General features: G+C 64.5%; 42 protein-coding genes (1 of these 42 running past the window's edge). 19 read left to right on the top strand and 23 right to left on the bottom strand.

Annotation, left to right across the window (positions count from 1 at the left end):
* Window positions 1–1,866 carry the 5' portion of a hypothetical protein gene (locus DBR47_RS07160; RefSeq protein WP_124448385.1) on the bottom strand. 249 nt of this gene lie to the left of the window's left edge, so 1,866 of the gene's 2,115 nt are visible here — the first part of the coding sequence; its start codon is at window positions 1,864–1,866; the stop codon falls past the left edge of the window.
* A 715-nt stretch (window positions 1,867–2,581) separates the two neighbouring features.
* On the opposite strand from DBR47_RS07160, the gene prs reads away from it, so the two are divergent.
* Genes prs through DBR47_RS07145 form a run of 3 tightly spaced genes read left to right on the top strand, consistent with a single transcriptional unit; the run spans window position 2,582 to window position 5,819 of the window.
* The gene (gene prs, locus DBR47_RS07155) at window positions 2,582–3,445 is read left to right on the top strand and encodes a ribose-phosphate diphosphokinase (RefSeq protein WP_124448383.1); all 864 of its coding nucleotides are present in this window, start codon (window positions 2,582–2,584) and stop codon (window positions 3,443–3,445) included.
* Window positions 3,446–3,484: 39 nt separating this feature from the next.
* Window positions 3,485–5,083: a nicotinate phosphoribosyltransferase gene (locus DBR47_RS07150; RefSeq protein ID WP_197046914.1), complete on the top strand. Its 1,599-nt coding sequence runs from the start codon at window positions 3,485–3,487 to the stop codon at window positions 5,081–5,083.
* A 49-nt stretch (window positions 5,084–5,132) separates the two neighbouring features.
* Window positions 5,133–5,819, top strand: coding sequence for an NUDIX hydrolase (locus DBR47_RS07145; RefSeq protein ID WP_124448381.1), 687 nt, complete (start codon window positions 5,133–5,135; stop codon window positions 5,817–5,819).
* A 13-nt stretch (window positions 5,820–5,832) separates the two neighbouring features.
* Here the strand turns inward: DBR47_RS07145 and DBR47_RS07140 are convergent, their stop codons facing one another.
* Together DBR47_RS07140 and DBR47_RS24545 are read right to left on the bottom strand one after the other, a co-directional pair.
* The gene (locus tag DBR47_RS07140; protein ID WP_124448379.1) at window positions 5,833–6,249 is read right to left on the bottom strand and encodes an MAPEG family protein; all 417 of its coding nucleotides are present in this window, start codon (window positions 6,247–6,249) and stop codon (window positions 5,833–5,835) included.
* 124 nt (window positions 6,250–6,373) lie between these two features.
* Window positions 6,374–6,517 (bottom strand): hypothetical protein, encoded by a 144-nt coding sequence (locus DBR47_RS24545; protein WP_156089037.1) that lies wholly within the window; start codon window positions 6,515–6,517, stop codon window positions 6,374–6,376.
* 170 nt (window positions 6,518–6,687) lie between these two features.
* Here DBR47_RS24545 and udk point away from each other — a divergent pair, with 170 nt between their 5' ends.
* Entirely contained in the window at window positions 6,688–7,329 is a 642-nt protein-coding gene (gene udk / locus DBR47_RS07135) for a uridine kinase (RefSeq protein WP_124448377.1), read from the top strand.
* 227 nt (window positions 7,330–7,556) lie between these two features.
* Window positions 7,557–8,072, top strand: coding sequence for a GNAT family N-acetyltransferase (locus DBR47_RS07130; protein ID WP_124448375.1), 516 nt, complete (start codon window positions 7,557–7,559; stop codon window positions 8,070–8,072).
* A gap of 42 nt (window positions 8,073–8,114) precedes the next feature.
* On the opposite strand, the gene DBR47_RS07125 is transcribed toward DBR47_RS07130, so the two are convergent.
* The 8 genes from DBR47_RS07125 to DBR47_RS07090 form a co-directional block, all read right to left on the bottom strand.
* Window positions 8,115–9,104, bottom strand: a complete 990-nt coding sequence (locus tag DBR47_RS07125; protein WP_231512171.1) for a serine hydrolase — start codon at window positions 9,102–9,104, stop codon at window positions 8,115–8,117.
* A 328-nt stretch (window positions 9,105–9,432) separates the two neighbouring features.
* Window positions 9,433–11,235: a uracil-xanthine permease family protein gene (locus DBR47_RS07120; RefSeq protein ID WP_124448371.1), complete on the bottom strand. Its 1,803-nt coding sequence runs from the start codon at window positions 11,233–11,235 to the stop codon at window positions 9,433–9,435.
* Window positions 11,232–11,585, bottom strand: coding sequence for an STAS domain-containing protein (locus tag DBR47_RS07115; protein WP_124448369.1), 354 nt, complete (start codon window positions 11,583–11,585; stop codon window positions 11,232–11,234). The genes DBR47_RS07120 and DBR47_RS07115 overlap by 4 nt, the downstream gene beginning before the upstream one ends.
* 11 nt (window positions 11,586–11,596) lie before the next feature.
* On the bottom strand, window positions 11,597–12,040 hold the full coding sequence (locus tag DBR47_RS07110) for an ATP-binding protein (protein WP_197046913.1): 444 nt from the start codon (window positions 12,038–12,040) through the stop codon (window positions 11,597–11,599).
* A complete protein-coding gene (locus DBR47_RS07105; RefSeq protein WP_124448367.1) occupies window positions 12,037–14,073 on the bottom strand; it encodes a PP2C family protein-serine/threonine phosphatase in 2,037 nt (678 codons plus the stop codon). Before DBR47_RS07105 ends, DBR47_RS07110 begins: the two co-directional genes overlap by 4 nt.
* A complete protein-coding gene (locus DBR47_RS07100; protein WP_124448365.1) occupies window positions 14,070–14,534 on the bottom strand; it encodes a hypothetical protein in 465 nt (154 codons plus the stop codon). Before DBR47_RS07100 ends, DBR47_RS07105 begins: the two co-directional genes overlap by 4 nt.
* Window positions 14,535–14,547: 13 nt before the next feature.
* Window positions 14,548–15,981, bottom strand: coding sequence for a hypothetical protein (locus DBR47_RS07095; RefSeq protein WP_124448363.1), 1,434 nt, complete (start codon window positions 15,979–15,981; stop codon window positions 14,548–14,550).
* A 1,141-nt stretch (window positions 15,982–17,122) separates the two neighbouring features.
* The gene (locus DBR47_RS07090; RefSeq protein WP_124448361.1) at window positions 17,123–20,848 is read right to left on the bottom strand and encodes an AAA family ATPase; all 3,726 of its coding nucleotides are present in this window, start codon (window positions 20,846–20,848) and stop codon (window positions 17,123–17,125) included.
* Window positions 20,849–20,961: 113 nt separating this feature from the next.
* Between DBR47_RS07090 and DBR47_RS07085 the strand changes: the two genes are divergently transcribed.
* Both DBR47_RS07085 and DBR47_RS07080 read left to right on the top strand, forming a co-directional pair.
* Window positions 20,962–21,633, top strand: coding sequence for an SDR family oxidoreductase (locus DBR47_RS07085; protein WP_124448358.1), 672 nt, complete (start codon window positions 20,962–20,964; stop codon window positions 21,631–21,633).
* Between the two features lie 56 nt (window positions 21,634–21,689).
* Window positions 21,690–22,820 (top strand): acyl-CoA dehydrogenase family protein, encoded by a 1,131-nt coding sequence (locus DBR47_RS07080; RefSeq protein WP_124448356.1) that lies wholly within the window; start codon window positions 21,690–21,692, stop codon window positions 22,818–22,820.
* Here DBR47_RS07080 and DBR47_RS07075 read toward each other — a convergent pair.
* The 5 genes from DBR47_RS07075 to glgC form a co-directional block, all read right to left on the bottom strand.
* Window positions 22,817–24,118 (bottom strand): response regulator, encoded by a 1,302-nt coding sequence (locus DBR47_RS07075; RefSeq protein ID WP_124448354.1) that lies wholly within the window; start codon window positions 24,116–24,118, stop codon window positions 22,817–22,819. The genes DBR47_RS07080 and DBR47_RS07075 overlap by 4 nt on opposite strands.
* A 41-nt stretch (window positions 24,119–24,159) precedes the next feature.
* Window positions 24,160–25,053 (bottom strand): protein-glutamate O-methyltransferase CheR, encoded by an 894-nt coding sequence (locus DBR47_RS07070; RefSeq protein ID WP_124448352.1) that lies wholly within the window; start codon window positions 25,051–25,053, stop codon window positions 24,160–24,162.
* Entirely contained in the window at window positions 25,046–28,216 is a 3,171-nt protein-coding gene (locus DBR47_RS07065; RefSeq protein WP_124448350.1) for a response regulator, read from the bottom strand. The genes DBR47_RS07070 and DBR47_RS07065 overlap by 8 nt, the downstream gene beginning before the upstream one ends.
* Window positions 28,217–28,379: 163 nt before the next feature.
* The gene (gene glgA, locus DBR47_RS07060; protein ID WP_124448348.1) at window positions 28,380–29,837 is read right to left on the bottom strand and encodes a glycogen synthase GlgA; all 1,458 of its coding nucleotides are present in this window, start codon (window positions 29,835–29,837) and stop codon (window positions 28,380–28,382) included.
* Window positions 29,838–29,872: 35 nt separating this feature from the next.
* Window positions 29,873–31,168, bottom strand: coding sequence for a glucose-1-phosphate adenylyltransferase (gene glgC, locus DBR47_RS07055; RefSeq protein WP_370454881.1), 1,296 nt, complete (start codon window positions 31,166–31,168; stop codon window positions 29,873–29,875).
* 282 nt (window positions 31,169–31,450) lie between these two features.
* Between glgC and DBR47_RS07050 the strand changes: the two genes are divergently transcribed.
* Together DBR47_RS07050 and DBR47_RS25345 are read left to right on the top strand one after the other, a co-directional pair.
* The gene (locus DBR47_RS07050; RefSeq protein WP_231512170.1) at window positions 31,451–32,107 is read left to right on the top strand and encodes a 2-hydroxychromene-2-carboxylate isomerase; all 657 of its coding nucleotides are present in this window, start codon (window positions 31,451–31,453) and stop codon (window positions 32,105–32,107) included.
* A gap of 222 nt (window positions 32,108–32,329) precedes the next feature.
* Window positions 32,330–33,862: a methyl-accepting chemotaxis protein gene (locus tag DBR47_RS25345; RefSeq protein ID WP_305037011.1), complete on the top strand. Its 1,533-nt coding sequence runs from the start codon at window positions 32,330–32,332 to the stop codon at window positions 33,860–33,862.
* Here DBR47_RS25345 and DBR47_RS07040 read toward each other — a convergent pair.
* Together DBR47_RS07040 and DBR47_RS07035 are read right to left on the bottom strand one after the other, a co-directional pair.
* The gene (locus DBR47_RS07040) at window positions 33,859–34,065 is read right to left on the bottom strand and encodes a cysteine-rich CWC family protein (protein WP_124448346.1); all 207 of its coding nucleotides are present in this window, start codon (window positions 34,063–34,065) and stop codon (window positions 33,859–33,861) included. The genes DBR47_RS25345 and DBR47_RS07040 overlap by 4 nt on opposite strands.
* Window positions 34,062–35,609, bottom strand: a complete 1,548-nt coding sequence (locus DBR47_RS07035; RefSeq protein WP_124448344.1) for a malonyl-CoA synthase — start codon at window positions 35,607–35,609, stop codon at window positions 34,062–34,064. The genes DBR47_RS07040 and DBR47_RS07035 overlap by 4 nt, the downstream gene beginning before the upstream one ends.
* A 152-nt stretch (window positions 35,610–35,761) precedes the next feature.
* On the opposite strand from DBR47_RS07035, the gene DBR47_RS07030 reads away from it, so the two are divergent.
* The 8 genes from DBR47_RS07030 (at window position 35,762) to DBR47_RS06995 (ending at window position 45,863) form a co-directional block, all read left to right on the top strand.
* Complete coding sequence (locus tag DBR47_RS07030; RefSeq protein ID WP_124448491.1) at window positions 35,762–37,231, top strand: sigma-54-dependent Fis family transcriptional regulator; 1,470 nt, start codon at window positions 35,762–35,764, stop codon at window positions 37,229–37,231.
* A gap of 236 nt (window positions 37,232–37,467) precedes the next feature.
* Complete coding sequence (locus DBR47_RS07025) at window positions 37,468–38,676, top strand: substrate-binding domain-containing protein (protein WP_124448342.1); 1,209 nt, start codon at window positions 37,468–37,470, stop codon at window positions 38,674–38,676.
* A gap of 413 nt (window positions 38,677–39,089) precedes the next feature.
* Window positions 39,090–39,857, top strand: a complete 768-nt coding sequence (locus tag DBR47_RS07020; protein ID WP_124448340.1) for an ABC transporter ATP-binding protein — start codon at window positions 39,090–39,092, stop codon at window positions 39,855–39,857.
* Window positions 39,851–40,591: an ABC transporter ATP-binding protein gene (locus tag DBR47_RS07015; protein ID WP_124448338.1), complete on the top strand. Its 741-nt coding sequence runs from the start codon at window positions 39,851–39,853 to the stop codon at window positions 40,589–40,591. Before DBR47_RS07020 ends, DBR47_RS07015 begins: the two co-directional genes overlap by 7 nt.
* Window positions 40,591–41,610: a branched-chain amino acid ABC transporter permease gene (locus tag DBR47_RS07010; protein ID WP_124448336.1), complete on the top strand. Its 1,020-nt coding sequence runs from the start codon at window positions 40,591–40,593 to the stop codon at window positions 41,608–41,610. Before DBR47_RS07015 ends, DBR47_RS07010 begins: the two co-directional genes overlap by 1 nt.
* 12 nt (window positions 41,611–41,622) lie before the next feature.
* Complete coding sequence (locus DBR47_RS07005; RefSeq protein ID WP_124448334.1) at window positions 41,623–42,708, top strand: branched-chain amino acid ABC transporter permease; 1,086 nt, start codon at window positions 41,623–41,625, stop codon at window positions 42,706–42,708.
* A 12-nt stretch (window positions 42,709–42,720) separates the two neighbouring features.
* Window positions 42,721–44,829 (top strand): D-(-)-3-hydroxybutyrate oligomer hydrolase, encoded by a 2,109-nt coding sequence (locus DBR47_RS07000; protein ID WP_124448332.1) that lies wholly within the window; start codon window positions 42,721–42,723, stop codon window positions 44,827–44,829.
* A gap of 194 nt (window positions 44,830–45,023) precedes the next feature.
* A complete protein-coding gene (locus DBR47_RS06995; protein WP_197046912.1) occupies window positions 45,024–45,863 on the top strand; it encodes an alpha/beta fold hydrolase in 840 nt (279 codons plus the stop codon).
* Window positions 45,864–45,869: 6 nt separating this feature from the next.
* Here the strand turns inward: DBR47_RS06995 and DBR47_RS24685 are convergent, their stop codons facing one another.
* Window positions 45,870–46,271, bottom strand: a complete 402-nt coding sequence (locus DBR47_RS24685; protein WP_197046911.1) for a response regulator — start codon at window positions 46,269–46,271, stop codon at window positions 45,870–45,872.
* A gap of 562 nt (window positions 46,272–46,833) precedes the next feature.
* Here DBR47_RS24685 and uvrA point away from each other — a divergent pair.
* On the top strand, window positions 46,834–52,494 hold the full coding sequence (gene uvrA / locus DBR47_RS06985) for an excinuclease ABC subunit UvrA (RefSeq protein WP_124448325.1): 5,661 nt from the start codon (window positions 46,834–46,836) through the stop codon (window positions 52,492–52,494).
* Between the two features lie 26 nt (window positions 52,495–52,520).
* Here the strand turns inward: uvrA and DBR47_RS06980 are convergent, their stop codons facing one another.
* A complete protein-coding gene (locus tag DBR47_RS06980) occupies window positions 52,521–53,009 on the bottom strand; it encodes a hypothetical protein (RefSeq protein ID WP_231512169.1) in 489 nt (162 codons plus the stop codon).
* 129 nt (window positions 53,010–53,138) lie between these two features.
* Entirely contained in the window at window positions 53,139–53,396 is a 258-nt protein-coding gene (locus DBR47_RS06975) for a hypothetical protein (RefSeq protein ID WP_124448323.1), read from the bottom strand.
* 406 nt (window positions 53,397–53,802) lie between these two features.
* Here DBR47_RS06975 and DBR47_RS06970 point away from each other — a divergent pair, with 406 nt between their 5' ends.
* On the top strand, window positions 53,803–56,544 hold the full coding sequence (locus tag DBR47_RS06970; protein ID WP_124448321.1) for a prolyl oligopeptidase family serine peptidase: 2,742 nt from the start codon (window positions 53,803–53,805) through the stop codon (window positions 56,542–56,544).
* Window positions 56,545–56,680: 136 nt separating this feature from the next.
* On the opposite strand, the gene DBR47_RS06965 is transcribed toward DBR47_RS06970, so the two are convergent.
* Window positions 56,681–57,178: a hypothetical protein gene (locus DBR47_RS06965; protein WP_124448319.1), complete on the bottom strand. Its 498-nt coding sequence runs from the start codon at window positions 57,176–57,178 to the stop codon at window positions 56,681–56,683.
* Window positions 57,179–57,261: 83 nt separating this feature from the next.
* Window positions 57,262–57,543: a hypothetical protein gene (locus DBR47_RS06960; RefSeq protein ID WP_124448317.1), complete on the bottom strand. Its 282-nt coding sequence runs from the start codon at window positions 57,541–57,543 to the stop codon at window positions 57,262–57,264.
* Window positions 57,544–57,671 lie beyond the last annotated feature (128 nt).

The raw sequence follows: 57,671 nt of genomic DNA, 5'->3' as shown, positions 1-57,671 counted from the left end.
GGACTTTGCCGCTAGCAGCCGCGCGTACTGAGCTAAGTCTGGGATATGTTCCTGAAGACCGACATCTGGTGCCTTGAACTCGATGATGATTGCGGAACCTTCCTTTGTGAAGAGCGCGATGTCAGGTCGCTTTGAGTCATGGTTTTTGTTGTTAGCTGCGAAAAGTTTCTCCAAGCTCTCATCAATATCTGGCTCGAACATACTCTCTGTGGCTGTCCATTTGATGGACTTCAGAGGTTTGTCCGACGCGATGTACTCAAAGTATTGGTACTCCTCGTTGAGCAGCCAGATGTCGTGTTCTGCCGTTTCTATGGAGTCCTTCCCCATGGGGAAGAAGATGTTGTGGATGATCCGCTCGTTCTCGTTCTTCTTCCCAGGTTCCGGTGCCTGACAGTTGAGCAGGCCGTCAACGGCCATGCCGAGCACCTCGATCATCGCGCTGCGACGGACCACGAGCTGGGACAGGTTCGTCATGTCCATCTTTTTGATAGAACTCGTGTACTTCCAGGCAAGTTCTGAGACCTTACCTCTGAAGTCAGCGGAGCGAGGGTCTAGCTTCAACAGCTCGTTCTTCATCGTGAAAAGGTTCGAGGTGTCGCCGACGATCTCTTCTTGAAGCTTCTTCAAAACGCGGCGCGCAATGTTCTCTTCGTTGTCGCCGTAGTGGATCTTGATATTCGTCCCCTCCATCATCTGCCGGGTGATGCCGAAGCGCTGCTCGGTGGAACGAACTAAGCCGTCCTTGTCGAAATCCGGCGGAGTGATGATCTGGAAAACGTAGTCTTCGAGCGAGCTGACCACGTCTTCCAGCGAAAATTCCTCTTTTAGGGTATCGCTCTCAGTGCAGGTCGCCGGGATGTTGAAGCCATCTCGCTGCTGGTTCACCTTCTCTTCGAAAAGATCACTTTCGACGAGTAGTAACTCAAAGCGTCCTGCTGTAGGACGTTTTCGATCAATCGAATTGCGAAGGTAGCGTTTGGTGATTTGCTGGACAACTGCTGAGTTGGCACAGAGGGCCACTTCATGCTGGAAGGTCGGGAAGATGGCCTGGGAGAACGAGTACCTTGTAATCAGCAGCGTGGGGCCAGTGCGCAACTCCTTGCTATGGGCGCAAACAAGTGGCAGGCGCGCGACCTCGCCAACGGGTTCCGGTAGCACTTTGTCGTCGATGAACTCCGTCTTGAAAACGTTGCCGTGGCGGGACTCCACTTCGATCTTGAAGTCACCGATGAGCTTCTTCAGGATGATGAAGCGCTGGAGAAAAGTGGTGTAAAGGTGATCGACAATCGCCTTCGCCGAGAAAATCTCAGGTACCGAAGCTTCGTCGGCTCTTTGTTCTGGAGTCAGAGCAACCTGTCGACGACCCTTCAAGGTGAACGTGGTCGTAATCTGGCTTCCATCGGCAGGCGTAGTGACGAATGACTGCTCGGAAACTAAGCGAGTGGAGTCGTCGACCTGGAGTTGCCTGCGTTTAATTTTTTCATCGCGCTCGAACACGCTGTCGATGAGCATCCGCTCAAAGTGGTGGAAAAATTGAATTCGCCCCGCCCCTTTGCACTTACCGATACCCGGAATCTGTAGAAGGTCTTTAAAGGTTGAATCCTTCGTCACGAAGGCCTTTACCTCGTCGTCGCCAAAGCCTGCACCGTTGTCGGTGCAGGAAATCTCGACACTGAACTTCGAATCGAACAAGTCGGCCTGCGAAATTTTGACAACTACGCTCATCCAGAAAGGAGGCGCTGTAGCCAAACGGCTCCTCCGAATTAGGTAGGAGTCGATTGCGTTTGAGAGCATTTCCTCAAAAACAACATAGTCGCTGTGGTTCACAGCCGTGTTTTTGCGGCCGCCTGGAACGTCGAGTGCCATAGATTTAGTCTGTTCTATTTAGTGCGGCCGCTGTCTTGGGCGTGGCCATCATCCCTTTTGGCAAAGCACCATCGCATGCCTTTGCTTGCGTATACCGCCTTTGTACCTTGCCACCTCAATCATCGCTGGTTTTCGGCCTTGCCAACGGGGGGGGTACGAGGTCGGGAGAAGGTATGAGCCGGCTTTGGGGTCAGGTCTCGAATCTAAAGGCAAGACCTGACCCTCTCCGCCCGCCAGTGGCTTTGGCTCGGCACTGGCCGCCGGCCCTCCGCTCAGCGGAGGCGCCCAAGGTGGCGCAAGGCCAGGCCCTAAATTTCAAGTCCTCAAACTTCTTGATCAACTGCTTGACTCGAAGGGTCGGAGCCAGGTTTCGAATCCAAAGGCAAGACCTGACCCTTTATCGCCGGCCCGAGATCTTGAGTTGCGTTGCGAGGCGATTGCAAGGGCAGCAATCGGTGGATGACTCTTGCTGGCAGCGGGAGGGCTACCGACGCTCTTGCCAGCGAGTGGCGGGCAAGCGCCATCGCTGTTGGCGCCACAGCAGCGGGCCATCAAAGCCGGGCAGAGCAAGGGCACTTCGACCAGCTGAGCGCCCCCTTGACTGCCCTGGCCTCTAGCGCTCGACTCGATTGGCCCTGGTGAAGATCTCACATCCGTTTACTGCTTGTTTTGTTTGTTTAATTTGATGTAGGATGCATCAAACGGAAAACAAGCCATGCAATCCACCCTGACGCTTCACTCCTCCCCCTTCCTTGGCGACCTCGAGACCGCCCGGGAACACTTGGGCATTCAGCGCCTTCAATTTCCCGGCGGCGAGCGCCATGTGCGTTTGCCCGAGAGCGTGCTTGGCTGTACAGATGGCTGCTGGACCATTACGGCCGGTCTCTATTCGGCCGATGGGGTGATGGATCTACTGCTTTTGACCGACGCGCTCAAGCGTGCGGTTCGGGCCGGGGCGCAGATTCATCTGCGGCTGCCCTACGTGCCTTACGCGCGCCAGGATCGCGTCGCCGTCGAAGGTGAGCCGCTGTCGGCCGCCGTTTTCTGCCAGCTGATCAATAGCGCGGAGTTCGCCTCCGTCACCGTCAGCGACCCCCACAGCGATGTCGTTCCTGCCTTGCTGAAGAACGTTCGCGTCGTCCCTGCGGCTCATTACGTCAAGCAGCTGCGCGAGGGGGCCTTGGCCCCTATCGAAAAGCTTGCCCTCGTCGCACCGGATGCCGGCGCGCGCAAGCGTGTGGAGATTGTGGCCAAGGCGATCGGGGCGCCCGTGGTTTATGCGAGCAAGCGCCGCAACCCCTTGACCGGCAAGCTCAGCGACGCGGCTGTTGAGTCCGAGCTTCCCGAGCTGCCGCTGCTGGTGGTGGACGACATCTGCGATGGTGGCGGCACTTTCATCGCTCTGGCGGCAGCGCTGCGCGAACGCAGCCAGCAGCCGCTGTTTCTTTACGTTACGCACGGGCTCTTCACCAAAGGGCTGGGCCCTTTGGAAGCGCACTTCGACGGCATTTTTACGCCCTTCTGCGCCGATCCCGCCCTGGCGGCACTGACCCAAATTCAACCCCCCACGCCTGCCTGAGCTCAGGCCATTCTTTCAAAGAACACTGAAGAGGACCCCATGAAAATGAATCCGCTGAACCTGATCGATTTTTACAAGTCGGGCCATGTCTTCCAGTACCCCGAGGGCACCCAGAAGGTGTACTCGAACTTCACGCCACGCTCGGATCGGCTGGCGCCGGTGCTGCGCCAAGGCCCTGGCGCCTTTGACGGGCGGGTGCTCTTCTTTGGGCTGCAGGGCTTTATCAAGGAGTTCTTGATCGAGCTGTTCGACCAGCAATTCTTTCAACTGCCCAAGGACAAGGCCGTGCGTCGCTACCAGCGCCGCATGGATAACGCCCTGGGCCCAGGTGCCGTGCCTGTGCATCACATCGAAGCGCTGCATGAGCTGGGCTATCTGCCGGTTCGCATCAAGGCGCTGCCCGAAGGTTCGCTGGTGAATATCAAGGTGCCGGTGTTCACCATCACCGAAACCGTCCCCGCCTTTTTCTGGCTGGTGAACTACCTGGAAACCATGCTGTCCAACGGTGTTTGGAAGCCGATGACGGTGGCCACCATCGCGCGCCAGTATCGCCGCCTGCTGGAGGATTTTTGCGAACAAACCGGCGGTGATGCCAGCTTCATCGACTGGCAGGCGCATGACTTCTCGGCCCGTGGCATGGCCAACCCGGAAGACGCCAGCCGTTGCGGTGCCGGCCATTTGGTCAGCTTCTGCGGCACGGACACCGTCTCGGCGATTGACTATGCGGAAGACTTCTACGGCGCCGACAGCGACAAGGAACTGCTGGGCGGCTCGGTGCCTGCCACCGAGCACAGCGTAATGAGCATGGGCGGTCAGCTGGATGAGGTCTCGACCTTCCGCCGCCTGATCACCGAGGTCTACCCCAGCGGCATCGTCAGCATCGTCTCTGACACCTGGGACTACTGGCAGGTCATCACCCACCACGCCGCCACGCTCAAGCAGGAGATCCTGGCCCGCCAGCCCAATGCCTTGGGTCAGGCCAAGGTGGTGTTCAGGCCCGACTCCGGCGACCCGGTGCTTATCCTCAGCGGCTATCTGGACACCGAATTGGCCGTCGATGGACAGGATCAGCTCCTGCGTGACGAGCAGGGCCGTTACACCGTGCTCCGCAACGGCCATCTGATTTCGGAAGCCGAGCGGCGCGGTTCGGTGCAATGCCTGTGGGACATCTTCGGCGGCAGCGAAACCGCCAAGGGCTACAAGGTGCTGCATGAACGCGTGGGCTTGATTTACGGCGACTCGATCACTCTGGAGCGGGCGCAGCAGATCTTGTCGCGCCTGCAGGCCAAGGGTTTCGCCTCGACCAATGTGGTGCTAGGCGTGGGAAGCTATAGCTATCAGTTCTTGACGCGCGACAGCTTCGGCATGGCCATGAAGGCCACGGCAGGCATCGTCGGCGGCGAGCTTCGCGAGCTGTCCAAGGACCCCAAGACCGACAGCGGCGTCAAGAAGTCAGCCGTTGGCCTGCTGCGTGTGGAAAAGATCGACGGGGACTATGTGCTCTTCGATCGCCAGACGCCCGAGCAAGAAGCGCAAGGCCTGCTGGAGCTGGTGTTTGAGAACGGCAAGCTGCTGCGCGAGCAAAGCTTTGCCGACATCCGCGCCAGGGCCAAGGCAGGCGCTGGAGCTGCAGCCTGAGCGCCGAAGAGCCCGAGCCTTGCTCCAAGCGCAAGAGAGTTTAAAGACCATGTTCAAGACCCCCGTCCTCACCGTCGATGCCGTCATCCTCACCCTGGTCGGTGAGAAGCTCATGGTCGCCTTGATGCAGCGCGAGGACGAACCCTGCGCTGGTCAACTGGCCCTGCCGGGCGGTTATGTTTATGCGGACCCCGAGGCCGGCAAGGTCGATGCCTCGACGGATGCGGCCATGCTGCGCATCCTGCGGAGCAAGCTGGGCTTCAAGCCCAGCCATCTGGAGCAGGTTTGCACCGCCTCTGGCCCCAAGCGCGACCCGCGTGGCTGGTCGGCCAGCGTGGTGCATCTGGCGTTGCATCACCAGGACGCGGTGCAGCCCCTGGTGGACGCCGGCAAGCTCACCTTGCACGAGGTGATCCCGAGCGTGAGCTTGAAGACCCGTGACCTGGCTTTTGACCACCTGCAGCTCATCGATACCGCGCTGGCGCGATTGAAGGCCAAGGCCAGCTACTCCACCATCGTCGCGCACCTGCTGCCCAAGGTGTTCCGCATGGCCGACCTGCAGGCCGTGTACGAGATCGTTACCGGCACCTCGACGAACAAAGACAACTTCCGGCGCAAGGTCCTGGACGAAGGCGTGCTGGTGGAGACCGAGTTGATCCGCCACTCCGGCGGGCGCCCAGCCCAGGGCTACAGCCTGCGGGAAGAACTGGCGATTCTTGGCCGCCAGATCAGCTGAGGCGGCCCCAGTCCTAGATCAGCCCCTTGCCGAGGTAAAGAATCATGGCCAGCAGGACCAGATTGCTGCTGGCAAAGACCGCGAAACGGTGGATGACGTGGTTGTAGCTGAAGTAGATGAGGCTGTGCGCCAGCCGCAATGCCACATAAACCCATGCCATGCCCAGCGTGCGGGCATCGACCTGGTTGCTTGCGAAGGCGATGAATGTCAGCGCGTAAAACAGCACCGGCACCTCGACCAGGTTCATAAAAATGCGGTTCGGCAAGGCCACATCCACGGGCACGTTCTCGGACTCACCATAACGAAAATCTTGCACGGCAACGCGCTTGCGAAAGAACGCTGCAAAGCGACGGATCGGCACCTGCACCAAAACGAGCAAAGTCCAAAGCATCAGCGCGAGTGCGGGCAGGAAGATGGTGGTGGATTTCATGGCGAGCCGGGCGAGTGTGAAGCCTGGCGAAATTCTAGGCATCGAGATCGGGTCGGGGTTTGTCTAGAGTCAAGCCCCGAACCCGAAGCGCGCCTCAGCTTCGCGCAAGCGATCCTCGCTTGAATTACAGCTTGGGCGTGACGACCTCAACATCCTGCTCGCGCTTCTGGTCCAGAGGCATACGGATCACAGCGGCTTCGGGGTCGGGTCTCGAATCTAAAGGCAAGACCTGACCCCTGCAGGCTTCGACTGCTCCGGTGAGTGTCATCCAATCGCTGCTATCCAAAACGGCTGAGAGGCCAAGAGCGCCGACCCGTGGGAAGTCAACCAAGCCTTCGGCCACGCCACTCATAAAATCCAGCATTCCCCGCCCCGCCTGTAGGTTTGTTTCTTTACTTACCAATTTGCAGGGCTCGTCCTCTCCCGCTGCAGCTTCCTATGCCCAAATCTACCCACAAACCTTTCGTCATCGGTGTCGCAGGCGGCAGCGGCAGCGGCAAATCGACGGTGACGCGCCAGGTGGTGGCCGCCATCGGGGCTGAGAACGTGGCGGTGGTGATGCAGGACGATTACTACCGCGACCAATCCCATATGCCGCCGGAGGACCGGCGCAAGCAGAACTACGACCATCCGGATGCTTTTGACTGGCCGCTGATGACCCAGCACCTGGCCGCGCTGCGCAAGGGCGAGGCGATCGCCATGCCGGTCTACGACTTCGCGGCCGACAACCGCTCCAGCGACACCATCACCGTGCAGCCCGCGCCGGTGATCGTGGTCGAGGGCCTGTTCGCCCTGTACGACAGCAAGCTGCGCAATATGATGTCGCTGAAGATTTACGTGGACACGGCCTCGGACGTGCGTTTCATCCGCCGCCTGCAGCGCGATATTTCAGAGCGAGGCCGCAGTACCGAGTCGGTGGTGAAGCAGTACCTGGACACCGTGCGCCCCATGCACAAGCAGTTCATCGAGCCGACCAAGCGCAACGCCGACGTCATCCTGCCCCACGGCGCCAACGGCCCGGCGGTGGACATCATCACCACCAAGGTGAGGAGCTTGTTGCAGGAGATGGGGCGGGGGTGAGCTGAGTTGAGCCCCCCAAGCCTGGGCGTCCAACATCAATGCCAAGCGCTTTGGACAGCCTCTGATGATCAAGTTGAACGCGGCGTTTCCCGTGACGGGGTCAGGCTGAATCCGGTCAGATTGAGGGCCTGAGGCTCGCGCCTGCTGGCCCTGTGCGCTTCGCCGACAATAAGCGGTTTTTGCGCTCGGCGACTCTGCTGCGCTGCGCTGTTTTCTGTTGTTGTGCCATGTTGTCCCCGACCTTCCTGATCCGCCCCATGCAGGCGGCTGACTTGCCTGAGGTGCTGCACATCCAGGCTGCATGCTTCACCGAACTGCAGCCCGAGTCTCGGGCCTCCTTGGCCGCCAAATTGCAGGCTGCTCCTGCGCATTGCTGGGTTGCCGCGCATCAGGGCTCCGGCGGACTGGCCGCCTACCTGTTTGCCCTGCCTTGGCGGGCCGAGGCGCCCCCCTTGCTGGACGCCGCCGATTGCGTGCTGCCCGCGCGGGCCGATTGCCTGTATCTGCATGATTTGTCGGTGCACCCCAAAGCCCGTGGCAGCGGCCTGGCCCAGGCGCTGGTACAGCGCTTTCTGCAAAGCCTGGAAGCCAGCGGCTTGGACCGCGCCTGCCTGATCGCGGTGCAAAACTCGGCCAGTTTTTGGGGCCGCTGGGGCTTTGCGCCCCGGCCGGTGTCTGCCCAACTGCGCCGCAAGCTGGCCAGCTACGGGCCGGACGCGCATTACCTGGAACGGCGCGGCTGACCGCCAGCCAGTGGCTTTCGCTTGGCACTGGCAGCCAACCGCCTACTTGGTCTCGGCGTTCAAGCCCGGCAGATAGAAAGCAGCGATCTTGTCGATGAAGCTCTGCGGTGTGGCGCCCAGCAGATTGCTCAGCACGATGACCGTGAGATCGTCCTTGGGGTAGATGAAGACGGCTGCGCGGGCGCCGCCGGTGAGCGCCAGCGCGGGATGCGCGGGGCGTTGAATGCTTGGAAAGCCCAGCCCGTAGCCATTGATGGTGGCGTTGAAGCCGCGTTGCGTGCCGTCCTTGAGCAGCTGCGGTTTCCAGAGTTGTTCCAGACTGCTCTTGCTCACCAGCTTTTGTTCTTGCAGAGCAATCGCCCATTCGGCCAAGTCGGTGGAGGTGCTGCGGACGCCGCCGATCGGCAGGAATATTTCTGGCAGCGGCTCATGGCGGACAAAAGGCGTCTTGCTGCGCTCCGCGCCGACGGTTTTCATGCCCTTGATCTGCAGCGTCAGATGGGTGTACAGCGTCGCCACGGGCGGCTTGATTGCGGTGGTATCGCTGAAGCCGCTCAACTTCATGCCTGCGGGTTTGAACTGCCGTTCGCGCACGAACTCAGCGAAGGACTGCCCGCTGAGCTTCTCAATTATTTTCCCGGCGACCACATAGTTGGTCTGTGAGTACTCAAACCGCGTGCCCGACGGGAAGTTCAGCGGCAGCTCTTGCACCTTGGCCCAGGCAAGCTCGGGTTCGGCGCCATCGAGCAGGCGGACGTTGTCGTCAATGATCTCTGGGAGCCCTGAGGTGTGGGTGAGCGCCTGCCGGACGCTGACGTCCTTCCATGCCTGCGGCAGCGTCTGGAGGTAGCTGACCAGCGGCGCATCGAGATCGAGCTTGCCCGCTTCGACCAATTGCATGATCGCCACGCCGGTCAAGGCCTTGCTGATCGAGTTGACGCCGAAGATGGTTTGCTTCGTCACCGGCGCCCCGGTCTCGAGATTGCTCTGGCCGTAGGCGCCGCTGAACACAATCTTCTTGCCCTGCACCACGGTGAGCTGGGCGCCAGGGATTCCGCGCGCGCTCATCTCGCTTTGAATCAGGCGCTCTATGGCGACGGCCTTGCTGCTGTCGGCCTCGCTGGCCGATGCGGTGTTGGCGTTTGCGCTCTGGCCCGCGCCGCCTAAGGCTGCGATCAGGCAGATGCTGGTGTAGATCCGATTCATGCTTGTCACTCCGTCCCTGGTTGAAGTGAGCGAGCTTGTATCAGACAAGGTGCGGTACTGCCTTACCTCCTGTCGCTTAGTCCTTGTTTTGGGCGCAGCTCGCCCAGCTCTTAAAAGGGGGCGCGTTCAGCAGGTCCAGGCGCAGCGCCATTCCTCAATGATCAAAATGCAGCTTCAGCATCGCCACATCGTCCCCGATGGCCGCGCTGCTGAGTTTGTCGGCCAGGTTGCGCATCAGTACGCCGGAGACGCGTTGCATGGCGGAGTCGAGTTGGCTGTCGTCCTCGGCATCGCCGTCTAGCAAGGCGTGGAGGTCCACGGTGCTGTATTGGGTGGCCCCAGGCCCGTCGCCCACGGGCAGGGGTTTGCCTTCGTGCAGCAACTCCAGGTCGAAGTTGAATTCGTCAAAGCTGCCGTTCAGGGCCAACACCCGGCCGCCGCCTGCGGCTTGGATCGCCTCGCTGGCTTCCAGCGCGGCCAGTGCGGCGCGGCGCACGATGTCCATGCGGGCGCCCCAGGCGCCGCCCTGGCGTTCGACGAAGGCGGTGATCTGGTGCGTCAGCGGGCCCAGGGCCGGGTCCAGCTCGCCGTGGGCTGTGCGCCGCGTGCCCAGGCGGAACAGCAGGTTCAGCAGAACAACGGTTAAGCCCGCCACCACAAAGCCGTCACCGGCCAGAAAGCGCAGGCTCTCCGGCAGGGTTTGCGAGAGCCCGGGCATCAGCATCGTGGCCAGGCCGGCGCACAGCGAGAGGCCCACCATGAAGATGCCGCGGCTGTCCAGGGCGCGGGTGGCGATCAGCTCGATGCCCGAGACGATCAGATAGGCCGCGGCATACAGCTCCACCGCGCCCAGCACGGCGTGCGGAATGAGCGTGAGCGCCATGGTCAGCTTGGGGCTGAGCGCGATCAGCAAGAGCAGGCCGGCCGCCACCAGGCCGATGACCCGCGAGCTGGAGCTGGTGGCATGCACCAGGGCGATATTGGCCGAGCTGGGTGCCGTGGGGAAGCTGCCGAACAGGCCGCTGAGCAAATCGCTAACCCCGTTGGCGCGTATGCCCCGGCCCACCATCTGCATATCGGCGCGGCGCCAGTCGGCGTTGTTCGTTTTGTCCATCACGATCAGGCAGCCGATATTGTCCAGCTGGTTCAGCGCCGCGATCAGCACGATGGCCATCAGGATCTCGGGCCCCAGGCTGAAGCTGGGGGCGATGGGTTGGGGCAGGGCCAGCAGGGGCGCGCTGGCCACCCATTCCATGCCGACCAGACGGCCGGTTAATGCCGCGATCAGCAGGCCCGCCAGAATGCCCATCATCAAGCCCAGCAGCTTGAAGCGCCGCCCGCCCCAGACCGATAGCGCCACGATGCTGGCCAGGGCCGTGCCCGAGATCAGCAGGCTGACGCCGTCCACCTGCATCTGCGCGTTCACGCCCAGGGAGTTGCGCACGGCCGGCTCCACCAAGGCCAGACCGCCCATGCAGATCACCGTGCCCACCACCGGCGGCGGAAACAGCGGGCGCAGAAAGCGCATCAAGGGCCCCAGGCCAATCGTGACCAGGGCCGTCACCACCGTCACCTGCACCAGGGCGCCCACGCCTTGCGAGGCAATCGCCGCGCCGGCCACGGTGATCATCATCGGGTCGGGTTGGAACACCAGCAAAGTGCCGCTGCCCCAGCGCCCGCCCCAGGCCTGCAAGGCCGTGCCCATGGCCATGCCCAAGAGGGTGACGGCTACGATGGAATGCGTTTGCGGCAGGCTCAGGCCCGCGATCTTGGCGGCCGCCAGCACATGGGTGATCAGGGCCAGCACCGTGGCCGCATGCTGCATCGAGAGCAGGCCCAAGGCCGCAGGCGGCGGGCATTCATCGGCCGCGTAGATCAGCTCAAAGGGCCGGCGGCCGGGTTTGGAGGGCGGCAGCCAGCGCTTCAGCCATTGCGCCAGGGGCAGCTGCAAATTCATAGCGGGCAGGCAGCCAAATTGCGCAGAGCGACGGCGCGATCGTCCACCGTGTCGATGATCTTCAGAAAGCCGCTGATCTCGAAGACCTCGCGCACATGTGGGGCCAGGCCGCAGAGCAGCAAGCGGCCCTGGCCCTGCTTGGCGCGCTTGGCCACCATCAGCACCACCCGCAGGCCGGCGCTGGAGATGTAGTCCACCCCGCCAAAGTCCAGCACGGCGCGGCGGCCGGGGGCGCTGAACAGGTCGAGCACGGCTTGCTCGAAGGCGCTAGCGCTGGCGCTGTCGATGCGGCCGCGCAGGTTCACCAGCTGGCTGCCTTGCTCTTCGCTGCGTTGATGTTCGAAACTCATGGTTTGGATCCTTATCGCTTGAGGGTTTTGAACAGAACGATCAGATTGCCGCTGCCGTCGTAGAAGGCGCGCACGTCGTCCATCATGTTTTTGACCAGATGCACGCCCAGGCCGCCCATGGGGCGCTCTTCCACCTCGGCGTCCAGGCTGGGTTCGGGGGCTTGCTCGAAGGGGTCGAAGGGCGGGGCGTCGTCCTTGAGCTTGATCTCCAGCCACTCGTCGGAGCGCGACATGCGGATGTGGATGAAGCGATCTGGCGCGCCCTGCAGGCCGTGCTGGATGATGTTGGTGATCAGCTCTTCCAGGCAGAGATTGACGGCGAAGGCCAGGTCGGGCCGCTGGGCCAGGGCGCGGCTCACGGCCTCGGCCAGCGGAGCGATTTCTTCTACCCGGCTGGCCAGGCGGTAGTCCAGCAAGCGGGTGGTGTGCTTGAGTTGCAGCGGTGCACGGCTCACGTTGAGCTCTCCTTGAGCATCGGTAGATTGGGCTGGTTTGCCTTGCGGCACAGCAGCAGGGCGGTGAGGTCGTCCGAGGCCTCGGCCTCGCCGACAAAGGCCGCCACATCGGCCACCAGGCTGTCCAGCTTCTCGGCCGCGGCTTCGCCCTGGCTGTCGGCCAGCCAGGCTTGCAGGCGGGCCTCGCCGTAGGCATGGCCTTGGCGGTTGAAGGCCTCGGTGATGCCGTCGGTGTAAAGCAGCAAGGTGTCGCCGGGCTGCAGCTGGGCCTGGCTGTCGCTATAGCTCATGCCGGGCAGAACGCCCAAGGCCATCTCGCAAGCGCAGGCCAGGGCCTGCAAATCACCGCGCCGATTGCGCAGCAGGGGCGCGGGGTGGCCGGCGCAGGCGTACACCAGCTCACCCGTGCGTGGCTCGTAGATGCCGTAGCAAGCCGTCACGAACAGCTCCATCGGGTTGCGACCACTGAGTACGTCGTTGGCGCGGGCCAGCACCTCGGCCGGGGCCAGGCCGGACTGCGCCAGGTCTTGCAAGACCGTGCGCGAGACGGCCATGAAAAACGCCGCGCCCACGCCCTTGCCCGCCACATCGGCGACGAGGAAACCCCAGCGCCCATCGGCCAGGGCAAAGCAGTCGTAAAAATCGCCGCCCAGCTCGCGCGCCGGGTGCATGCAGGCGCGCATGGAGAACTCCGCCGTGTCCGGGAAGTGCTGGGGCAGGATGGCTTGCTGCATGTCCCGCGCCGAGGCCAGTTCCTCCTGCACCCGCAGGGCGGCCAGATGCAGCTGATCGTTCTTGTCCGCCAGCTCCAGGGTGCGCACGTGCACCAGGCGCTCCAGCTCGCGCTGGCGCGATTCGTTTTGCTCGCGGATCACGTCCAGCAGCCGGCTCACCTCGGCCGCCACGCTGTTGAAGTTGCCCGCCACCAGCACCAACTCGTCCTGCGTGTCCACACGGATGCGGGTGTCCAGCCGGCCGGCGCAGAAGTCTTGCGTGCCTTTGGCGAGCTGGCGCAGCGAGCCCAGGGTCGACACATAAATGCCGGCAAACAGGTAGGCGATGGCCGCCATCGCCCCCACCAGCAGGGCGCCCACCTGCCACTGGCTGCGCTGCAAGGCCTCCAGCCGCGCCTCCAGGCGGGCGTCGGCCTGGGCGATGCTGGCGGCGCCCAGCGCGCGCACCAGGGTCAGATTGGTCTGGGCCAGGGGGCGCAGTTCGGCGATGGCGGCGGGCTGGTCCAGCACCTTGTCCACCGCATCTTGCTGCGCCTCGACACCGCTGAGCAAGGCATTCAGCTGGGCTTGCAGGCGCGCATCGCCTTCGCCCGCCAGCAGCTGGCTCATGCCCGCACGCAGCGGCGGCATGGCTTCGCTCAAGACCACCTGGGCAGCCACGGCATAACTGGCCATGTCATCGCTGGCCAGGTTGAGCGCGTCGCGTTGTTTGGCCAGGGTCTCTTGCAGGAGCGGCAGGCGGTGGGCCAGCATGTCGAAGGCGGCGTCCAGCGTCGGGTCCACATTCAGACGATGCACGCGGGCGCCCTCGCGCATCAGGGCCAGCAATGCATTGATGCTGCCGGTGTGGGCGGCAAAGCGGCGCTGGGCTTCATCCGCTGGGCTCAAGGCCAGTTGCTGCAGCCATTGCTGCTGCAGGCGAGCGGCCAGCTCGGGCAAGGCGCTGGGGCCTAGCTGGGCTTGATTCGCCCAGTGCTGCAGGCGCTGCATCTCGGTGGCCAGATGGTTGAGCTCGGCCGGGCCGGGCGCACTGGCGGCGGGCTGGCCGCGCAGATTGATCAAGCCGGCCAGCAGCTGGCCTTGGCTGGCGAGCGCGGCCAGGCCCCGGCGCTCCTGCTGGGTGTGTTGCGCCTCCAGATAACTCTTGCGCAGCAGCGGCCAGCTCAGCAGGGCCAGGGCGATCAGCATCACCGTGCCCACCAGCATGAATTTGCGCGAGAAGCTCAAGCGCCCCGATAGCCAGCTGGCCGGGGCCAAGAGCCGCGGCAGGGCCGCAGCGGGGTTCAAAGGCAAGCTCATTCCAGGCTGGCAGTGAGCAGGACTTTGACGTTAGCGCCGGCAGGTTTGCGGGTGACATAGCCGACGGCGCCCGGCGTGCTCTGCACCAGGCGGGCGACCTCTTCGTCGTTGTCAGCCTGGCGCGGCGGCAAGCCCATGCCGGTGAAGCTCTGGCGCGCCCAGTAGGCCCGCAGCTGGCCGGGGCTGCGGCCGGTGACCTGCTCGTAGAAAGCGCGGCGCAAGGCATTGCCCTCGCGCAGGTCGATGGGCTGGATCGCCTGGCCATCGGGCCAGTTTTGCTGCTGGCGCAGAAAGATCTGCGTGGCGCGCTCGGGGCTGAGCTTGTCCAGGGCAACGTCTTTGTGGGCGATCAGCAGCAGCGTGGGCTCGCCGGGCGCGGCCACGGCAGCGGGCGCCAGGGGCGCGGCGCTCAGGGCCAGGAGGAGGGAAGTCAGAGAGAGGAAGTGCACAGTAAGTTTCATGGCCGGCCCCTGCTCAGAACACCAGGTCCAGCGTGAGGCTGAACAGTTGCAGCTTGGGCACAAAGGGCAGGGCTGGTACGGCCAGCGCGCCCGGCGTGCGGGAATCGGGGGTTTGGACGGTGTCGAACTGGGCCTTTAGCGCCATGTTCTCGCGCCAGTCCCAGCGCAGCCCGAGGCTGAAAGAGCGGGTGGACAGGTCCGCAAACTGCTGGGCTTGCTCCAGGCCGGCCCGCAGCTGGCTCAGGCCGACGTCCAGCGCTGGGTCCAGGCCCAGGGGCGCGAGTGCGCTGGTGTCCAGCTTGGGCCCCAGGCGCTGCTGGCGCGCCACGCTGAGGTAAGGCGTGAAGTCGCCCCAGCTGCGTGCCAGCGTGAAGCTATAGCCGCGGTAACGGCCGACCAGATCGCTGCGCGAGTCCATATGGGTCAGCTCGGCCAAGACCCGCCACTGCTGCCAGTTCGCGTCCGCCCCCAGGCTGGTGTAGATGGGGCGGTTGTCAAAGGGGTTGCTCAAGGCCGGCAAGGCCTGCGCCTTGGCCGCCAGCGCGGCCGCGAAGGGCTGGGTCAGCTGCGGGTTGCTGGCCATTTGCTGCAGGGCGCCGCCCAGCTGGGCCAGGCCGGTGTTGAGCTGCGTGACCTGCTCGGAGCGCAAGGTGTAGCGATCGATCTCGGTGCGCGAGAAGCGCAGCATGGCCTGGGGCAGATGGGCGCTGAGGCTGAAGCCGCGCAGGCCGCGCAGGCTGGCATCGGCGCTCTGCACCGGGTTCAGGTTGTGGAAGCGGTGCTGGTAGTCGTAGCCGCCGGCATAGGCTTGCAGCAGCAGGCTGGCGTCGCCGATGTTGTGGCGGTATTGCAGATCGCCGCCGTCCAGGCTGGCCACGCTGTTCACCATGCCGTAGAGCGGCAAAGCCGGGCGCACGGCGAGGTTGGCGTAGCCGATCTCGGCAATGTCGGAGTCGAAGTAAAGCGGCGTGCGCAGCCGACCCAGGCGAGCGCTGAGGCCGGGGGCGAGCTGCTGGCGCAGGTAAGCGATGCGCAGCTGCGGCTGCATGTCCTCGCCCGCCCGTGCCACGCCCTGCAGCAGCAGCGAGGTCTGGGTCAGGAGCTGCCACTCCAGCTGCAAGCCCAGCACCGTGTCCAGATTGGCCGACCAGCCCTGACGCACCGGCCGGGTCTGCGAGAAGGAGCTGATGGCGCCGGCGGTGGCGTTGTCGTTATGCGTTAGGCCCAGGGTGGCGAAGCCGGAGAGGCGAAGGCCGTTGTTGCTGCTGCCGTTGTTGTTCGTATTGTTTTCCGCCCGTGCCGCCTCGCTGGCCGGCGATTCACCTTCCGCTGTTGCCTTTGCCAATCCTGCGGCGGCAGCGGGTCCCCCCGCCAGGCTTAGCCAAGCCAGGGCGAAGGCGGCGGCCAGCCTGTGCAGGCGGAGCCGTGGTGCTGCTTGTTTGTCCATGAAAGTCCTTGCTTGCCTTTGCAGCAATCCGGCCAGCCTGGTGGCGGGATCGGAGCTGTTGGAGTGAGCAGGACTTTGCAGAGCGAGCGTTGAATTTGCGTTGAAGAGTTCAACGCTGGTAGGAGAGCCGCCTGGAGCTGCGCCAGGAGGCTCGAACCGCTAACTCGAAAAGGGGGAGAAGCCGAATTTGGTGGGAATTCATGGACAGCTACGAACTGCCCCCCAAAAAAACAGCGGAACAACGTTTTTAGAATGGGTGTCCATGAGGCTGAACAAACATGAGGCCTACGGCGTTCGGGTCTTTGCACCGCGTAGCGGCTCCGTCCAACTTCTCATTCCGCCGAAAGGCCCTCGATAGCCGATTAATAAAGGCGTTAGGATTCGAATGGATAAACCATACTCCACAAGCCAAATCCACGGCTCACCGGTAGCCAGGAAGATCTCACTTGGTGCTTTGTTGTTTCATTTGGCAATTCATTCGGCCATGTGCTATGTGCTAGTCGTAGGTGCTTCAATTCTCCAGTGGCATCATGCTCAGGTACCGGGAAGGGTGAATGAGTTTGACGGTACTGTCGTGGCAATTGCCGGCTTGTTTTTTGCACCAGTCGCCTGCCTAGTTGGTCTTCCATTCCAAATAGTCGTTTTCTACAAAGCGGCAAGGCCAGCACGGCACCGTAGATCCTTCATCATTTCATTCACCTTGGCTTTTTTGTACTCTTTGTATTTATTCGCTACTTAGTTTGGCCGTGCCATCAAGTAGCAGAGAAATGGGCAAATGTCCTGGTTGTGCAATGTCTGGGCCTAACTGGTCTACAAGGACTCCTCACCGATTCAAGCTCCAAAGGCAAGACCTGACCCTTAGGGGTCTTTGCCTTTTCTTGACCAGTGTTCTGAACATCGGCAAGGCAACGAGGTGAGGCCGCGCAGCAGCCTTGCGGCGAATACCCCCCAACCAAGTCCTCTCGATGCCAACGGGCCAAGAACCAGCCGCCATTGGCTTCAAGGAACGGTATCAAGTAACTTTCAGCTCGGACTTCAACTTCAGTGGTACGGCCGGAGGGGGTAGGTCAATTTCTCCAGACCGAGCCCCAACCATTTGTTTGAGCCGACGCCGTTCAGCCCGACTCATTCAATCTTTAATTCACGTTGCCGCCTGAAAAGCCGCCCGCTGGCTCAAGCAGCGCTGCCTTAGCAACTCCGCCCCAAAAGCTTCGGCATGCGCCAGGGCCAGGTCCAGACTCGCACTCACCGCCGCATCCTCAGCCTGGTTCAGCTGCAGGCCCAAAGCCCGCATGCGCCATAGCTCTGGAAGCAGATAGAACTCCTGCCGTTCCTGCGCCATGGGCAGGGCGTGTGCGATGTTTTGCAGGGCGGGTTCGGCCAGGCCTAGCTGCAGCTGGGCTTCGATCAAGAAGGACATGAACGTCGCCTCGGTGCTGGGCATGGCAATGGCCGAGGCGGCGCAGGCCGCTTCGATAAGCCCCAGGCCTGCGGGCTCGCCGCGCTGGCATTGCGTCCAACCCAGCACCAGGTCGCCCACCACCCGCCACAGCGCCATGCCGTAGCGTTCGGCCAGCTCGATCAGCTCGAGGGCAAAGGTCTCGGCGGGGCCCAGCTCGCGCAGATGGCGCTGCAGCACGGCGACGATGGCCAGGCTGAAGCCCAGGGTCTGCACATGGCCCAGGGCGCGTGCCTGGGCCAGGCCTTCGCGGGCCTGGGCTTGGGCGGCCTCGGTTTGGCCTGCTAGGGCCAGCGGCCAGCTGAGCAGGGTGCGGGCGGTGATGCCGCCATGCTCGCCGTAGCGGCCGGTCAGCGAGGTGGGAGTGAGGCGCTGGCCGGCCTCTGCGGCATCGCGCAAGGCCTGGCAAGCGGCCTCTAGCTGGCCGGCGAAGAACAGGTTATTGCCCAGGGCGTATTGGGCTTGCACCGCGGCGGCGGCATCGTGATCTTGCGCGGCCACCTGGCCCAGTTCGGCCGCCAATTCAAGCGCTGGGGCTTCGCCCGGGCCGCTGCGGCTGCCCAGCCACAAACCCCACAGGGCCTGAAAGCGCAGGCCCCGGCTGCGCTCGGGCGCTTGCTGGCAAGCGTCCAGGGCTTGGGTGTAGCAGCTGCGGGCTGCCGCCGAGCCATAGCCTTGCAGGGCCAGCAGGCAGTGGCCCAGGCCCAGCAGCAGGGGCGGGCGCAGGCGATCGGCCAGCGTGGCATCGGCCGGATCGGCAGCCGCCGGCCATTGCAAGGCGTCCAGGCCTTGCTCGTACAGATGGCAGGCCTCGACCTGTGCCGATTGGGCGGCGGCGCGTTCGGCGGCTTGCAGCCAGTAATGGGCGGCGGCTGGGTCCTGGGCGGCGTGCAGATGGCGGGCCAGGGCCTCGGGGGCTTCGGCTGCACGCAGGGCAAAGTGGCCCATCAAGGCCTCGGCGGCGCGGCGGTGCAGGGCCCGGCGTTCGGCCGGGGCCAGGGTTTCCAGCGCCGCTTCGCGCAGCAGGGCGTGGCGGAATTGCCAGACGCCGCTCACACTCAACTGCAGCAGGCCTTCTTGCTGCAGCTGGCTCAGGCCCTGAGCCAGCTGGGCCGCGCTCAGGCCGAGCAGCGCCTGCAAGAGATCGGGCTCCCAGCCGGTGCCCAGCAGGGCCGCGCCCTGGGCCAGGCGCTTGGCCAGCGGGGGCAGGCGATCCAGGCGGGCGGCCAGCAGATCCCATAGGGTGGCGGGCACGCTGCCGTCGCGGGCGCTGCCTAGCGAGCGGGCCAGTTCTTCGGCGAACAGGGGCACGCCGTCGGCGCGCTGCATGATCTCGCGGCGCAGCTCGGGCTTGGTCGGCGCGTGGGCCAGCTGGGCGATCAGCTGCGCCATCTGCTCTGCGGGCAGGGGCTGCAGATGCAGGCGCAAACCCAGGTGCGTGTTCAGCGCATCGGGTGGGGCCTGGCGCGAACTCAGCATGAGCAAGCCCGGTGCGGCTTTGCTGGCCGCCGCCAGATGCAGGCTCAGCAGCTCCAGCGTGGAGGGGTCGGCCCAGTGCAGGTCTTCAATGATCAGCAGCTGGCGTTGGCCGCCGGCCATGCGTTCAAACAAGCGGCTCAGCAAGAGCAGCAGCTGGCGTTTGTGCAGGGGCTCGATCACCGGCGCTTGCGCCGCGCCTTGCAGCTGCAGCAGTTGCTGCAAGAGCGCACGGTGCGGCGCGCTATCCAGGCTTGCGTCTTGCAACAGGGCTTGCAGGCCGGCCTCGGCATCGCGGGCGCTGCCATCGGGCGGCAGGCTGCGGCGCAGCAGGGCGACGACGGGCTGCAAGGGGCTGTGCATGGTCTCGGGCCGGCACTGCAGTTGCAGCACGCGCGGCTGGGCTGGGCTGGCACTGAGCGCCTGGCGCAAGGCTTGCAGCAAACGGGTCTTGCCCAGACCGGGCTCGCCTTGCAACCAGACGGCGCGGGTCGAATGCTGGGCCTGCTCCCACTGCTGCAGCAGCTGGGCCAGCTCGGCCTCGCGGCCCACCATGGGCAGCAGTTGGCGTAGCAGCTCATTGCGGGCACCGGGGCCTTCGCCGGCCAAGTGGGCGCTGCCGTCGGGCAGGGCGGGCTCGAAGCGGTGATGGCGCTCGCTTTGTTGCTGCAACTCCGCGCTGATGCGGGCGCGGCCGGGCTCTGCCAGCAGGGCCAGCTTGCGAGCCTGGCGCGAGAGCGCGCCCACACCGTCTGGCGAGGCCTGTTCCGGCGCGGCATGCACCCAGCCCACATGCAGGCCCAGGCGCAGGTTCAGGCTTGGATCGCGGGGCTGGCGCAGCAAGGCCAAGGCGGCCGACAAGGCCAGGCGCGGCGCTTGCTCCAAGGCCTGCGGGTGGCCGAAGAAGGCCAGCAACTCGCCGCCCTCGGCTCTTTGCACATGGCCGCCCTGGGCCAGCAGGAGCTGGCGTGCCTGGTTCAGCTGCAGCTGCATCTGCTGAGCCAAATGCTCGGAGGCCTGGGATTCCTCGGCCTGGGCTTGCAAGGCCTCAATTAGGTCCCATTCGCAGGCCAAGGCGACGACGCGGCGGCGCTCGGGCCTGGCCGCCAAGGACGGCTCGGCCGGGCCGGCCTGGGCCTGGCGCAGCTCTTGGGCCAGGGCCAAGGTTTCTTCTTGGGGCTGGGCTTTCAGCTCCGCCTGCAGCTGTTTGCGGAATTGCTCGAACAAGGCCAGGGCCTCGCCCGTCTGGGTCGGCCCGGCCAGGCGCATGCAGCGGCGCAGCGCGGCCTCGCACCAGGGGTCCAGGGCCAGGTGTTGACGTGCGCTGGCCAGTGCGGCGGCGTGGTCGCCGTCTTCTTCCTGCAGCTGGGCCAGGGCCTCCAGGCAGCGCAAGGCCTGGCGATGCAAGGCCTCGCGGCGTGGTGCCAGCCATTGCTCAAAGCCCGGGGCCTCGCTCAGGTTCAGGCCGGCCAGCAAGGGGCCGCGGTAGAGGGCCAGGCATTGCTGCAAGGCCTGGCGGCGGGCCTCGCGCTGGGGGGTGGCGGCGTCCAACTGGGCTTGGGCGAAGTCTTGGCAGTCCAGCGTCAGGTCCAGCGTCTCACGCAGGTGCAACTGTTTTTTGTCGGCCGGCAGGGGCTCCAGCGCGGGGGGCTGCAGCCACAGGCCGTCCAGGCAGCGGCGCAGATCAAACAGGGCCCGGCGCAGATTGGCGCGGGCCTGGGGCAGGGGGGAGTCGGGCCAGAGGGTTTCGGCCAGGGCCTCGCGCTGCAGCGGGCCGGTTTGCAGGGCCAGCATGGCCAGCAGGGCACGGGCCTTGTCGTAAGGCAGGTTCTGCAGCTCGCCCTGCGCATTGCGCAGTTCGAAGCCGCCCAGCAGCAGCAGACTTGGCCTGGTGCTGGGATCAGCGGCTGCGGCGGGGCGCTTGGATGGCATGGAGGGTGAACGTTTGGACGGGAGGCAATCGAGGCGGGAGTATGCCTGCGCTGGGCGACTATGGGCCTGGGGCAGAATTGGCCCTGCAGCATGCGGCAGCAAAAGGACGGACGATGACTTGTGTTTTGGTGGTGGGCGCCTCGCGGGGCATCGGTTTGGAGTGGGTGCGCCAGGCCCGTGCGGCAGGGAGCCGGGTGGTCGCGACCGCCCGTGACGAAGCCGGCTTGCAGCGCCTGCGCGAGCTGGGCGCCGTGGCCCTGCAGCTGGATGTCAGCGATGCGGCCAGTGTGTCCGGCCTGGCCTGGCAGATTGATGGCTATCAATTCGACGAGGTGGCCGTGGTGGCCGGCGTTTTTGGCCCGCGCACAGCCAATATCCGCCAGCTGCCCACCGAGGCCGAGTTCAGCCAGGTGATGCAGACCAATGTCTTGGGTCCCATGCGGGTGCTGCCGCAGATCTTGGACGCCCTGGCGCCGCAGGCCAGGCTGGCCCTGCTTTCTTCGCGCATGGGTTCCATGGGCTTGCGCAGCAGCGCCGGCAGCAGCCTCTACCGCGCCTCCAAGGCCGCGCTGAATTCCTATCTGAAAGACCTGTCGCTGGAACTCGCCGGCCGCGCCCTCTGCGTCAGCCTGCACCCCGGTTGGGTGCAGACCGATATGGGCGGCGAGCAGGCCGATATCGATGTGCAGACCAGTGTGGCGGGCATGCGCGCCGCACTCAGCCGCTTGAGCGCGGCAGACAATGGCTCCTTCCTCAATTACGACGGGCAAGCCTTGGCCTGGTAAGGCCTGGGCTTGCTACTTCTCCACCCTTCTTCCATCTCCCAGCGAGTCACAACGCCATGATTCTTTCTGAAGACCACCGCGCCGTCCAAGACGCCGTGCGCGCCTATGTGCAAGACCAGATCGCGCCCAAGGCGGCCGAGTGGGACAAGAACCATCACTTCCCCGCCGCCGAGCTGAAGGGTTTGGCCGAGCTGGGCTGTTACGGTGTGGCCGTGCCCACCGAGTACGACGGCGCGGGCCTGGACTATCTGGCACTCAGCATCATCCTGGAAGAAATTGGCGCGGGCGATGGTGCCACCTCCACCGTGGTCAGCGTCAACAACTGCCCGGTCTGCTCCATCTTGATGGCTTTTGCCAACGAGGATCAAAAGCAGCGCTTTCTGAAGCCGCTGGCGCGCGGTGAGATGCTGGGCGCCTTCTGCCTGACCGAGCCGCATGTGGGCTCGGAAGCCGGTGGCCTGAAGACCACCGCCGTGCGTGATGGGGACGACTATGTGCTGAACGGCGTCAAGCAGTTCATCACCAGCGGCAAGAACGGCGATGTGGCCATCGTCATGGCGGTGACCGACAAGGCGGCCGGCAAGAAAGGCATCAGCGCCTTCGTCGTGCCCACCAACACGCCCGGCTACCAGGTCGCACGGGTGGAAGAAAAAATGGGCCAGCATGCCAGCGACACGGCGCAGATCGTGTTCGAGAACTGCCGTGTGCCGGCCGCCAACCGCCTGGGCGAAGAAGGCCAGGGCCTGAAGATCGCGCTCTCGGGCCTGGAAGGCGGCCGCATCGGCATCGCCTCGCAGGCGGTGGGCATGGCGCGCGCCGCCTTGGAGGCGGCCCTGAAGTACAGCAAGGATCGGGTCACCTTCGGCCAGCCCATCTTCAACCACCAGGCGGTGCAGTTCAAGCTGGCCGATATCGCCACGCAAATCGAAGCCGCCCGCCAGCTGATCTGGCATGCGGCCTCGCTGAAGGACGCCGGCCTGCCCTGCTTGAAGGAAGCGGCCATGGCCAAGCTCTTCGCCACCGAGATGGCCGAGCGCGTCTGCTCCGAGGCCATTCAGGTGCATGGCGGTTACGGCTATCTGAGCGACTTCCCGGTTGAGCGCATTTACCGCGATGTGCGGGTCTGCCAGATTTACGAGGGCACGTCCGAGGTGCAGAAGATCTTGATCGGCCGCGCCCTGGCCTAAGCCTCAAGGCTCAGATCGAGCGGCCAGCGGAAGTCCAGCCGCAGGCCGCCGCCAACGGGGGTGCAGGCGCGCACCTCGCCCTTCATCTGCTCCACCGCCAGCTTGCGCACGATGCTCAGGCCCAGGCCGGAGCCTCCCTGGCCCAGGCGGGTGGTGAAGAAGGGGTCAAACAGCCGGGGCAGATTGGCCGGGCTGACGCCGCAGCCGTTGTCGCTGTAGCTGAGCAGCAGCTGCTGGTCTCTGGCCTCGGCCTGCAAGCGTATGCAGGGCTGAGGCGGCTGTAGCTGGGCCTGGAAGGCGTGCACCAGGGAGTTGTTGACCAGCAGGGTGATGATGCGGTGCAAGGCCTCGGGGAAGCCCAGGCTGGTGATGTCCGCGTCGACCTCCAGCTCCAGCCTGACCCTGGCCGCGCGCAGCTGGGTGCTCATGGCCGTCAGGCTGGCTTCGATGGCGTTGGCGATCTTGAAGCGGGTCGGGGTCTCGTGCTCCGAGCGTGAGCCCAGCTCCTTGAAGTTGTTCACCAGGGCGGCGGCGCGGTGCGCATTGCTTTCAATCATCAGGGCCGCGCTATGGCCTTGTTCGCCCAGGGCCAGCAGGTCCTGGCGTGAGACCCGCTCGCCCTTGAGCAGCGAGGCCATGCGACCCAGCTCCGCGCTGAGGGTGGAGGAGGCCAGCAGAATATTGCCGATGGGCGTGTTCATCTCATGCGCAATGCCGGCCACCATACGGCCCAGGGCCGCATGCTGTTCGGCCTCGACCACCCGCAGCAAGGCCTGCTTGAGCTGCTGGCTGCGCTCTTCCACCCGGTGTTCAAGCTCGGCATTCAGGGCGCGCAGCTCGGCGCTGCGGCGCTTCACCTCGGCCTCCAGATGCTCTTCGTGGCGCTCCAGCTGGCGGCGCTGCTGGAATAGCTCGGTAAACACCCGGACCTTGCTGGTCAGCAGATGGCGGTCCAGGGGCTTGGGCAGATAGTCCACCGCCCCCGACTCATAACCCCGGATTACATGCGGGGTGTTGGTCAGGCCGGCGGTCACGAAAATAATCGGCAGGGTGCCGGTCTTGGGATGGCTGCGCAGCAACTCGGCCACCTCGTAGCCATTCATGCCGGGCATCTGCACATCGAGCAGGATCAGGGCGAAGGGCTGTTGCAGGCACAGACGCAGGGCTCGGTTGCCGTCCTCAGCCCTGACCACCTGCAGGGGTAGGCCCATGCTCTCGAGCAGGCCTTCCATCGTCAGCAGATTGCTGGCTTGGTCATCGACGACCAGGATGGGCACCAGTTCTTGGACTTGGGACATCGGCAATTGTGGGCAAGGACTGCGGGGATGCGGCGGCCAGTCTAACGTGCGGGCGTGGCCGTGATCTTGCGGTAAATGCGTGAGCCCGGGGCCAGTTCCTGGTAACGGCCGGCAATGCTTTGCAGCTCCAGCGTCTCCTGCGCGCCCAGCACCAGGAAGCCGCCGACCCGCAGGCTGCGGTCCAGCAGCGTGAAGCAATGCGCCTTGGCCTCGCGGTCGTAATAGATCAGCAGATTGCGGCAGAGGATCAGGTCCATCTCGCCAAAGTCCGCATCGCCGACGGCGTTGTGGTTGGCGAACACCATGCTTTGTTTGAGGCTGGGGTCCATCAAAGCCAGACCTTGATCGACGCGGTAATAGTCGCCAAACGAGGCCTGGCCACCGCTGGCCTGGTAGTTGCGGGTGGCCAGGCGCAGGCTCTCCAGCGTGTAGGCCCCCTGGCGGGCGCGCTCCAGCGCGGCCTCGTTGATGTCGGTGCCGTAGATGCGGCTGCGCGCCTCCAGGCCCGCCTCGCGCAAGAGGATGGCCATGGAGAACGCCTCCTCGCCGCTGGCGCAGCCGGCATGCCAGACCTTGATGGCCAGGGAGGTGGCCAGATGCGGCAGGACCTCGCTGCGCAGGCGCCCAAAGACCTCGGGGTCGCGGAACATCTCGGTCACGCCCACGGTGACTTGTTGCAGCAGGGTCTGGACCAGGGCGGCATCGCGCAGCAAGGGATGCAGCGCGGCGGAGAAGCTGGGCAGGCCTTGCAACACCAGCCAGCGCCGCAAACGCCTTTGCAAGGAGGCCGGCGCATAAGAGCGCAGATCCACCCGGTGCACCCGGTACAGGCCCTGGACCAGCAGATCCAGCTCGACCCGCTCCAGCTCGCTCAGGCCCGCGCTGCCCTCGGCGGTGGCGGCCGGGGCTGGCTGGAACTGGTTGAGCTCAGTCATCGCTCGCCCGCGCCGGGCTGCGGCCCAGCCAGACCTGCATCATGGACAGCAGCTGCTCGTTGTCCAGGGGCTTGGCGATGTAGTCGCTGGCGCCGGCGGCCAGGCAGGCTTCGCGGTCGCCGGGCATGGTCTTGGCCGTCATGGCGATGATGGGCAGGCGGGCTTGCTCGGGATGGGCGCTGTTGGGACCGAGGGCGCGGATGGCGCGCATGGTGGTGTAGCCATCCATCTCCGGCATCATGATGTCCATCAAGATCAGCTCGATCTGCGGGTTGGCACTCAAGAGGCTCAAGGCCTCGCGCCCGTTCTCGGCCTCGATCAGGCGCACGCCGTGGTAGCTCAGCAAGCTGCCGATGGCAAACACATTGCGCATATCGTCGTCCGCCAGCAGCACGGTTCGACCCTGCAAGGCGCCCAAGCCCGGTGCAGCCAAGGCGGGGCGGGCGCTGTTCTCGCTGAGGGGCTCGGCCGGCCCGGGGCGCTTGGCCAACAGGGCTTGCAAATCCTGCCGGACGCGGGCGGGGCTGTGGTCGCCCTTGACGATCAAGACCTGGGCCAGATGGCGCAGGCTGCGCTCCTGGCTGGGCGTGGGCTGGCGGCCGGTGTGCACCAGCACCGGCAGCGCTTCCTTGCTGTGCTGGCTGCGGATCTGCTGCAACAGCTCTTCGCCCGCCATATCGCCCAGGCCCAGGTCCAGCACCAGGGCGTCGAAGGGCGGGCGATCGCGCAAGTAGTCCAGGGCTTGCTGGCCCGAGCTGGCGATCTCGATCGCCATGCCCGGCCCACCCAGCAGCTCGCTCAAGGCAAAGGCCTCGGCTGCATGGTCTTCCACGATCAAGACCCGTGCGCTGCTGCGGCTCGGCACTGGCGGGCTCGGCGCCTGCGCGTCGGCCGAGGGCAGGGTGGGCGGCTTGCCGAGCACCTTGCCAAGTTCGAGCGCGGGAGCGGGCTCGGGATGCAGAGGCAGCAGCAGCGTGAAGGTGCTGCCCTGGCCGCTTTGACTGATGAGGTCCAGCCTGCCCTGCAGGCCCTGCGCCAGCTGGCGTGAGATGGACAGGCCCAGGCCCGTCCCGCCATAGCTGCGGCTGATGCCACCGTCGGCCTGTTTGAAGGCCTCGAAAACCAGGGCTTGCTTGTCGGCCGCGATGCCGATGCCGCTGTCGCTCACGGCCAGGGCCAGCGTGGCCTGCCCCAGGGGGCTGTCGGCGGCGGCCAGGGTGCTGAGCTTGAGTTCGACCTGGCCTTGCTGGGTGAACTTGATGGCGTTGGACAGCAAGTTCTTCAAGACCTGTTGGGTGCGGCGTAGATCAAGCTGAAGCGGCTCGGGCAGCTGGGACGAAACGCTGAAACTCAGGCGCAGGCCTTTTTGCTGGGCCAGGGGCAGGAACATCTGGCGCAGCGGCGCGATCAACTCTTCCACCGTGTGGGGCTCGAACAGATACTCGACCTGGCCGGCCTCGATCTTGGAGAGGTCGAGGATGTCGTTGATCAGGGCGAGCAAGTCCTGGCCGGCGGCATGGATGGCGCCGACAAACTTGCCCTGCTTCTCGCTCAAGCTTTGTTCGCGCTCGTCCTGCAGCAGGGCCGAGAGCATCAGCATGCTGTTCAGCGGCGTGCGCAACTCATGCGACATATTGGCCAGGAACTCCGATTTGTAGCGGCTGACCCGCTCCAGCTCCTGGGCCCGCCATTCCAGCTCGCGACCGCTGTCACGCAGCTCGGCATTGCGCAGATCAAGTTCGCGCCGCTGCGACTCCAGGGCCAGGGCATGGGCTTGCAGTTCCTGGTTGTTCTGCTCCAGCTCCTCTTGCTGGCATTGCAGCTCCTCGCTCTGCGCCTGGGTGGTGGCCAGCAGCTCGTGGGTGCGCTGGCGCGACAAGGCCGAGCCCAGGCCTATCCCCAGGCCTTCGCGGGCCAGCTCGCTGAACTCCAGCCCCATCTCGTCAAAGGGCTGGAAGGCGCCCAGCTCCAGCAGGCCGATCAGGCCACCGGCGTCGAATAGCGGCAACAGCAGCAGGGCTGCGGGTGCGGCCTCGCCGGTGCCCGAGCTGGCGCGCAGATAGCCGGCGGGCAGGGGGCTGATGTGTTGCAGCTCGGCATTCTTGGCGGCCATGCCGACCAGGCCCTGACCGAGTGCGAAGCGCTTGCTCTGGCCCGGCTCGTCCAGCAAGCCCTCGGCCGCCACCCGCCTCAAGTCCTGGCTGCCGACCTCGAAGAAATACAGGGCGCCGACCACGGCTTGCAGTCTTTGCATCACATAGCGCAGCACTTCGCGCCCCAGCTCCTGCGGCGGCAGTTCGCGCCGGGTGATCAGGTTCAGCTCGGCCAGGCCGGTCTTGATCCAGTCGCTGCGCTCCTTGCTCAGATGGCTTTGCGTCAGGGCCTTGGCCATCGCGTTCAGCGCGTGCATCAAGCTGTGGCTGTCAGCATTGGCGACGGGCACGGTCAGATGGCGTTCACCCTGGGCGATGCGGTTGGCAAAGGTCACGGCGGCCTGCGGTTCGCCACCCAGCTGGCCCAGCATGTTGCGCGACACCCGCCAGCCGATCAGGCCGGCGAACAAGACCGTCAACACGCCCAGGCCCAGGACCTGGCGGCGCACGCTTTCCATCTCGGCCGTCGAGGCCGCCGTGGCGGCTCTCAGCTGCGCGTGAGCCGGCTCAATGTATTTGTAGAGCTGCTCGATATAGGCCAGCTGGGCGGGCCGGGCGGCCTCCAGCAGCTGCTGCTTGGCCGCCTTGAACTGGCCGGTCTCGATCAAGCGGACGAAGTCCTGCTCCAGCGGCAGGTAAATCTCGCGCGCACTGGCGATGCGCTCGAACATGCGCCGCGAAGCCTCGTCGTGGCTGAGCTGCTTCAGCGCTGCCAGATGGTTTTTGCGCTCCTGGATTTCCCCACGCAAGCCGACCAGTTCCTTGCTGATCAGGGCGGGGTCGTCGAGGATCAAGGTGTTGCGGATGTGGCGGGCCGACTCCAACAAGCTGGTGATCCACTGCTGGGCCACGATGACGCGCTCGGCCACCACATCGGTGACGTAGTCGTTCTTGTCGTTCTGCACATCGAGGTAGCGCAGGGCCACGCCGACCGAGCTGGCCATCAAAAGCAGCAGCAGGGCCAAGAGGCCGAAGAGTTGCGTCTTGAACGAGAACTTCTCACTCGCCATACCGGGGACTCCATGCAATTCAGGGCCACCCTGCGCAGGCCGGCCGCGGACGGCGCGCCGCACCGTATTGGCTCCACTCTAACGCTTGGCGTCCTGGGCCCAGCGCTTGCGTTCTGCCAATTCAGCGGGGGGGCCTTTCGGGCCGCCAGCTTAGGCCGCGCGATCAGGCCATGGGCAGCAGCTCGCGGTACAGGCGCAGGTATTGCTGGGCCGCCTGCTCCCAGCCAAAGCGCTGGGCCATGGCCTGGCGCTGCAGCTGCCGCCACAAGCCCGGCTGGCGATAGGCCGAGAGGCAGCGCTGCAGGGCGAAGCTGAGGGCTGGTGGGCTGGCTTCTTCAAAGCGGAAGCCGGTGGCACGCTCTTGCTGGATGGCCAGGGCGCTCGCGTCCACCACCGTGTCGGCCAGGCCGCCGACGCGCCGCACCAGGGGCAGGGCGCCGTAGCGCATGGCATAGAGCTGGGTCAGGCCGCAGGGCTCGAAGCGTGAGGGCAGCAGCACCACATCGGCCCCAGCCATGACGCGGTGGGCCAGGGCCTCGTCGTAGACCGTGCGCACCGCCACCCGGCCGGGGTGGGCGGCGGCAGCGGCATGCAGGCCGGCTTCCAACTGGGCCTCGCCGCTGCCTTGCACAAAGAGCTGGCCGCCGCCGGCCAACAAGGCGGGCAGGGCGGCCAGCAAGAGGTCCACGCCTTTTTGCGCGCTGAGCCGGCTGACCATGCCAAACAGCGGGGCCTCGGCCTGCTCGGCCAAGCCCATCTCGCGCTGCAGGGCCAGCTTGCAGGCGGCCTTGCCGCTGGGCGCGCTGTCGCTGTCGTAGCGGCTGTGAATCAGGGTGTCGGTCTGGGGTGACCAGACCTGCTCGTCCACGCCATTGAGAATGCCTGTGACCTCGCTGCCGCGCTGGCGTATCACCCCGTCCAGGCCGCAGCCGAATTCCTGGGTGGCGATCTCGCGTGCATACGTGGGGCTGACGGCCGTGATGCGCTGGGCATAGACGAGGCCGGCTTTCAAAAAGGAGAGCTGGCCGTGGAACTCCATGCCGCGTGGTTGCATGAAGGCGCGCGGCAGGCCGAGCAGCTCAAAGTCGGCGGCCGGGCACAGGCCTTGGAATGCCAGGTTATGGATGGTGATGAGCGAGGCCGCGCGAGTGCCGGGGTGGGCGGCCATATAGGCGCCGGCCAGGCCGGCATGCCAGTCATGGCCATGGACCAGATCGGGCGTCCAGTCCTCGTCCAGCTCACCGGCCGCCAGGTGGGCGGCCATCCAGCCCAGGAGGGCGAAGCGCTGCAGATTGTCCGGCCAGGCGCGGCCTTGCTCGTCCTGATAGGGGCCGCCGCCGCGCCGGTAGAGGTAGGGCGCGTCGATCAAATAAGCGGGCACCGGATTGCCCGGCAGCCTGGCCTTGAGCAGGCGGATGCGGGCGGCGCCGAACAAGGGGCCGAAGCTGCACAGGGTTTGCGCTTGCTCGGCCACGGCCAGCACGGCGGGCAGGCCGGGCAGCAGCAGGCGCACATCGCAGCCGGCGGCCTGCAAGGCCTGGGGCAGGGCGCCCATCACATCGGCCAGACCGCCGGTCTTGACCAGGGGAAAGATCTCGGCGCCGAGCTGCAGGACTTTCATGGTCTGGCCTTTCTTGGCAAGGGCTTGTCTTGGGTTCATGGCGCTTGCAGGCGTGCCAGCATCTCGCGGGTGACCAGGGTGATGCCGCTATCGGTGCGGAAGAAACGGCGGGCGTCTTCCACCGGGTCCTCGCCGATGACCAGGCCGTCGGGGATGCGGCAGCCGCGGTCCACCACCACCCGGTTCAGGCGCACATGGCGGCCCACCTCCACATCGGGCAGCAGCACCGCCCATTCGACCCGGCTGTAGGAGTGCACCCGCACGCTGGAGAACAGCACCGAGCGCAAGACCTGGCCCGAGATGATGCTGCCGCCCGAGATCAGCGACTCCAGCGCCATGCCGCAGCGATCGGGCTGGTTGTGCACAAACTTGGCCGGGGCCAGCTGGGCCTGGTAGGTCCAGATCGGCCACTGGGTGTCGTAGAGATTGAGCAGGGGCTCGGTGGCGGTGAGGTCGATATTGGCGTCCCAGTAGGAATCGATGGTGCCCACATCGCGCCAGTAGGGCGCTTTGTCCGGCGCGCTGCCCACGCAGCTCATGCTGAAGGGGTGAGCCGCCGCCTGGCCCAGGCGCACGGCGCGCGGGATGATGTCTTTGCCGAAGTCGTGGCTGGAGCTGGGGTCGGCCATATCGCGGGCCAACTCATCGCGCAGGAATTGGGCGTTGAAGATGTAAATCCCCATGCTGGCCAGGCAGCGCTCGGGCTGGCCGGGCAGGGTGGGGGGATCGGCAGGCTTTTCGACGAAGTCGGTGATCTTCCATTCCTTGTCCACCGCCATCACGCCAAAGCCCTTGGCCTCCTCGCGCCCCACCTCGATGCAGGCCACCGTGCACTCGCGGCCTTTGGCCACATGGTCGGCCAGCATCAGGGCGTAGTTCATCTTGTAGATATGGTCGCCGCCCAGCACGACGACGTACTCGGCCTTGTAGCCGTCCAGGATGTCCTGGTTTTGCGAGACGGCGTCGGCCGTGCCGCGGTACCAGCTCTCTTCGTCCATGCGCTGCTGGGCCGGCAGCAGATCGACGAACTCATTCATCTCGCTTTTCAAAAAAGCCCAGCCGCGCTGCAGATGGCGCAAGAGGCTGTGGCTTTTGTATTGGGTGATGACGCCGACGCGGCGGATGCCGGAGTTCAGGCAATTGGACAGGGCGAAATCAACGATGCGGAATTTGCCACCAAAGTAGACGGCCGGCTTGGCGCGGCGGTCGGTCAGATGGTGCAGGCGGCTGCCACGGCCGCCGGCCAGGACCAGGGCGATGGCCCGCTTGGGCAGGTCGATGCGCTGGGCCACTTCCTGGGTCAGCATCTGGGCGAGTTCAGGGGTCAACATAGCGAGGCTCCGACTTCTTCTTGACGCTCCCTGCTGCGCGCTCTCGCCGCTTATGAAACCGGTGGCGGACGACGTTCTTCTTTTTTGCGCTACGCCATGATCATTCGACAAAAGCGGCGCGGCCATCCCCATCTTTTTTGATCCCGTGGCGCCAATGGAACGGGCGGGCCGCGTCTTGCTTGTGCGAGCCGCGCCCAGCCAGGCCAATTGGCCCCCGAAACACAGGGTGCCTGGGTGAAACCCTGGGGGTGGCGCGGCGCTGAATTGGACTAAGGTGGGCCCATGATCGAGTCCGCCTTTCCCGAACGTGCTGTGCAGGCCGTGCCGCGCAGCCCCGTGCAGTTTTACTTCGATTTCTCCTCGCCCTATTCCTATATCGCCTCGGAGTGGATCGCGGCCGTGGCCGCCCGCCATGGTCGGCCGGTGCAGTGGCATGCCATCTTGCTGGGCGTGACCTTTCAGGCCGCCGAGCTCAAGCCTCCGGTGGCCTATCCGCTCAAGCGCGACTATGTGCTGCGCGACTTTGCCCGCTCGGCCTATTTCGCCGGCCTGCCTTATAAGCAGCCCAGCGCCTTCCCCATCGCCACGCAGAACGCCGCGCGCGTGTTCTGGTGGCTGCATGCCCAGGACCCCGCCCGCGCCGTGGCTTGGGCCAAGGCCGGCTTGCGGGCCTACTTCACCCGCAATGTGGCTCTTAACGACGAAAATCAGCTGAAGGCCTTGGCGCAAGAGTGCGGCCTGGACCCCGAAGCGGCACAGGCCGCCTGGCAAGACCCGCAGTGGAAGGACAGGCTCAAGGCTGCCAACGAGGCCGCCATCGCCGCCGGCGTGTTTGGCGCGCCCTTCTTCATCATCGACGGCGAGTCCTTCTGGGGCAATGACCGCCAAGCGCAGATCGAACGCTGGCTTGGCAGCGGTCCCTTCAGGGACTTGGTCTGAGCCCTGGCCGCAACACCTTTGTGGGCCCCAGGCCCAACTGCTTTGATCTTGCGTTATGCCGGCTCCTGGCGGGCTTCAAAACATGGAGTAGAGGCGAAAAATTCCTGTTGCTTGCAGCCACGACGCTCTAGACAGGCGGGGTTATTTCGGTTCAAGTGAGGACTCTCCACAGCTGGCTCCTGGAGCAGGCTTGCGGACACCGTTGTAGCAGGGAGTCGCTCGATGAAATTGCGCACGCAGATCACCGCCTTGGGCCTGGCCGGCGTCTTGGGAGCTTTGCTGACCGGGGGCATTGGTTTGTTTTCCTCGGCCCGTTTGGGCTCGGCCGTGGACGACGCCATCTCGGCCGGCAGCGCCCTGCAGCTGAGCCAAGAAGCCGACATGATGCATGACGCCATCCGCGGCGATGCGCAGCTGGCCTTGCTGGGCGCGATGGAGAAGAACCCCGAGCATGTGGAAGAGGCCAGCAAGGACTTGGCCGAGCATGTGGCCGTGTTTGAAAAGGCGCTGGACAAGCTGGAGACGCTGCAGCTGTCCGAGCAAAGCCGGGCCGCGCTGAAGAATGTGCGCCCCACCATGAGCCGCTATGGCGCCGATGCCAAGCAGGTCATCAATGCCGCCAAGACGGATATTCAGCTGGCGCAGCAGTCTGCGCAGGGCTTGCAGCGCAGCTTCGGCGAGTTGGAGAAGCTGATGGCGGGGCTGAGCGAAGCCATCGAGAAGAACGGCGAGAAGCTCAACGAGGAAGCGCAGCAGGCGGTGCGCACAACCCAATGGGCCATGGGCCTGGCCATGCTGGCCGCTGCGGCACTGATGCTGGCCGCCTCGACCTGGTTGACCCGTGCCATCGCCGGGCCCATGGCCCATGCGGTGACCGTGGCTGAACGCATGGCCCAGGGCATTCTCAGCTCCGAAATTCGAACGCAGGGCAATGCCGAAACCCAGCAGCTGCTGGGCTCGATGGCGGCCATGCAAAGCCATATCGCCGACATCGTGCGCGAGGTCAAGTCCAATGCCGACGAGGTGGCCACGGCCAGTGTGCAAATCGCGCAAGGCAATCAAGATCTGTCCAACCGCACCGAGCAGCAGGCCAATGCTCTGCAGCAAACCGCTTCCACCATGGATGAGTTAGGCGTCAATGTGCGCAATAACGCCGACAACGCGCGGCAGGCCAATCAGCTGGCGGCCGGGGCATCCGGCGTGGCCCAGCAGGGTGGGCAGATGATGGAGCGGGTGATAGAAACCATGAGCGGCATCAATGCCAGTTCGCGCAAGATCTCCGACATCATCAGCGTCATCGACGGCATCGCCTTTCAAACCAATATCCTGGCCCTGAATGCGGCGGTGGAAGCTGCCCGCGCGGGTGAGCAGGGGCGCGGTTTTGCGGTGGTGGCGACCGAGGTGCGCAGCCTGGCCGGCCGCAGCGCGGCGGCTGCACGCGAGATCAAGACCCTGATCAGCACCAGCGTCGAGCAGGTGGAGCAGGGTACGGGCCTGGTGAACCAGGCGGGTCAGACCATGGGCGAGATCGTCAGTGCGATCAAGAACGTCAGCGATATCGTGGCCGAGATCAGCGTGGCCAGCGCCGAGCAAAGCAGCGGCGTCAGCAATGTGGAGTCGGCCGTCTCGCAGATGGACCAGGCCACGCAGCAGAACGCCGCCCTGGTGGAGCAAAGCGCCGCCGCCGCCGAGGGCCTGAATCAGCAAGCCCAGCGCCTGGTGCAGGCGGTGGGGGCCTTCAAGTTGTCGAACTAGGCTTTAGATTCCTCGGCCTGCAGCTGACGCAGGCAGGCCAAGCACAAGCAGCTGCTGTACTGCTGGCTCAGGCGCTGGCGCAGGGCCTGGCTGAGCTGCAAATCAAAGCAGTCGCAGCGCGCGTCCTGGGCGCCGCAATGAAAGCCGCCGCCGCAGCGCGGGCAGCGATCATCGGGGAGTGCCTTGGCCGGTGCCGTGCTCATGCAAACAAGCCCTGGTGCTGCTGGCGCAGCAAGTTTTTCTGCACCTTGCCCATGGTGTTGCGAGGCAATTCCGCCAACACAAAGACCTGCTTGGGCACCTTGAAGTTGGCGATCTGGCGCTTCAGGGTGGCGATCATGGCCTCGCCGTCCAGGGTCTCGCCGGGCCGTGGCACGACGGCGGCGATCACCGCCTCGCCAAAATCGGGATGCGGCACGCCCACCACGGCCGATTCCAGCACGCCTTCCATTTCGTTGAGGTAACTTTCAATCTCGGCGGGGTAGACGTTGTAGCCACCGCTGATGATCAAGTCCTTGGCGCGACCCACAATCGTGAAATAGCCGTTGGCATCGACCCGGCCCACATCGCCGGTCTTGAACCAGCCGTCGGCGCTGAATTCCTCGGCTGTTTTCTCCGGCATGCGCCAGTAGCCGCTGAAGACATTGGGGCCGCGCACCTCGATGGCGCCGATCTCGTCCACCGCGCAGGGCTGGCCATCTTCACGGCTGACGCGCACGCCCACGCCGGGCAGGGCTGGGCCGACGGTGCCAGCGATGCGTTCGCCGTCCAGGCCGCGGCAGGGGTTGGAGCTCAGCATCAAGGTCTCGCTCATGCCGTAGCGCTCCAGGATGCGATGGCCGCTGCGGGCCTGCCATTCCTCAAAAGTGGCTATCAGCAAGGGCGCCGAGCCGCTGATGAAGAGCCGCATATGCTCGCAGGCCTTGGGCGTTAGCGCGCCTTCGGCCAGCATGCGCACATAAAGCGTTGGCACGCCCATCAAGACCGTGGCTTCGGCGAATTTTTCGATGACGGCGCGGGGCTCGAAGCGGGCGAACCAGATCATCTTGCTGCCGTTCAGCAGCGCGCCATGCGAGGCGATGAAGAGGCCGTGCACATGGAAGATGGGCAGGGCGTGGATCAGCACATCGCCGGGCTTCCAGTCCCACAAGTCTTTCAGCGTCAGGGCATTGCTGAGCAGATTGCCGTGGCTGAGCATGGCGCCCTTGCTACGCCCTGTCGTGCCGCTGGTGTAGAGGATGGCGGCCAGCTCGTTCGCCTCTTTGGGCGCGATCTCGTGCTGATCGCTTTGCGAGGCGGCGCGGTCCAGCAAGGTGCCGGTCCGGTCTTCGTTGAGGCTGAACACATATTGGGTGCCGGCCATAAAAGCCAGCTTGGAAGCCCAGCCAAAATTCTTGCCCGCGCAGACCAGCACGGCGGGCTCGGCGTTCTTGATGAAGTAGTCCAGCTCGGCCGCCTGGTAGGCGTTGTTGAGCGGCAGGTAAACGAATCCCGCGCGCAGCACCGCCAGGTAAAGCATCAGGGCTTCCACACTCTTCTCGGTGTGGGCGGCGATACGGCTGCCGGCGGGCAGGTCGAGAGACAGCAGCAGATTGGCCAGCATGGCCGTGCCGCGCTCCAGATCGCGCCAGCTGTAGCGCAGGGCATGGCCGTCGGAGCCCAGCTGATCGGCGCATTCAATCGCCACGGCGTCCAGGTCGGCAGGGAAAGCGGCGCGCAGGGCGCTGAAGAGGTTGGCATTGCTCATGCCCGCATTGTCGCCAATGCGCGGGCTCCTTCGTCCTGCCGTTTGTGCCCCCTGTTCAGGCGGCCGCTGACTGCTACATTGCTGCTTCAATTCCCAGGAGCCGCCCCGTGCCCACCCACCAGTTGCCGCTAGGACTTGATGCCGCTTTGAGCATGGCCGCCCAGTCTTTGTTCCAGGTCCTGGAGACCTCGGTGCAGGGCATGATGGTGCTGGACCGCGAGCACCGCATTGTCTGGATCAGCGAGGGCTATAAGCGCTTCTTGCCGGCCCTGGGTTTTGGCGATGAGCGCGAGTTCGTCGGCCGCCGGGTTGAGGAGGTAGTGCCCAATACCTTGATGGCCCAGGTGATTGAGACCGGCCAGCCGATTTTGGTCGACCTGCTCACGAATAAAGCCGGCAGTTTTCTGGTCAGCCGCCTGCCGCTGCGCAACGAAGCGGGGGAGGTGATTGGCGCTTTGGGCATGGTCTTGCTCGATCACCCCGAAACGACGCTGCGGCCCTTGATGCAAAAGTTTGCCGAGCTGCAGCAGGAGCTGATCGAAACCCGTCGCCAGCTCGCAGCCGAGCAGGTCAAAAGCCGCCGGCCCAAGCACACGATTGCCAGCTTCATCGGCTCCAGCCCTGCGGCCCTGGAACTTAAGCGCCAGGCGCGCCGCGCGGCCCTGACCGATTCCACCGTGCTGCTGCTGGGCGAAACCGGCACCGGCAAGGAGTTGCTGGCGCACGCCATCCACGCGGCCTCGGCCCGCGCGGCCAAGCCCCTGGTCAGCATCAATATCGCCGCCGTGCCCGACACCTTGCTGGAGGCCGAATTCTTTGGCGTGGCGCCCGGCGCTTACACCGGCGCGGAGCGCAAGGGCCGCGAGGGCAAGTTCAAGGTGGCGGACGGCGGCACCTTGTTTCTGGACGAGATCGGCGATATGCCCTTGGCCCTGCAGTCCAAGCTCTTGCGCGTTTTACAAGAGCAGGAGTTTGAGCCCCTGGGCAGCAATCAGGTCACGGCCGTCGATGTGCGGGTGGTGGCGGCCACGAGCCGTGATCTGGCGGCCATGGTGGCAAGTGGCGAGTTCCGTGCCGATCTTTACTACCGCCTCAATGTCCTGCCCCTGCGTGTGCCGCCCTTGCGTGAGCGCATGGCGGATCTGGAGGCCCTGGTGGAGACCTTGCTGGAGGACATCGCTCGCCGCTCCTCCATGCCGCACAAGCCGCTGAGCACCGACGCACTGGAATGGCTGGCGGCGCAGAGCTGGCCCGGCAATATCCGCGAGCTGCGCAATGTGCTGGAGCAGGCCAGCTTGATGAGCGAAGAGGCGGTGCTGACGGCAAGCAGCTTTGGCAGCCGCTGCGCGGCGGCGGGCGAGCTGGCCCGTCCTGCGCTCAAGACCCTGATGCCGCCGCCCACGCCGGCCCATGCCGAGGCGATGTTGCTGCGCCCCTTGCCCGAGGCGATTGAAGCGCTGGAGCGCGAGGCGATTGCCCGGGCCCTGCGCCAGACGGCAGGCAATCGGCTGGCCGCGGCCCGCCTGTTGCAGATTTCCCGCGCCTCTTTGTACGAGCGCCTAGCGCGCTGGCCCGAGCTGGGGGTGGCCGAAGGGCTTGTCCGAAATTTAGACACTGTCTGAAAGTCAGGCAAAAGTGCCGCCCAGGCTGTCTGAAGCCTGGACGGCGCGCGAGCTGAGGCCTGGCGCTGGGCGCTCTTTGGGTGCTGAGTAGGCGCTGTTGCTGGCCTGGCTTCGGGGTCTTCCCTGAGTGAGGGGATTTGGGCACGGCAGTTGCGTAGCTCCAGGCACAAGATCGATGGGTCGGTGAGTGCAAGCGGCTCGACCGACTCTCACAAGACACGCTCAGGAGACAAGACATGCCTTTCCCTTTGACCACGACTCGTCGCGGCTTTGCCATCGTTGCGGCTACGCTCTTGCCGCTGGCCTCGACCCTAACGGCGCAAGCCGCCGGGCCCGAGATCCGCATCGCGCATGTGTACTCCAAGACCGGCCCGCTGGAGGCTTACGGCAAGCAGACGCAAACCGGCTTCATGATGGGCCTGGACTACGCCACCGGCGGAACCTTCACCGTGGCGGGCAAGAAGATCGTGGTGATCGAGAAAGACGACCAAGGCAAGCCCGATGTGGGCAAGAGCTTGCTGGCCACGGCCTATGGCGATGACAAGGCCGATCTGGCCGTGGGGCCGTCTTCATCTGGCGTTGCCCTGGCCTTGTTGCCGGTGGCCGAGGAGTACAAAAAGATTCTGTTGGTGGAGCCGGCCGTGGCGGACTCCATCACCGGCGATAAGTGGAACAAATACATCTTCCGCACCGGCCGCAACTCCAGCCAGGACGCGATTGCCAATGCCGTGGCCCTGGACAAGGCCGGTGTGAGCATTGCCACCTTGGCCCAAGACTATGCCTTCGGCCGCGACGGGGTGAAGGCGTTCAAGGACGCGATCAAAAAGGCCAAGATCGTGCACGAGGAGTATTTGCCGACGACGACCACCGACTTCACGGCCGGTGCGCAGCGCCTGATCGACAAACTCAAGGATCAGCCCGGCCGCAAGATTATTTTTGTGATCTGGGCCGGTGCCGGCAACCCCTTCAAGATTGCGGACCTGGACCTCAAACGCTATGGCATCGAGATCGCCACCGGCGGCAATATCTTGCCCGCCATGACGGCGTACAAGCAGTTCCCTGGCATGGAAGGTGCCAGTTACTACTATTTCGGCATGCCCAAGAACCCGGTCAACGAGTGGCTGGTGGCCAATCACTACAAACAGTTCAAGGCGCCGCCTGACTTCTTTACCGCCGGTGGCATGAGTGCGGCGATTGCGGTGGTCGAAGCTTTGAAGAAGACCGCTGGGGACACGACGACGAACAAGCTGATCAAGGCGATGGAGGGGATGAGCTTTGAGACGCCGAAGGGGAAGATGACGTTCCGACCCGAAGACCACCAAGCGATGCAGTCGATGTATCACTTCAAGATTAAGGTGGATCCCGCGTTTGCGTGGGGGGTGCCGGAGTTGGTGCGTGAGATTATGCCGGAAGAGATGGTCGTGCCGATTCGGAATAAGCGCTGATTTGTTTGCGTTGCGTTGGTTAGCTAGAGCGCCGAATCCTCGGCTACTGCGCGGCCCTTGGCCGTCGTTGCGGGTCCTCCCCCAGATCCTCACGTAGCGCTGCTACGTTCCGGTCTGCGGGTCCTCCCGCGCCTAGCCCAAGAACCGCTCGCTACGCCTCGGGCGCTAGCCATGGGCTGTCCACCCAAGGCACAGGCTGAGAAGCATGCCGACATCACCCTTTGCCACAAGGCCGCATCGTCAGCGCCCGAGGCGTAGCGAGCGGCTTCAGGACTAGGCGCGGGAGGACCCGGGAACCGGAGCGTAGCAGCGCTACGTGAGGATTCACGGGGGGACCCGCAACGACGGCCTGGAGTCGCGCAGTAGCCGAGCATCCGGCGCTCACTTCTAAAGAAATACTTGCCAACACGCTCATGCTGGAAACCAAAGATCTAACGATTAAATTCGGCGGCCACACAGCGGTCGACAACGTCTCGTGTCGGTTCGAACCCGGCACCCTCACCGCCATCGTCGGCCCCAACGGCGCAGGCAAGACCACCTACTTCAATCTCATCTCCGGCCAACTCCGCGCCACCGCCGGCCAAGTTTTGCTGAATGGTCAAGACCTGACCCCTCTGCCAGCTCCTCTGCGCACCCGCGCCGGCCTCGGCCGCGCCTTCCAGCTGACGCAGCTCTTCCCCAATCTGTCCGTGCTCGAGAACATCCGCCTTGCCGTCCAAGCCCGCGCCGGCAAAGGCCTGCGCCTGCTGTCGGTCTGGTTGCAGCACCGCGAGTTAACGGACGAAGCCATGCACATCGTCGAGCGCGTCCACCTGCAAGCCCGTGCCCACCACCCCGCCGCTAGCCTGCCGCACGGCGATCAGCGCAAGTTAGAGGTGGCCATGCTGATGGCGCTGCAACCCCTGGTCTATATGTTTGACGAACCCACGGCCGGTATGAGCGTGGACGAGGTGCCGGTGATTCTCGACCTGATCCGTGAACTCAAAGCCAGCCGCCAACACCTGATCTTGCTGGTCGAACACAAGATGGACATCGTGCGCGAACTGGCCGACCGCATCATCGTGCTGCACATGGGCCAGCTGGTGGCCGACGGCGAACCCGCCGCCGTGATCGCCTCGCCTGTGGTGCAGCAAGCCTATCTGGGCCTGGATGTCCAAGCGACGGAGCCGCAGCCATGCTGAGCTTGCGCGGCGTTCATACCCATATCGGGGCGTATCACATCCTGCATGGCGTGGATCTGGAGGTGCCGGCCGGCCAACTGACCATGCTCTTGGGCCGCAACGGTGCGGGCAAGACGACCACCTTGCGGACCATCATGGGGCTTTGGAAAGCCAGCCAGGGTCAGGTCTTGCTAAGCAATCAGCAGATCGCCGGGCCGGGCTGCACCGCTCTGGGCACGCCGGAAATCGCCCAGCAAGATGTGGCCTATGTGCCTGAGAGCATGGGCATCTTCAGCGACCTCAGCGTGGCCGAGAACCTCTTGCTGGCCGCTCGCCGCGCGCGTTCGCTCAAGGACCTGGATACGCAACGCCTGGAGTGGCTATTCGGCCTGTTCCCGGCCTTGAAGAAATTCTGGCTCTACCCGGCCGGCAAGCTCAGCGGCGGGCAAAAACAGATGCTAGCCATCGCCCGCGCCATGATCGAGCCGCGCCGCCTGCTGCTGATCGATGAGCCCAGCAAGGGCCTGGCCCCCGCCATGGTGCGCAATATGGTGGAAGCCTTGAAAGAGCTGAAGTCCACCCAGACCACCATCCTGCTGGTGGAGCAGAACTTTGTGGTGGCCAAGGCCTTGGGCGACCGGGCGGCGGTGATGGATGACGGCCGCGTCGTCCACGCCGGGGCCATGGCCGACTTGGCGGCGGATGAAGGCTTGCAGCAGCGCTTGCTGGGTTTGAGCTTGGGAGCGCATCAGTGATGACCAAAAATTCAGTAACTTCCAAAGTCGATGCCATCCCCAAGGCCCGCTTCGACTTTGTTCCCCTGCTCTTGATCGCTGCTCTGGCCTTGCTGGCCTTGCCTCTGATAGGCAGCCCCAGCACCTGGGCCACGCTGACCGTGGCAGGCCTGGCCATGGGGCTGATCATCTTCATCATCGCCTCCGGCCTGACCCTGGTCTTCGGCCTGATGGATGTCTTGAACTTCGGCCACGGCGTTTTCATCGCCCTGGGCGCCTTCATGGCCACCACGGTCTTGGGCGCGATGAGCGGCTTCACCGCCAGCCCCAGCTTGATCAGCAATTTGATCGCCGTGGCCCTGGCCTGCGTCGTCGGCATGGCTGTGGCGGCGGCCGTGGGCTTGGTGTTTGAGCGCGTGCTCGTGCGGCCGGTCTACGGCATGCATTTGAAGCAGATCCTCATCACCATGGGCGGCATGATCATCGGCGAGGAGTTGATCAAGCTGATCTGGGGCGCGCAGATGATCCCGCTGCCTCTGCCCGAGGCTTTGCGCGGCTCGCTGCTGTTCGGGGACGTGGCGGTGGAGAAGTTCCGCATCCTGGCCTGCCTGGCCGGACTGCTGGTCTTCATTCTGCTGCTCTGGCTTTTGAATCGCACCAAGCTGGGCCTGCTGATCCGCGCCGGGGTGCAAGACCGCGAGATGGTGGAAAGCCTGGGCTACCGCATACGCCGGCTCTTCATCGGCGTCTTCGTCGGCGGCTCGGCCCTGGCCGGGCTGGGCGGGGTGATGTGGGGCATGTATCAGCAAAGCGTCACGCCGCAGATAGGCGCCCAGGTCAACACCTTGATCTTCATCGTCATCATCATCGGCGGCCTGGGTTCGACCTTGGGTTGCTTTGTCGGCGCCCTGGCCGTGGGCCTGCTGGCGAACTACTGCGGCTTTCTGGCGCCTAAGCTGGCGCTGTTCAGCAATATCGCCCTGATGGTGGCCATCTTGTTGTGGCGGCCGCAAGGCCTGTATCCCGTGACCAATCGCTGAAGCCCGCCCATCATGCTCAAGTCACTGCTTTCTCATGATCTGCCGCGCAGTCGCTGGCTGGCGGGCCTGCTCATCCTCATCGTCCTGGGCCTGGCGCTCACGCCCTTCATCTTCCCCAGCACCCGGGCGCTGAATGTGGCCGCCAAGATCCTGATCTTCATCGTGCTGGTGGCCAGCTACGACCTGCTCCTGGGCTATACCGGCATCGTCAGCTTTGCCCACACCATGTTTTTTGGCATCGGGGCCTATGGCATCGCGATTGCCAGCTCGCGCATGGAGCCGGGCTGGGCGGCGGTGGGCGTCGGCCTGGGGGCGGCGCTGCTTGTCTCGCTGCTCTTGTCCCTGGCCATTGGCCTCTTCAGCCTGCGGGTCAAGGCCATCTTCTACGCCATGATCACCTTGGCCGTGGCCTCGGCCTTTCTGACCCTGGCTTCGCAGCTCTCCGAGTTCACCGGCGGTGAGGACGGCCTGAGCTTCAAAGTGCCCGTGGCCTTGCAGCCCAGCACCGAGTATCTGGAAGAGCCTTTTCTGGGTGCCATGATTGATGGCCGATTCCTCAGCTACTACCTGCTGTTCGCCGCTACCGTGGCCCTGGTCTTGCTGATGCTGCGCATCGTCAACTCGCCCTTTGGCCGCGTGCTGCAAGCCATACGAGAGAACGACTTCCGCGCCGAGGCGATTGGCTATCGCTGTGTGGTTTATCGCAGCCTCTCCAATGTGCTGGCCGCCCTGTTCGCCACCTTGGCGGGCGCCATGCTGGCGCTTTGGCTGCGCTACAACGGGCCGGACACGTCCCTGTCCTTCGAGATCATGCTGGACCTGCTGCTCATCCTGGTCATCGGCGGCATGGGCACGATTTATGGCGCCGTGGTCGGCAGCGTGCTTTTTGTCTTGGCGCAAAGCTATCTGCAAGACCTGATGAAAGTGGGCGCGGCCGCGCTGGAAGGCGTGCCTGTGCTGTCCCAACTGATTGCCCCGGAGCGCTGGCTGCTATGGCTGGGCGTGCTCTTTGTCTTGGCCGTCTATCACTTCCCCAGTGGCATTGTCGGGCGCTTGCGCGCGGGCTTGACCACATCTCCCTCAAAGCATCACGACTAGGAGTTCTGAAGCATGAAGACCCTGAGTTTGAAACTGAGTTTGCTGGCGACCGCAATGGGCTTGAGCGCCTGCGGTGGCGAGGACGTCAAAGAGCCCTGGGTGATCAACACCAAGCCCGATTTCGTCGTCGGGCTCAAGAGCACAAGTTACGACGGCGTCAGCGACGATTTGCTGAGCGCCGGCCTGGGCAAGACAGGCTTGGCCAGCGCCAGCTTCCCGGCCTACGCCGACCCGCTCAAGCCCACGGCCGCCGAGCTGCGCCGCGCCGCCATCTACAACAACTACCGCGCCATCGTCGATGTGGCGGCCAACGGCGGCTACGGCACGCTTTACGGCCCCAATGTGGCGGCCGACGGCACGGTGGGCACGGGCGAGGGCAAGATCGCCGGCACCGAATACCTGGCCTTCAGCGACGACGGCACGGGCACGCGCAATGTCACGCTGATGGTGCAGGTGCCCAGCAACTTCAACCCGTCCGAGCCCTGCATCATCACCGCCACCTCCTCGGGTTCGCGCAGCATCTACGGCGCCATCTCCACCGGCGAGTGGGGTTTGAAGAAAGGCTGCGCCGTGGCCTATACCGACAAGGGCACGCATGCCGCCGGCCACGACCTGGCCAGCGATACCGTGCCATTGCTGGACGGCACGCGCAGCAGCGCGGCTGCAGCGGGCACGGGCGCGGCCTTCAAGGCCAATTTGACCGCCGCCGAGCTGTCCAGCTTCAATGCCACTACCCCCAATCGCCTGGCCTTCAAGCATGCGCACTCGCAGCGCAACCCCGAGAAGGACTGGGGCCTCTACACCTTGCAGGCAGTGCAATTGGCCTTTTATGTGCTGAACGAGCGCTTTGGCCAGGATGTGGGCGATGGCCGCAAATGGATCAGCATCAAGCCCGAGAACACCTTGGTGATCGCCTCCAGCCTGTCCAACGGCGGTGGTGCTGCGGTGGCGGCGGTGGAGCAAGACAGCAAGGGTTTGATTGATGGGCTGGCGGTGTCCGAGCCTGCTGTGGAGCTACCGGCCAATTTGAGCGTGTCGCTGCAGCGCGGCAGCAGCGCACCCAAGTCCTTCGGCAAGCCGCTGTACGACTACATCACCCAGGCCAATCTGCTGCAGAACTGCGCTTCGCTGGCGACCAACGCGGCGGGCTCCCCAGGCGCGGTGGCCTTCTATGCCAGCTTCAACGCCAAGCGCTGCCAAAGCTTGGTTGCCAAGGGGATCATCAGCGGCGCCAGCACCCTGGACCAAGCCAACGACGCCTTGCAGAAACTGCATGACAGCGGCTGGGAGGCCGAGTCCGATTTGCTGCATGCCTCGCATGGCGACTACGAGGTGCCCGCCGCCGTGGCCGTCACCTACGCCAATGCCTATGCGCGCGCCAGCGTGAAGGACAAGCTTTGCGGTTACGGGTTCGCGGCCACGACTGCCGCAGGCCTACCCACCGTTGTCGCGCCCGCAGCCCTGGCCGATATGTTTGCCAAGGGCAATGGTGTGCCGCCCTCGGCAGGGGTCAATTTGATCAATGAGCTGAGCGTGGGCACGCCGGTGCGCAATGTGTTCTCGGTCTCGCCCAGCAGCGGAGCTACGGACATCAATGCGGACGGTGCCGACTGCCTGCGCAAGCTGCTGACCGGCACCGACACCACGGCCAAGGCCCTGCAGGCCGGCATCGACGAGACCCGCCGCAACGGCAATCTGCGCGGCCGCCCCGCCCTCATCGTGCATGGCCGCAACGACGCCTTGCTGCCGGTCAACCATACCTCGCGGCCCTATACCGCGCTCAACAAGCAGGTGGAGGGTGCGGCCAGCAATCTGAGCTATATCGAGGTCACCAATGCCCAGCATTTCGATACCTTCATCGACAACCCTTTTCTGCCGGGCTATGACTCGCGCTTCATCCCCCTGCATGTCTACCTGAACCGGGCCCTGGACGCTGTTTACGACAAGCTGCGCAGCGGCAAGGCCTTGCCACCCAGCCAGGTGGTGCGCACGGTGCCGCGCGGTGGTGTGGCCGGTGCGGCGCCCGCCATCACGGCCGCCAATGTGCCAGCGATTGCCGCCAACCCCGCCAGCGGCGACCTCATCACCATGAGCGGATCGACGCTGCGCATCCCTGATTGAAATGACAGCCCCTCGCCCAGTCTCGCCCCGCTGAACGCTCGCGAGCCTGGTCGGTCCCCCGAGGGGACGTGGCCACGCGTGGCATTGAGCCACACGCGGCCGCAGTCGGGCCGGCTTGGGGCGGCCCGGCGCTCGGCCCGGAATCCCTTGAATTCGTACGCTGTAGATGCAGCGAACTCGGAATGGAAACTGATATGACCCCCAGCTCCCACTACATCCACTGTCTGGGCCGCGAGCTGCACTACACCGAGTGGGGCTGCGCCCACGCGGAGGTGGTGATCGCCTGGCATGGCCTGGCCCGCACCGGGCGCGATATGGACGAGCTGGCACAGCATCTGTCCGGCCGCTACCGGGTGATCTGCCCAGACAATCTCGGCCGCGGGCTCTCGCAATGGAGCCCCGCGCCGGCCAGCGAGTACTGCCTGGACTTTTATGTCCGCCAGGCCGAGGCCCTGGTTGACCAGCTGGGCCTGACCCAGTTCCATTGGGTGGGCACGTCCATGGGCGGAGCCATAGGCACGCTGGCGGCGGCGGGGCCGCTGCGCGGGCGCATCCGGCGCCTGGTCTTGAACGACAACGGCCCGCAGCTGGCCCAGGCCGCGATCGAGCGCATACGCAGCTATGCGGGCAGCCCGGCGGCTTTTGCCACCGTCAGCGAGTTGGAGCAGTACTTCCGCAGCGTCTACAAGCCCTATGGCTGGCTTTCAGACGCGCAGTGGCGGCGCCTGACCGAAAGCTCGGTGCGCCGCCTGCCCGATGGCCGGGTGACGCCGCATTACGACCCGGCCATGGTGCAGCAGTTTGTGAACTATCCGCTGGACTACGATTTATGGGCGGCCTGGGACAGCCTGAGCCTGCCCGTGCTGTGCCTGCGTGGCGAGTCCTCGGATCTGCTCTTGCCCGAAACCGCCGAGGCCATGCGGGTTCGCGGGCCTTGCGCGGCGGTGGTCAATATCGCGGGCTGTGGTCACGCGCCGGCCCTCAATGTGCCGGAGCAGCTGGGCTTAGTGGAGCGGTTTTTGAATGGTGCCTGAAAGCACTTACTCAGGCAGCTTGACCCAACGCCCCAAATGATTGCGCAGCGACTTGAAGTCCAGCGGCTTGGTCAGATGCTCGTCCATGCCGGCTTCCATGCTGGCCTGCACATCGCTGTCCAGGGCATGGGCGGTCAGGGCCAGGATGGGGAAGGGCGCCAGGGTGCCGGCCGCTTGCAGCTCGCGCAGGCGGCGGGTGCATTCCAGGCCGTCCATGCCGGGCATCTGAATATCCATCAAGACCAGGTCGGGGGCGGCCAGACCGCAGGCGCTCAAAGCTTCCAGGCCGTTATTGGCCAGACGTGTCTGAACGCCCATCAAGGCCAGAAACTCCAGCGCCACCACCTGGTTGATGGGGTTGTCTTCCACCAGCAGCACCTCGGGGGTGGTCGCCTTAGTGGGCAGCATAGTCATACATCCTTTGGCCTCCAGCCCTGAGGCGCTAGCGCTCGACGGATGATGGCCCGGCGGGCTGTAGGCCAGCGAGTTGGGCGTCGCCTGCCTTTGCATTGCGGCCATGGCCCCGGCCTGCGCGGCTGCGATGGCCGCGCTATTGAAAACTATTTGAGTCATCTGGACTGCTCCACCCACTGAAACTCGACGTACCTTTGTTATTGGGCCGTCGGGTCGCATCGTGCAGCGCAAACCATAGCCCTCCCGGTCACGATCAGTCTATCTTGCCCTTGAATTCCGCCCCCGGGTAAAAAAACCGTGGGCGCTCATGCGTTTGGCTGATACGAAAAATCTGTCGGACCCAGCCATTGTTGCTGTGCGCCCGGGGATTCGCAATGCGCACAATTCAGCAAGAGGTAACAAAAAGATATTCGTCGCCACTTGACAGGGTTTGGCGTATTGGGCGGAGTGTTGTGGCTTGCCGTCCAAGCAGGCCTCACCCCTGACGCGCTACTGACATCTTTGGGCCTGCACTCTCTCTAGAATGCCTGCTCCCAGCGTCAGCAGGTAGCACTCCATGTCCGAAGGTCTGATCCGCATCCGCGGTGCTCGTCAACACAATCTCAAGAATATTGATCTGGACCTGCGCACAGGGGAGTTGACCGTCGTCACCGGCCCCAGCGGCTCGGGCAAATCCAGCCTGGTCTTTGACACCTTGTATGCCGAAGGTCAGCGTCGCTATGTGGAGACCTTCTCCGCCTATGCCCGCCAGTTTCTGGACCGAATGGACCGGCCGGCCGTGGACAAGGTGGACGGCGTGCCGCCCGCCATCGCCATCGACCAGACCAATCCGGTGCGCACCTCCCGCTCCACCGTGGGCACGATGACGGAGCTGAACGACCACCTCAAGCTGCTCTACGCCCGCGCCGCCCAGCTCTTCGACAAAAAGACCGCCGGCGCCGTGCGCCACGACACGGCGCAAAGCATTTACGCCGAGCTCCTGGAACGCACGGCCGAGGCCAACCCCCGCCTGGCTCTGACCTTCCCGGTCGAGCTGCCCGGCAACACCTCGGCCGAGCAGGTCGAGCAATGGCTGTCGGTCTCCGGCTTCACCCGGGTGCAGGCCCAGCGCGAGGTGGCCACGCCGACCGGCCCGCATAAATTGCTGGACGTGGTGGCCGACCGCCTGCGTCTGCAGGGCGCCGACAAGCAGCGGGTGATGGAGGCCATCGAGCTCTGCCTCAAGCGCGGTGGCGGGCGTTTCAATGTTTATGTCTTGGACCATGAAGAAGGCGCCGAGCCACCCATGTGGCGTTACTCCACGGGCCTGCATTGCCCGGAAAGCGATCTGCGCTACCAAGACCCGCAGCCGCCGCTGTTTTCCTTCAACTCCAGCCTGGGCGCTTGCGAAACCTGCCGGGGCTTTGGGCGCGTCATCGGGGTGGACTTAGGGCTGGTAATCCCGGACGGGCGCAAGACCCTGCGAAATGGTGCGGTCAAGACCCTCTCCACCCCGGCTTGGAAGGACAGCTTTGAGGACCTGCTGCGTTATGCCGGTGATGCCGGCATCCCGCGCGACACGGCCTGGAACCAGCTCTCCGAGGCCCAGCGTGACTGGGTCATCAACGGCTCGCCCAACTGGACCGGCAACTGGAACAAGCAGTGGTACGGCATCAAGCGCTTCTTTGAATACCTGGAGAGCAAGGCCTACAAGATGCACATCCGCGTGCTCTTGTCCAAATACCGCAGCTACACCCCCTGTACCGCCTGTGGCGGCGCGCGGCTGAAGACTGAGGCCTTGCTGTGGCGCGTGGGCTCCAAGGCCCTGGCCGATGCCGTGCTGCCGCCCGCGCAGCGCTATCTGCCCGTGGGTGTGGACTGGACGCGTGCCCAGCTGGAGGCCTTGCCCGGCCTGGCCTTGCATGATTTGATGCAATTGCCTCTGCACCGCCTGCGCCGCTTTGTCGATGAGCTGCAATTGCCCAGTGGCCTGTTGGACGACGCGCTCAAGCTGCTGCTGGACGAGATTCGCAATCGCCTCAAATACCTTTGCGATGTGGGTATTGGCTATCTGACCCTGGACCGCCAAAGCCGCACGCTCAGCGGCGGTGAGGTGCAGCGCATCAACCTGACCACGGCCCTGGGCACCTCCCTGGTCAACACCCTCTTTGTGCTGGACGAACCCAGCATAGGCCTGCACCCGCGCGATATGAATCGCATCGTGCAAGCCATGCATCGCTTGCGCGACGCGGGCAACACCCTGGTGGTGGTGGAGCATGACCCGGCCGTGATGCTGGCGGCCGACCGCCTGATCGATATGGGCCCCGGCCCCGGCGAGCGCGGCGGCCAGATCGTGTTTGACGGCACGCCCGAAGCTATCCGTTCTGCCGACACCTTGACCGGCGCTTACCTGGGCGCACGCAAGCATGTGGGCATGGGCCTGAAGCGGCCGGTGGATGGCAGCACACCCAAGCTGATTCTGGAAGGCGTGCGCGAACACAATCTGCGCAATGTCACGGTGGAGTTCCCGCTGCAGCGCATGGTGGTGGTGACGGGCGTCTCAGGCTCGGGCAAGAGCACGCTGATGCAGGACGTTTTGTACCCGGCCCTGGCCCGCCACTTTGGCGAGGCCAGCGAAACGCCGGGCCAGCATGATCGCCTGTTGGGCGCCGACTGGCTCTCGGACGCGGTGTTTGTCGATCAATCGCCCATCGGCAAAACGGCCCGCTCCAACCCGGCCAGCTATGTGGGCGCGTTTGACGAGATCCGCAAGCTCTTGGCCGCCGCGCCCATGTCGGCCGAGCGCAGCTACACCGCTGGGCATTTCTCCTTCAATGCCGGTGACGGCCGCTGCCCCACCTGTGGCGGCTCGGGTTTTGAGCATGTGGAGATGCAATTCCTCTCCGACGTCTACCTGCGCTGCCCGGACTGCGATGGCCGGCGCTTTCGCGCCGAGATGCTGGACGTCAAGCTGAACCTGGGCGGCCGCGAACTCAATGTCGCCGACATCCTCGAATTAACCGTGAGCGAGGCCGTGGCCTTGTTCAAGGACCAGCGCGAGGTGCTGGCCAAGCTGCAGCCCATCGTCGATGTGGGCCTGGAGTATGTGAAGCTGGGCCAGCCGGTGCCCACGCTCTCCGGCGGCGAGGCGCAGCGCCTCAAGCTCGCAGGATTTTTGGCCGAGGCTGCAGCCAAGCCGCGCCAGGCCCTGGCCAAAAAAGGCACGCTCTTCCTGTTCGACGAGCCCACCACCGGCCTGCATTTCGACGATATTGCCAAGCTGATGCGCGCGCTGCGCAAGCTCTTGGGCGCCGGGCATTCGCTGATCGTCATCGAGCACAACCTCGATGTGATTCGCGCGGCCGACTGGTTGATCGACCTGGGCCCCGAGGGCGGCGAGCAGGGCGGCGAGATCGTCTGCCAGGGCACGCCCGAGCAGGTGAAGGAACACGCCACCTCGCACACAGCCCTGGCCTTGCGCGAGTATTCCGAGCATATGGACCGCCCGGCGCTCAAGGTGGAGGAGGGCCGACCCTTGCAAGCCGTGCTGCGGGCGCGCCGTGCCATCGATGAGAACATCCGCATCGTCAACGCGCGTGAGCACAATTTGAAGGCGGTGGATGTCAGCATCCCACGCGGCAAGTTCAATGTGATCACCGGCGTCTCGGGTTCGGGCAAGTCCACTCTGGCCTTTGACATTCTGTTCAACGAAGGCCAGCGCCGTTATCTGGAGTCGCTGAATGCTTATGCCCGCTCCATCGTGCAGCCGGCGGGACGGCCCGAGGTGGATGCGGTCTGGGGCATACCGCCAACCGTGGCGATTGAACAGCGCCTCAGCCGCGGTGGCCGCAAGAGCACGGTGGCCACCACCACGGAGGTATGGCACTTTCTGCGCCTGCTGTATGTGAAGTTAGGCGTGCAGCACTGCATGCATGACGGCACACCGGTGCGGCCGCAAAGCGTGGAGTCCATCGCCGCCCAGCTGATGCGCGATCACAAGGGTCAGCATGTGGGCTTGTTAGCGCCCCTGGTCGTCAACCGCAAGGGCCTCTACACCGATCTGGCCAAATGGGCCAAGACGCGGGGCTACACCCATCTGCGGGTGGATGGCGAGTTCCTTCCCACCGCGCCCTGGCCGCGCCTGGATCGCTTCAAGGAGCACACGCTGGAGCTGCCGGTGGGTGATCTGCTGATCTCGGTAGACAAAGAGGCCGAGTTGCGCGACTTGCTGGCCAAGGCCCTGGACCTGGGCAAGGGCGTGCTGCATCTGTTGGCGCCGCTGGACGGGCTGAAGGCCGCGCAGGCGGCGGGCCAGAGCACGGCGGGCCTGGGCACGGTCAAGGTCTTCTCTACCAAGCGCGCCTGCCCGACCTGCGGCACCAGCTATGGTGAGCTGGACCCGCGTATGTTCAGCTACAACTCCAAACATGGCTGGTGCAATAGCTGCGTGGGAACGGGCCTGGCCCTGACCCGCGAGCAGCGCAAGGCCCTGGACGACTCCGCACCCGACAAGGACAACAAGGGCCGGGAGCAGAGCTTCGCGGGCGAGGAGGTCGAGGTTGAAGGCCTGGTGGACCAGGCCTGCCCGGACTGCCTGGGCGCGCGCCTGAACCCTTCTGCCCGCGCCGTCACCTTTGAAGAACAAGCCATCAGCACGGTGGCCAGCTGGAGCGTGGCCGAGGCGAGGCAATGGGTGCAGGGCCTGCATCTGACCGGCCGTGACGCCGACATCGCCCGCGATGTGGTGAGCGAGATCCAGGGCCGCTTGGAGTTTCTGGAAGAAGTGGGCCTGGGCTATCTGACCCTGGACCGGGCCGCGCCCACCTTGTCGGGCGGCGAGGCCCAGCGCATCCGCCTGGCGGCGCAGTTGGGCAGCAATCTGCAAGGGGTGTGCTACATCCTGGACGAGCCCACCATCGGCCTGCACCCGCGCGACAACCAGATCCTTTTGAAGGCCTTGTCCACGCTGAGCGACAAGGGCAATACCCTGGTCGTGGTGGAGCATGACGAGGACACCATACGCCGGGCCGACCACATCATCGACATCGGCCCCGGTGCCGGCAAGCGCGGTGGTCATGTGGTGGCCCAGGGCTCGGCGGCGGACTTGGCCTTGGCAGCGGACTCGGTCACCGGCCGCTTCCTGGCTCACCCGCTGATCCACCCCTTGCAAGCGCGGCGCGAGATGCTGGACTATGCCCCGCGGCTGCGGGTGCTGGATGCGACGCTGCACAATCTGCGCCATGTCACGGTGGACGTGCCTCTGCACCGCCTGGTCGCTATCACCGGCGTTTCGGGCAGCGGCAAGAGCACCTTGGCGCGCGACGTCTTGCTGGCCAATATGGCCCAGGCCGTGCCCTTGCGCAAAGCGCCGTCGCAATGGAAGGGCTGTGCTGGCATCGAGGGCCATGAGCTGGTAGACCGGGTGCTGGAGGTGGACCAAACCCCCATCGGCAAGACCCCGCGTTCCTGCCCGGCCACCTACATCGGCTTCTGGGACGCCATCCGCAAGCTGTTTGCCGAGACGCTGGAGAGCAAGGCACGCGGCTATGCACCGGCTCGCTTCTCCTTCAACACCGGCGAGGGCCGCTGCTCGGGCTGCGAGGGCCAGGGCATGCGCACCATCGCGATGAGCTTTTTGCCCGATGTGAAGGTCTTGTGCGACCAATGCCATGGCCAGCGCTTCAACCCAGAGACTCTGGGCGTGACTTGGCGGGGCAAGAGCATCGGTGATGTCTTGGCCATGGAGGTGGACGAGGCGGTGGAGTTCTTTGCGGCCATGCCGGCCATCCACCACCCCATCAAGCTCTTGCAGGATGTGGGCCTGGGTTATCTGACCCTGGGCCAGCCTTCGCCCACGTTATCGGGCGGCGAGGCGCAGCGCATCAAGCTGGTGTCTGAGCTTGTGAAGGTGAGGGATGAGGTCGGCCGCCGCGGCCAGAAGGCGCCGCACACGCTCTACGTGCTGGATGAGCCCACGGTAGGCCTGCACATGGCCGATGTGGAGCGCCTGATCCGCGTGCTGCACCGCCTGGTGGCGGGCGGGCATTCGGTGGTGGTGATCGAGCACGACCTCGATGTGATCGCCGAGGCCGACTGGGTCATCGACCTGGGCCCCGAGGGCGGCACGGCTGGTGGCGCGGTGGTGGTGCAGGGCACGCCCGAGACCGTGGTGGCCTCGGGCTCTCACTCCGGCGTGGCTTTGCAGCCGGTGTTGGCGCGGGTGGCGAGGGCGGCCTGAGTCGGACTCGGGCCGCGTCTCAAGACTTAGTCGCGGTCGTGGCCTCTGCCATGACCGTTGCCATTGCCGTGACCGTTCCCACGGTCATGATCGCGGTCCCGACCATGACCACGATCACCGTCTCTATCGCCGCGGCCATCACGATCGCCGCGGTAGCCATCGCGTCGATCCACGTATTGGCGCTGGTACCAGTCGTCGCGCACAAAGTAGACCGGGCGGCCGCAGGCATCGTAGCGGCGGCAATGCTTGTCCCAATGGCGCTCATGGCCGGGAGGCACGCGCAGATAGAGCGGCGCGTAAGCGGGGCCGCGCACCTGCTGGATGATGACCGGTTGGGCGTAGATGAAGGCGGTGGGGGGCGGCGGAGCGCCGATGTCGATGCGGCCGTAAAAACCAGGTTGGCCCACGGTCACGGACACACCCACATCGGCCGCCATGGCTTGGGTTCCTGCGAGTGCCAGGGGAAGGGCCAGGGCCAGGCCGGCCAGCCATTGTTTTGCGTTTGAGTGCTTCATCAGAGGTCTCCAGGGTGGGGAGGCAAAAAACTGTCGTCTGACAGCCTAACGCCCCAAGCAGGCCCCTGGCCGACCGGCTTTACCTTTGCTCACGCAATCGCGGTGGCAGCAACATCTGTGGCCAGATGTTCAGTGCAGATGACCCTTGTCCTTCTTGTTGTCGGGGCGCTCCTGAAAGTTTTTGGGCCGGTAGACATTGCCGTCCCAAGTGCCCTCGGGCTTGTTCTTGGCCCGGCGGATGACGGCGGCGGCCTCTTCGGCGGCCGATTTTTCCGCTTGCTTGCGGTGGCGCCATTGCTTGGCACCCTGAGCCCTGCGGCGAAGGCCTTGCAGCAGCTCTTGCAAGGCCTGGTTGACTCGCCTTTGTTTGGCGGGGCTCAACAGCATGTGCACGGCCATCCCAAGGCAAACAGCCAAGGTGAGGGCGGCAAGGACGTGGCCAAAGGTAAAGGTGGGCGACATAGAACCCGGAGTTTAGGACAAGCGAGGCGGCCTAGGAGTCTGTCGGACTTGGAATCTGCCGGCGGAAAATCGGCCGCAGCGGCCCATTTCTCCCCGGCTTTTTGCCCCATAGCTCGGCTATGGGGCTGCAAATCTGGCAAGAACTCGCCTCGCTGGGGCCAATTCCCGCTTTCGGCAGCCCAAGTCCGACAGACTCCTAGCTGCGTCCGCGCGCAGTGCGCCCAAGCCTGGCCTTTTTGGCTTGGCCTTCCGCATGACCAATGGCCATGCGGCCTTCCCTTCTTAGAATGCGCGATTCCCTTATCCGGGTGAACCGACAGGAGCGAGCGAATTGGCTTATCAATCGAAAAACAGAAGCACCAGCAAGCTGGCATTGAGCTGCCTGACGGCAGCGCTGCTCAGCGCCTTTGCCATGGCCTCGACGGCCCAACAAGCCGCCCCGGCGCAGGCCGCCCTGAGCACGGCCGTGGCCGGCCAAGACTTGACGCTGGAGCAGCTGTTCCGCGCCGAGTCTTACCGCGGCGAGAACGCCAAAGAGCCCAAGTTCAGCCGCAGCGGCCGCTATCTGGCCTTTTTGTGGAACCCCTTTGGCGAGCCCGGCACTGACCTCTATGTGCATGACACCAAGACGGGCAAGACCCAGCGTGTGACCTCGCGCACCCTGATGGGCGCCTTCGACGCGCCCGAGGATCTGGAGCGCTTTGACAAAAAGTTAGCGCAAAAGCGCACGGAGCTGGCCGAGCGCCAGGCCAAGGAAGAGGCACAAGCCGCTTATCTGCAAGGCAAGAATGTCGATCTGGGTCAGTGGGAAGCCGCGGCCCTGGAGCGGGTGAAGAAGGAATTGGCCGAGAAGAAGGCCAAGGACGAAGCCCAAAAGGCCAAGGACAAGGCCGAGGCTGAGATTGAAAAAGCCGCCATGGCCGCGCTGGAAGCCAAGCGTGCCGGCAAGCCTGTGCCGGCGGCAGCTGCTGCGGCCTCCTCCGCCGCCAAGGCAGAAACCAAGCCCGAGAAAGAAAAGGAGCTGTGGGAGCTGCGTGACGAGCTGAAGAAGAGCCTGGCCAAGAACAAGCTCAAGCCCACCGACCTCTACCCCGGCGTGACGCAAATCGTTTGGGCTAACCAGAAGGACGAGCTGATCCTGCAATACCGCGGCAGCCTGTTCCGCTACAACGCAGCGGACGCGAACGCCAAATTGCAGCCTCTGCTGTCCACCCAGCGCGATCTGCGCATCGTGGCTTACACGCCCGATGACCAGGGCTATGTCTTCATGGACGAGAAGCGCGTGCTGCGTGCCAAGCTGGCACAAGCGGGCGTGCAGGTGCTGAACCGCGAGCTGATCCACGCCGACGACGCCGACAAGAAGTACCGCATCGACGCCACCACCATCAGCGAAGACGGCCGTTGGATGTCCCTGCTGGCCCGCGCGCCGCTGACCGACGCCGAAGGCAAGCCCCTGCCGGACGCCGAAGGCCGCAAGGTGGAAATCATGGATTACGCCGAGCGCTTCGCCAAGGCCAAGAAGGTGGACCGCGAGGTCTCCGACGACAAGCGCAAGCAAAAGCCGCTGGCCCTCTACATTCGTCAAGTGCCCGCTGGCGATGCAGCACCGCGCAAGCAGGCGGAAGCCGTGTTCACCCAAGCCGGTGGCGACGGTTGGTTCGAGATCAGCCCCGTCGCCTGGGCGCGTGACGGCAGCCGCTACAGCTTTGCCACCTGGGAGCGCGAGAAAGAGCTGTTCCGCCTCTATGTGGGCAAGGCCGACGAGTCCGCCAAGCCCGAGATCGTGCTGGAGCGCCGTGGCGATCTGGGCCACGAGGTCGTCAATGTGATGGACCCCGAGTTCACCCCTGACGGCAAGCAAATCGTGCTGGCGCTGGACGATGGCGGCTACCGCCAGCCCTATGCCTGGGACATCGCCGCTCGCACGCTGCGCCCCCTGCTGAAGGGCAATTTCGAGGCCCACAACATCCTCGGCTTCACGCCCGACAGCAAGAGCATGTTTGTCACCGCCAACAAGGGTGACTTCGCCGCCATGAATGTGTTTCGTGTCAATCTGGCGGATGGCAGCATGCAGGCCCTGGGCCAGGCGGGTGACTACCACCGCGCTGCCGTGGTCTCGCGCGACGGCCAGTGGGCGGCGGCCAATGCCGGCCAGTGGTCGGCCCGCCCTGAGCTGAAGCTCTTGAAGGCTGACAAGGCCCAACCCGAGGCCGCCAAGGTCTTGACCGACAGCCACGACAAGGCCTGGGCCAAGGTCGATGTGCTGCGCCCCGAGCGCTTCACTTTCAAGAACCGCCATGGCGATGACATCTCGGCCTTTGTCTTCAAGCCCAAGGGCTGGCAGGCCAGCGACCGCCGCCCGGCGGTCATGTATGTCTACGGCGGCCCCTTGAACGACCGCCACACGGTGGAGAGCGACAGCTTCCAGCCCACGGCCTACGTCTTCGGTATGTATATGGCCGCCAAGCACGGCTATGTGACGGTGGCGGTGGACACCCGTGGCCACTCCAACTACGGCCGCCGATTCTCGGACGCCAACTGGGAGCAAGCCGGTCTGCCGCAGACCGAAGACCTGGAAGACGCTTACAAGCATGCCGTTGCTAACTTCGGTGTGGACCCGGCCCGCGTTGGCCTGAACGGCTGGAGCTTCGGCGGTTTCCAGACCCAGTACACCATGTATAGCAAGCCCGATCTGTTCGCCGCCGGCATCGCCGGTGCCGGCCCGACCGAATGGGAGAACTACAACAGCTGGTACAGCGGCCGCACCATCGGCAAGGTCGATCGCAGCAAGCCCAATCTGCGCAAATACTCCCTGCTGCCCATGGCCAAGGGTCTGCGCAAGCCCCTGCTCTTGGTGCACGGCATGATGGACCCTAACGTCTTGTACCAAGACACGGTGAATGTCTACCGCGCTCTGCTGGAGTCAGGCAAGGAAGGTTTGGTGGATCTCTTCCTGGACCCGGACGGCGAGCACGGCATGGGCGGCGCGGTCAAGACCGTGGGTTGGCACCGCAAGTATGAGCAGTTCTGGCTGCAGCACCTGGGGACGGTGCAGGGCAAGGCGGCCAAGTAAGGGCTGTGGATTGATTGCGCCTGGTTTGTGAGGCGCAGAAGTGAAAAAGGGCGAGTCGTGAGACTCGCCCTTTTTGTTGGGTAGACCCAAGAGCCCTTGTGCTTGGCTTGACTACAGGCGAGGCGCTGAATTCGCCTCAGGCCTGGCCGCTTCCGGAGTTCTCGGTTGATTGAGTCGGGCTGCTACGGTGGCGCTTCGATTCTTGGATAAGAAAGTTGATGCGTTCTGCGATGTACTCAGGAGAGGTATCAACGCAAAAAAGTTGAATGACCTTTCTGTCGAAGTAGAGCTGCCCCTTGGACGCTCTAGCCTCCATTTCCAGCCAAACATTGACCGATCCCAGCCAGCCGTGTGGACTACTTCCTCCAGATTTGGCGTACTTGATTTCGGACAGCAGAACTTTGCAAGCCAGACCAGGGCCGTAGGCTAGGGCCGAACTACTGAGTTCAAGTTTTGGCCCATCGAAAGGGCTGAGATGTCTAAGGATCGCAAGAAGCATGATCGACCATGCAAGAGCAAGCGCCATAAGGCCGCCATGCTCCAGCCCAAGCCAAAACAGCACTGGACCGATCAACAACAAGGGAGCCAGGCTGGCAACCAGCTTGGGTTTTGAGTAAAAAACGAATCTATCCATTTGAAAATGCTCGACCTGAGTAAGGTCAGCCGGGGCATTTTGGCTGCGTGGAGTCTAGTTTTCGGTGCAGCGCTAAGAGAGCGTCAGGTCGGACCTCGCCATGAAAAATTGGAGATCAGAATGAGCAACAGAGTCATCCCCAAACTGGCAAGTCCAAGCAAAAGGAGACCTAAGCGCGTTACAACACGCTGACCATCTCGTACAAACGAAAGTGCGCCTGCGGTGCTAAAGACGCGCCCCTCGTTACTATCAAATTTTTCGCCACGCCAGCGTCCAAAGCTCAGTGCGAATACTGTGAATCGCCCTAGGGACACAAGTAGCAGGTCCATGACGATCCAGCTGACAAAAGCGACGATGTCTTCCATGCAGTTTGCCGAGGGTTAGGAGTCGCCGGACTATGCCATCTGCAGGCAGGATGAACTGCTAGGAATGGGCAAGTGTTGCGGCTGCAAATGTGCCTCGAAACAAGTCGGACTTTTCGCAGCCGAGCTTC

Source organism: Paucibacter sp. KBW04, assembly GCF_003852425.1.
Taxonomy (GTDB): domain Bacteria; phylum Pseudomonadota; class Gammaproteobacteria; order Burkholderiales; family Burkholderiaceae_C; genus Paucibacter_A.
The sequence above is the reverse complement of the archived record's forward strand: the minus strand, read 5'-3'. Positions and strand labels throughout refer to the sequence as shown.

Bases quoted from the DNA above. Each gene is read 5' to 3' on its own strand.
- prs (WP_124448383.1), top strand. From the start codon at position 2,582: ATGCAATCCACCCTGACGCTTCACTCCTCCCCCTTCCTTGGCGACCTC.
- DBR47_RS07150 (WP_197046914.1), top strand. From the start codon at position 3,485: ATGAAAATGAATCCGCTGAACCTGATCGATTTTTACAAGTCGGGCCAT.
- DBR47_RS07145 (WP_124448381.1), top strand. From the start codon at position 5,133: ATGTTCAAGACCCCCGTCCTCACCGTCGATGCCGTCATCCTCACCCTG.
- DBR47_RS07140 (WP_124448379.1), bottom strand. From the start codon at position 6,249: ATGAAATCCACCACCATCTTCCTGCCCGCACTCGCGCTGATGCTTTGG.
- DBR47_RS24545 (WP_156089037.1), bottom strand. From the start codon at position 6,517: ATGACACTCACCGGAGCAGTCGAAGCCTGCAGGGGTCAGGTCTTGCCT.
- udk (WP_124448377.1), top strand. From the start codon at position 6,688: ATGCCCAAATCTACCCACAAACCTTTCGTCATCGGTGTCGCAGGCGGC.
- DBR47_RS07130 (WP_124448375.1), top strand. From the start codon at position 7,557: ATGTTGTCCCCGACCTTCCTGATCCGCCCCATGCAGGCGGCTGACTTG.
- DBR47_RS07120 (WP_124448371.1), bottom strand. From the start codon at position 11,235: ATGAATTTGCAGCTGCCCCTGGCGCAATGGCTGAAGCGCTGGCTGCCG.
- DBR47_RS07115 (WP_124448369.1), bottom strand. From the start codon at position 11,585: ATGAGTTTCGAACATCAACGCAGCGAAGAGCAAGGCAGCCAGCTGGTG.
- DBR47_RS07105 (WP_124448367.1), bottom strand. From the start codon at position 14,073: ATGAGCTTGCCTTTGAACCCCGCTGCGGCCCTGCCGCGGCTCTTGGCC.
- DBR47_RS07100 (WP_124448365.1), bottom strand. From the start codon at position 14,534: ATGAAACTTACTGTGCACTTCCTCTCTCTGACTTCCCTCCTCCTGGCC.
- DBR47_RS07095 (WP_124448363.1), bottom strand. From the start codon at position 15,981: ATGGACAAACAAGCAGCACCACGGCTCCGCCTGCACAGGCTGGCCGCC.
- DBR47_RS07090 (WP_124448361.1), bottom strand. From the start codon at position 20,848: ATGCCATCCAAGCGCCCCGCCGCAGCCGCTGATCCCAGCACCAGGCCA.
- DBR47_RS07085 (WP_124448358.1), top strand. From the start codon at position 20,962: ATGACTTGTGTTTTGGTGGTGGGCGCCTCGCGGGGCATCGGTTTGGAG.
- DBR47_RS07080 (WP_124448356.1), top strand. From the start codon at position 21,690: ATGATTCTTTCTGAAGACCACCGCGCCGTCCAAGACGCCGTGCGCGCC.
- DBR47_RS07075 (WP_124448354.1), bottom strand. From the start codon at position 24,118: ATGTCCCAAGTCCAAGAACTGGTGCCCATCCTGGTCGTCGATGACCAA.
- DBR47_RS07070 (WP_124448352.1), bottom strand. From the start codon at position 25,053: ATGACTGAGCTCAACCAGTTCCAGCCAGCCCCGGCCGCCACCGCCGAG.
- DBR47_RS07065 (WP_124448350.1), bottom strand. From the start codon at position 28,216: ATGGCGAGTGAGAAGTTCTCGTTCAAGACGCAACTCTTCGGCCTCTTG.
- glgA (WP_124448348.1), bottom strand. From the start codon at position 29,837: ATGAAAGTCCTGCAGCTCGGCGCCGAGATCTTTCCCCTGGTCAAGACC.
- glgC (WP_370454881.1), bottom strand. From the start codon at position 31,168: ATGTTGACCCCTGAACTCGCCCAGATGCTGACCCAGGAAGTGGCCCAG.
- DBR47_RS07050 (WP_231512170.1), top strand. From the start codon at position 31,451: ATGATCGAGTCCGCCTTTCCCGAACGTGCTGTGCAGGCCGTGCCGCGC.
- DBR47_RS25345 (WP_305037011.1), top strand. From the start codon at position 32,330: ATGAAATTGCGCACGCAGATCACCGCCTTGGGCCTGGCCGGCGTCTTG.
- DBR47_RS07040 (WP_124448346.1), bottom strand. From the start codon at position 34,065: ATGAGCACGGCACCGGCCAAGGCACTCCCCGATGATCGCTGCCCGCGC.
- DBR47_RS07035 (WP_124448344.1), bottom strand. From the start codon at position 35,609: ATGAGCAATGCCAACCTCTTCAGCGCCCTGCGCGCCGCTTTCCCTGCC.
- DBR47_RS07030 (WP_124448491.1), top strand. From the start codon at position 35,762: ATGGCCGCCCAGTCTTTGTTCCAGGTCCTGGAGACCTCGGTGCAGGGC.
- DBR47_RS07025 (WP_124448342.1), top strand. From the start codon at position 37,468: ATGCCTTTCCCTTTGACCACGACTCGTCGCGGCTTTGCCATCGTTGCG.
- DBR47_RS07020 (WP_124448340.1), top strand. From the start codon at position 39,090: ATGCTGGAAACCAAAGATCTAACGATTAAATTCGGCGGCCACACAGCG.
- DBR47_RS07015 (WP_124448338.1), top strand. From the start codon at position 39,851: ATGCTGAGCTTGCGCGGCGTTCATACCCATATCGGGGCGTATCACATC.
- DBR47_RS07010 (WP_124448336.1), top strand. From the start codon at position 40,591: ATGACCAAAAATTCAGTAACTTCCAAAGTCGATGCCATCCCCAAGGCC.
- DBR47_RS07005 (WP_124448334.1), top strand. From the start codon at position 41,623: ATGCTCAAGTCACTGCTTTCTCATGATCTGCCGCGCAGTCGCTGGCTG.
- DBR47_RS07000 (WP_124448332.1), top strand. From the start codon at position 42,721: ATGAAGACCCTGAGTTTGAAACTGAGTTTGCTGGCGACCGCAATGGGC.
- DBR47_RS06995 (WP_197046912.1), top strand. From the start codon at position 45,024: ATGACCCCCAGCTCCCACTACATCCACTGTCTGGGCCGCGAGCTGCAC.
- DBR47_RS24685 (WP_197046911.1), bottom strand. From the start codon at position 46,271: ATGCTGCCCACTAAGGCGACCACCCCCGAGGTGCTGCTGGTGGAAGAC.
- uvrA (WP_124448325.1), top strand. From the start codon at position 46,834: ATGTCCGAAGGTCTGATCCGCATCCGCGGTGCTCGTCAACACAATCTC.
- DBR47_RS06980 (WP_231512169.1), bottom strand. From the start codon at position 53,009: ATGAAGCACTCAAACGCAAAACAATGGCTGGCCGGCCTGGCCCTGGCC.
- DBR47_RS06975 (WP_124448323.1), bottom strand. From the start codon at position 53,396: ATGCTGTTGAGCCCCGCCAAACAAAGGCGAGTCAACCAGGCCTTGCAA.
- DBR47_RS06965 (WP_124448319.1), bottom strand. From the start codon at position 57,178: ATGGATAGATTCGTTTTTTACTCAAAACCCAAGCTGGTTGCCAGCCTG.
- DBR47_RS06960 (WP_124448317.1), bottom strand. From the start codon at position 57,543: ATGGAAGACATCGTCGCTTTTGTCAGCTGGATCGTCATGGACCTGCTA.